The following is a 57,671-nucleotide window of genomic DNA, read 5'->3' on the forward strand; positions in this document are numbered from 1 at the left end:
CTCACAGCGCCGATGGTACTGCAGGGGGGACCCTGTGGGAGAGTAGGACGCCGCCGAACTATTATTGATAAGGGTGGGTCCCCGAACTTCGGTTCGGGGACCCACCCTTTTTCATTTCCCGTAATCACCGGTTCACGTTGGGCGGCCAGCATCGCGGCATGGGAACTGCCGCACTGCTCAGGGCCGCTGGGATCGGACTCGGAGACGAGGTCATCGTGCCGGCCTTCGGGAACGTCGAGGTCGCCGCAGCGGTGACGCACGTGGGCGCGCTGCCGGTGTTCGCGGACATAGATCCGCTGACCTACTGTCTCGATCCCGCTGCTGTCGAAGCCGCCGTAACAGCGCGCACGGCGGGCGTGGTCGCCGTACACCGCTTCGGGCGGACGGCGGAGTCGGCCGGGATGCACGAGGTCGGGCGACGGCACGGGCTGCTGGTACTGGAGCACTCCGAGTGCGAGGCGTCGTACGACGAGGTCGCGCGGCGGCGGGAGCGGGCGGAGTACCTCGACGCGCGGCTGCGTGGGGTGCGGCCACCTGAGGGCGGTGACGGGCACACGTATCAGCAGTACGTGGTGCGGGTGCCCGGGAACGGCCGGCCGGACCGGGACGCCTTCGCAAGGGCCCTGCGGGCAAAGGGCGTTGAATGCCGGGTACCGGTGAAGACACCGGTACACAGGCTGCCCGAGTTCCGGCGGTGGGTGTCGTTGCCCGAGACCGAACGGGCCGCCGACGAGACGCTGGCGCTGCCCGTCGACGGATCGCTGACGAAACGTGAGATGCGGCGGACAGCCGGTGCCTGCAACGCCCTCGGTGGACTGCTGCAGCCGGCCGCCTGAACGAGTTTGGGAACAGCGACTTGTTCGGGGTATGATCTATTCCGTTGCCGCGGGGGGAAACCCACGAAGCGACAAGCCCCTATAGCTCAGTCGGCAGAGCGTCTCCATGGTAAGGAGAAGGTCAACGGTTCGATTCCGTTTGGGGGCTCAGCCAAGTAGTCCATGAGAAAACCCCCGCCCTTCCGGGCGGGGGTTTTCTCATGCTTCCCGTCACGCCACTCGCATGGCGAGGATCGCCATGTCGTCGGACGGAGCGTCCGAGGCGAAGCGTTCCACGGCGCGCATGATGCGGGCCGCCACCGCGCCCGCGGTCAGGCCCGTACAGGTCGTCAGAACGTCGGCCAGGCCGTCGTCGCCGAGCATGCGGGTGCCCTCGCGGCGTTCCGTGACGCCGTCCGTGACACACAGCAGGACATCGCCCGGGGCGAGCGTGACGGTCTGCTCGTACAGCTCCAGGTCCTCCATCACGCCCAGCAGGGGCTGCGGTTCGGCGGCCGGTTCCACCGTGCCGTCCTGGCGCAGGCGCAGCGGCAGCGGATGGCCGGCGCAGACCACCTTCAGCTCGGCGCTGCCGTCCTCCTGTGGGCGCAGCTCCCCGTACAGGAGCGTCAGGAAGCGGCTGCGGGCGCCCTCGTCGAGGATGGCGGAATTCAGGCGCTCCAGGACAGCGGGACCGCTGAGGCCCTCCCGCGCCAGCAGGCGCAGGGCATGCCGGGCCAGGCCGGTCACCGCGGCGGCGTTCGGGCCGGTGCCGCAGACGTCACCGATGGCGAAGCCGTAGGCGCCGTCGCTGATCGGGAAGAGATCGTAGAAGTCGCCGCCGACCTCGTTGCCCTCGCCGGCCGCACGGTAGATGACCTCGGCCTCCACGCCGTCGATCTGCGGCAGCTCCGGTGGGAGCAGGCTGCGCTGGAGGGACTGGCTGATCGCGGTGCGCTCCGAGTAGAGGCGGGCGTTGTCGAGGGCGAGAGCCGCCCGGCGGGACAGGTCCTCGGCGAGTTCCAGGATCTCCTGGCGGAAGTGCTCGTCGGTGGGCTTGCCCAGGGTCAGCATGCCGATGACGCGGTTGCGGGCGACCAAGGGAAGCACCACGGTCTCGCCGCCGACCGCGGAGGCCGTGGCGAGGGTCGGGCCGATGCCGGAGGCGACCTGGTGGGTGGGACCGCCGGTCAGGCCGAGGCTGCGCATCGAGCTGCGCAGGGCAGCGTCGTGCGCGGCCTGGCCCGGGGCGGGCCAGACACGGGCGCCGGGCGTGGGGACCGGGTCCGGCGGTGAGATCTTCGAGAGCAGCGACTTGATGCCGTCGATGAGCTCCTCGTCCTCGTGCAGGACGTACGACAGATACGGCTCGGAGGCCTGGTCGGCGATCGTGTAGACGGCGCACCAGGTGGCGAGCGTCGGGACCGTCATCTGGGCCATCAGTGCCAGCGTCTGGTCGCGGTCCAGGGTGCCGGCCAGCAGGTCGGACGCCTCCACCAGGAAGCTGAGCGAGCCGCGGCGCAGGCGCTCCAGCTCGCCGAGGCGGGCCGACTCCACTGCGAGGGCGATGCGGTCGGCCGCGAACTGCAGGCGCAGCGCCTCCTCGTTGGAATAGCGGCCGGGTGCCTCGGCCGCGACGCCCAGGGAGCCGGTGAGGCGGCCCTCCACCTTGAGGGGGACGGTGACGACCGAGCGCATGCCCGTCCCGTTGAGGAGCGGTACGGCGCCGGGGACGGCCAGCAGGTCCTCGTGGACGGCCGGCATGCGGGCCGAGCCGTAGCGGCCGGGACCCGCTTCGACGGGCACGCGCGCGAAGCGCTGCCGGGCGGAGGGCAGTCCGGTGGACGCGCGGACCTCCAGCTCGGTCTCGTCGTCGGTGGCGAGGAGCAGGAAGGCCGAGTCGGCGTCGAGCATGTCGCGGGCGCGTTCGACCGTGCGCTGCAGGAGGCCGTCGAGGTCGTCCGGGGCCGGGGAGCCGATGAAGACCTCGAAGGGGTCGGTGCTCTGCCCGTCGCTCGTGGGCGCCGGGTCGGAGGACGGCAGCCGCGCCGGTGTCTGCAGGACGGCGCGCTCGTGGTCACGGACCAGGAGGCAGACCGTGGAGGGCTCGCCGCCGGTGTCACGAACACGCAGGTGGGAGGCGTACACCGGGGTGACGCGGCCGTTGGCGCCTCTGATGCCGTAGCTGCCCTCCCAGCGGGAGAGGTGGAGCGCCTCGGCGATGCCGGTACTGGTGCCCGGCGTGTGCGGCCAGGCCGCGAGATCGGTCAGGGGCTTGCCGGTGACCTGGTCGGCCGGGTAGCCGAAGAGTTCCTCGGCGTCCTCGTTCCAGGCCGAGATGGTGCCCGCACGGTCGATCTGGACGACTGCGACGCGGACACGGGCGTCGGCGAGCGGGAGGAGGTGGGAGGGGAGAGACGGGCCGGCAGTGCGGGTGCCGACCGGGCGGTCGGGGAGGGCGATCTGGAACCACACGTTCTTGTGGGTGGGCGTGTACTCGACACCCCAGCGGCCGGCGATGGCCGCGCACAGCTGGAGTCCGCGGCCACCCTCGCGGTCGGGGCTGCCCATGTCGGCGTGCGAGGCCTGCAGGGGGATCTCGCGCTCGGGGTAGCGGTCGGAGACCTCGATGCGTACGCCGTCGTCACCCCGCAGACAGAGGACGTCGGCGTGGGTACCCGCGTGGACGACGGCGTTGGTGACCAGTTCGCTCGTGAGGACGACGGCGTCATCGACGATGTCGGCGAAACCCCAGCCCTGGAGGGTGTCGCGGACGAAGGAGCGGGCGGTCGCGACCGAACGCCCTACGGGCTCGAAACTGGCAGCCGCGCGCGCGGTGATCACAGAACTCCTCGGCCGGTCGTCGACGTGCTGGACTCCCGGGTCGTCCGGGGCGCGCCGCTGGTGGGGCGGTCGTGCTCCGGTCGGACGGGGGTCCGGGGGCTGTCCCCCCGGGATCAGTCCGGTGGTCATGTCTGCGGCCGCCCCTCCGATGCCCGCTCGTACTCGTGCCACCGCCCAGGCCGGTCGGACCGGCGCGGCTGGACAGCCGCATGCAAGGTTACTTACCTTCCCCGTCCGAGCGGATGCCGGTCAGCAGTGTTTCCGCCCGTCGGTGTGCGGACGGTGTGCGAAGCTGCCGAACTGTTATGGCCTGGTTCGGTGAGGGTGAAACACTGGGCAGGCTCCCTGTGTGAGTCCGGGTGGGCCGACTGCCACCCGGGTACGGGGGGTGGCGGCACGCGTGCGGAGCTGATCACATCGGGCAGGAAACACGCAGCAGCATCAGTACGGCGAAGAGCACCGGGCACAGCAGCAACGGTCGACCCCTGCGGGAGGGACACAGTGGAGTCTGGCGCAGCGGCGCGAAGCACTAAGGCGCGCGCGAAAGGCGGACAGTCCCTGGGCGAGCAGCGAGCTCCACGAGGCGGGACCACGGCGGTGGACACAGCCGCCCTGAACCGTCTGCTGGCGGCTTTGCTGGCGATGCGGGACGGGAACTTCCGCAAGCGGCTCACGGTGTCCGGGGACGGCGTGATGTCCGAGATCGCGGCGGTCTTCAACGAGGTCGCCGACCGCAATCTGCATCTGACGGGCGAGCTGTCGCGGGTCCGGCGGGTCGTGGGACGTGAGGGAAAACTCACCGAGAGGCTGGAGACGGGGGCCTGTGAGGGCTCCTGGGCGGCCGCCATCGACCACTCCAACGCGCTGGTCGACGATCTCGTACGGCCGGTTTCCGAGGTCAGCCGGGTGCTGTCGGCGGTCGCCGAGGGTGATCTGTCGCCGCGCATGGAGCTGCGGGCGCACACCCCGGAGGGGCCGGGACATGCGCTGCGCGGGGAGTTCCTGAAGGTCGGGCGGACGGTCAACAACCTTGTCGATCAGCTGTCCACGTTCACCGACGAGGTCACCCGGGTGGCCAGCGAGGTCGGCACCGAGGGCAAGCTGGGCGGTCAGGCGCAGGTGCGCGGCATGTCGGGGTCGTGGAAGGACCTGACGGAGTCCGTCAACACCATGGCGTACCGGCTGACCGCGCAGGTGCGGGACATCGCGCTGGTGACGACGGCGGTCGCCAAGGGTGATCTCTCGCGGAAGGTGACGGTGCACGTCGCCGGCGAGATGCTGGAGCTCAAGAACACCGTCAACACGATGGTCGACCAGCTCTCGGCCTTCTCGTCCGAGGTGACGCGGGTCGCGCGTGAGGTGGGCACCGAGGGCATCCTGGGCGGTCAGGCGCAGGTGCCCGGCGTCGACGGCGTGTGGAAGGAACTCACCGATTCGGTGAACACCATGGCCGGCAATCTGACGGCCCAGGTGCGCGGCATCGCCGAGGTGACCACCGCGGTGGCCAGCGGTGATCTGTCGCGGAAGGTGACGGTGCAGGCGCGGGGCGAGGTCGCGCGGCTGGCCGAGACGATCAACCAGATGACCGAGACGCTGCGGATCTTCGCCGACGAGGTCACGCGGGTGGCCAACGAGGTCGGCGCGGAGGGGCGGCTCGGCGGCCAGGCGAACGTGCCGGGAGCGGCCGGGACGTGGAAGGACCTCACGGACTCCGTCAACACCGTGTTCCGCAACCTCACCACTCAGGTGCGTGACATCGCCGCCGTGACGACGGCGGTCGCCAACGGTGACCTGTCCCAGAAGGTCACGGTCGACGTGGCCGGCGAGATGCTTGAGCTGAAGAACACCGTCAACGGGATGGTGGACCAGCTGTCCGCCTTCGGCGCCGAGGTCACCCGGGTGGCGCGGGAGGTCGGTGTCGAGGGAGAGCTGGGCGGTCAGGCCCAGGTGCCGGGCGCGGCGGGGACGTGGAAGGACCTGACGGACTCCGTCAACACGGCGTTCCGTAATCTCACCGGACAGGTGAGGAACATCGCGCAGGTGACCACGGCGGTCGCCAACGGTGACCTGTCGCAGAAGGTCACCGTGGACGTCTCCGGCGAGATGCTCCAGCTGAAGAACACCGTGAACACGATGGTGGACCAGCTGTCGAGTTTCGCCGACCAAGTGACCCGGATGGCCCGGGACGTGGGCACCGAGGGCCGTCTGGGCGGTCAGGCGCGCGTGGACGGCGTCTCCGGTACCTGGAAGGAGCTCACGGACTCCGTCAACTTCATGGCCGGCAACCTCACCTCCCAGGTGCGCCAGATCGCCCAGGTGACGACGGCCGTGGCGCGCGGCGACCTGTCGCAGAAGATCGACGTCGACGCGCGCGGGGAGATCCTGGAGCTGAAGAACACCATCAACACGATGGTCGACCAGCTCTCCGCCTTCGCCGACCAGGTCACACGGGTCGCGCGTGAGGTGGGCACCGACGGGCGGCTCGGCGGTCAGGCGCAGGTGCCCGGTGTCGCCGGCGTGTGGCGGGACCTGACCGACTCCGTGAACGGGATGGCGGGCAACCTCACGGCTCAGGTGCGCAACATCGCGCAGGTCGCCACCGCGGTGGCCCGGGGTGATCTCTCCCAGAAGATCACCGTGGACGCGCGCGGGGAGATCCTGGAGCTGAAGAACACCCTGAACACGATGGTGGACCAGCTGTCGTCGTTCGCGGAGCAGGTGACCCGGGTGGCCCGTGAGGTGGGCACGGAGGGCATCCTGGGCGGCCAGGCCGAGGTGCAGGGGGTCTCGGGCACCTGGAAGGACCTCACGCAGTCCGTGAACTTCATGGCGAACAACCTGACCATGCAGGTCCGCAACATCGCGGAGGTCACCACCGCGGTCGCCAAGGGCGACCTGTCGAAGAAGATCACCGTCGACGCCAAGGGCGAGATCCTGGAACTCGTCACCACCGTCAACACGATGGTGGACCAGTTGTCGTCGTTCGCGGAGCAGGTGACGCGGGTCGCGCGCGAGGTGGGCACCGAGGGCATCCTGGGCGGCCAGGCGCATGTGCCCGGCGTGGTCGGCATCTGGAAGGACCTCAGCGACAACGTCAACCTGATGGCCAAGAACCTGACCATGCAGGTGCGCAACATCTCCCAGGTGGCCGCGGCCGTCGCGAACGGCGATCTGACGCGGCAGGTCACCATCGAGGCGCGCGGTGAGGTCGCCCAGCTCGCGGACACCTTCAACACCATGGTGAAGACTCTGAGTTCGTTCGCCGAGCAGGTCACCAAGGTGGCCCGTGAGGTGGGCACGGACGGCATCCTGGGCGGCCAGGCGCATGTGCCGGGCGTGGCCGGCACATGGAAGGACCTCACCGAGTCGGTGAACCAGATGGCGTCCAACCTGACCGGCCAGGTACGCAACATCGCCATGGTGACCACCGCCATCGCCAAGGGCGATCTGACGAAGAAGATCGACATCGACGCCCGCGGTGAGATCCTCGAACTCAAGACGACGATCAACACCATGGTGGACCAGCTGTCGTCGTTCGCCGAGGAGGTCACCCGGGTGGCCCGCGAGGTGGGCACCGAGGGGCAGCTCGGCGGTCAGGCCCGGGTGCGGGACGTCGACGGCACCTGGCGCGACCTCACCGAGTCCGTCAACGAGATGGCGGGGAACCTCACCCGCCAGGTGCGCGCCATCGCGCGCGTCGCGACCGCGGTGACCCGCGGTGATCTCAACCTGAAGATCGACGTCGATGCCTCCGGCGAGATCCAGGAGCTGCAGGACTACATCAACAAGATGATCGCCAACCTGCGCGACACCACGATCGCCAACAAGGAGCAGGACTGGCTGAAGGGCAACCTCGCGCGCGTGTCGGCGCTGATGCAGGGCCGGCGCGACCTGGAGGACGTCGCCTCGCTGATCATGAGCGAGCTGCCGCCCCTGGTGGCCGCGCAGCACGGCGCGTTCTTCCTCGCCATGCCGCCCGCCGAGGAGGAGGGCGAGGCGTACGAGCTGCGGATGCTGGGTTCGTACGGCTATTCGATGGGCTCCATGCCGTCGTCGTTCCGGCCGGGTGAGGCGCTGGTCGGGACGGCCGCCCAGGAGAAGCGCACGATCATCGTCGAGAACGCGCCGAGCGGCTACCTGAAGATCTCCTCGGGGCTGGGGGAGGCCCCGCCCGCGCAGGTGATCGTCCTTCCGGTGCTGTTCGAGGGCAAGGTGCTCGGCGTGATCGAGCTGGCGTCCTTCACGCCGTTCACGCAGATCCAGAAGGACTTCCTCAACCAGCTCGCCGAGATGATCGCGACCAGCGTCAACACGATCTCCGTCAACACCAAGACGGAGCAGTTGCTGAAGCAGTCGCAGGAACTGACCGAGCAATTGCGGGAGCGGTCGGCGGAGTTGGAGCAGCGGCAGAAGGCGCTGCAGGCGTCCAACGCCGAGCTGGAGGAGAAGGCGGAGCTGCTGGCCCGTCAGAACCGGGACATCGAGGTGAAGAACACCGAGATCGAGGAGGCCCGGCAGGTCCTGGAGGAGCGCGCCGAGCAGCTCGCGGTGTCGATGCGCTACAAGAGCGAGTTCCTGGCCAACATGTCGCACGAGCTGCGTACGCCGCTGAACTCGCTGCTGATCCTGGCCAAGCTGCTCGCCGACAACGCGGAGGGCAACCTCTCGCCGAAGCAGGTGGAGTTCGCCGAGACCATCCACGGGGCCGGCTCCGACCTGCTGCAGCTGATCAACGACATCCTGGACCTGTCCAAGGTCGAGGCGGGCAAGATGGACGTCTCGCCGACGCGGATCGCCCTGGTCCAGCTGGTCGACTACGTCGAGGCCACCTTCCGCCCGCTGACGGCGGAGAAGGGCCTGGACCTGTCCGTACGGGTCTCGCCGGAGCTGCCCGCCACGCTGCACACCGACGAGCAGCGGTTGCTGCAGGTGTTGCGGAACCTGCTGTCCAACGCGGTGAAGTTCACCGACTCGGGGTCGGTGGAGCTGGTCATCCGGCCGGCCGGAGTCGATGTGCCGCAGTCGATCCGCGAGCAACTGCTGGAGGCCGGTTCGCTGACCGATCCGGACGCCAAGATGATCGCTTTCTCGGTGACCGACACCGGCATCGGGATCGCGGCGAGCAAGATGCGGGTGATCTTCGAGGCGTTCAAGCAGGCGGACGGCACGACCAGCCGCAAGTACGGCGGCACGGGCCTCGGGCTGTCGATCTCGCGGGAGATCGCGCAGCTGCTCGGCGGGGAGATCCACGCGCAGAGCGAGCCCGGCCGCGGCTCCACGTTCACGCTGTACCTGCCGTTGCACCCGAGCGAGCTGCCGCCGCAGGGATACCAGCAGAATCTGCCCGCGCTGGAGGCCGGCGACCTGCTGGCGTCGGAGAGCGGCCTCAGCGGTGCGGTGGAGCTGTCCGGCGTGCAGATCGAGACGCCGGCCGAGGTGAAGTCGTACCAGGAGACGCAGAACGGTGCGGCCGCCCTGTTCCGGCGCCGCCGCCGCTCCGGGGTCGGACTCGGGCAGCGTGACCAGTGGGTGAGTGCCGAGCAGGACGACGCGTCGCGCGCGCGGGTGGGCATCCGGTTCGGCGGTGAGAAGGTCCTCATCGTCGACGACGACATCCGCAACGTGTTCGCGCTGACGAGCGTCCTGGAGCAGCACGGGCTGTCCGTGCTGTACGCGGAGAACGGCCGTGAGGGCATCGAGGTCCTGGAGCAGCACGACGATGTGGCCGTCGTCCTGATGGACATCATGATGCCCGAGATGGACGGGTACGCGACGACCACGGCGATCCGCCGGATGCCGCAGTTCTCCGGGCTGCCGATCGTCGCCCTGACGGCCAAGGCGATGAAGGGCGACCGGGAGAAGGCGATCGAGTCGGGCGCGTCCGACTATGTGACGAAGCCGGTCGATCCCGATCACCTGCTGTCGGTGATGCGGCAGTGGATGCGCGGCGAGTGACCGGAGGGCGGCGAGGCGGCCGGCGGCCGGGAACCTCCGGCCGTCGTCGTGCGTTGCTGACTGACGGTGGCGGAGTTCGTGTGAAGACGTGGGATCCGGGGAACCTTCTGGTCCCGCGCCGCGTTCCTGCTACGTGCACAGTGACATCGCGGTGACAGGGTGTGGCGACGGTCGGGGTGCGGCTACCATGACCGGCACAAGGAAGGGCGGCGCAAAGGAGTCGTCCCCAGGGGCGGCGCCCGGTGCACTGCCGGGGCGAGGAGGGCGGGCCATGGTGCAGAAGGCCAAGATCCTCCTGGTCGATGACCGGCCGGAGAATCTGCTGGCGCTGGAGGCGATCCTCTCGGCGCTCGATCAGACGCTGGTGCGGGCATCGTCCGGGGAAGAGGCGCTCAAAGCACTGCTGACGGACGATTTCGCGGTCATTCTGCTGGACGTCCAGATGCCGGGAATGGACGGTTTCGAAACAGCTGCGCACATCAAGCGGCGGGAACGCACCCGGGACATCCCGATCATCTTCCTCACCGCGATCAACCACGGACCGCACCACACGTTCCGGGGTTACGCGGCGGGAGCGGTCGACTACATCTCCAAGCCGTTCGACCCGTGGGTGCTGCGCGCCAAGGTGTCGGTTTTCGTCGAGCTCTACATGAAGAACTGCCAGCTGCGTGAGCAGGCGGCCCTGCTGCGGCTGCAGTTGGAGGGCGGCGGCGGCAAGTCGGTGGCCGGCGACGGCAAGGAGGCGGCCGGACTGCTGGCCGAGCTGTCCGCGCGGCTCGCCGCCGTCGAGGAGCAGGCCGAGGCCCTGTCCAAGCAGTTGGACGACGACTCCGCGGACGCGGCAGCGGTGGCGACGGCGGCTCATCTGGAGCGCAAACTCACCGGTCTGCGCCGGGCGCTGGACGCCCTGGAACCGGGCACGGGCAGCGGCGCCACCTCGGTTCCGTCACAGAACTGACGTGCCGGGCGCACGCGTTGGGGCGGGCCGTGGTCCGTCCCGGCGCATGAGCGCCCGTCAGTCCGGCGCCCGCGCAAGGACGACACGAACGGGTGAAGCAGTGGGCACACGTGTCCGCTGTCGTCTCCCCCGGTAACCTCACACCCATGGCCTCACGTTCCTCCGCAGCCAAGAAGCAGCCCGCGAAGAAGCCGGCCGCTCCCGCGAGGACTCCGGCGAAGAAGGCCGCCGCCAAAAAGGCCCCGGCCAAGAAGGCGCCCGCCAAGAAGGCCGCGCCCCGGAAGGCCGCCGCCAAGAAGACACCGCCGAAACCGGCGCCCAGTCCCACGGGGGGCGTCTACCGGCTGGTGCGCGCCCTCTGGCTGGGCTTGGCGCACGCCGTGGGCGCGGTACTGCGCGGCATAGGGAACGGTGCCCGCAACCTCGACCCGGCGCACCGCAAGGACGGCAGTGCCCTGCTGCTGTTCGCCGTCGCGCTGATCGTCGCCGCCGGTACCTGGGCCGATCTGCGCGGCCCGGTCGGCGATCTCGTCGAGATCCTGGTGACCGGTTCCTTCGGCCGGCTCGACCTGCTGGTGCCGGTCGTGTTCGCGGCGATCGCCGTCCGGCTCGTCCGCCACCCGGAGCAGCCCGAGGCCAACGGCCGGATCGTCATCGGCCTGTCGGCGCTGCTCGTCGGTGTCCTCGGCCAGATCCACATCGCCTGCGGCTCGCCCGCCCGCAGCGCCGGAATGCAGGCCATAAGGGACGCAGGCGGCCTCATCGGCTGGGCCGCCGCGACCCCGTTGACGTTCGCCATGACCGAGGTGCTCGCCGTACCGCTGCTGGTGCTGCTGACCGTCTTCGGCCTGCTCGTCGTCACCGCCACGCCGGTCAACGCGATCCCGCAGCGGCTGCGGCAGCTCGGCGTACGGCTGGGTGTCCTGCCCGACCCCGAGGACGGGGCGTACGACGAGTACACCGACGACGACGCGCGCTACGACGAGCAGTGGCGTGAGGCGCTGCCCACGCGCCCCCGACGCCGCTCGGGCGCCCCGGCCGGGTACGACCCCGACGGCGCCGAGGAGGAGGCCCTCACCCGGCGCCGCGGCCGTCCGCGCCGCTCGGCCGTGCCGCAGCCGGCGATGGACCGCCGCAGGGACGCCGTGGACATCGCGGCGGCCGCCGCCGCGGACCTCGACGGGGCCGTCCTGCACGGCATGCCGCCCTCGCCCGTAGTCGCCGACCTCACCCACGGTGTGAGCGTCGGCGACCGAGAACCGACCACACCGACGCCCGTGCCGGGCCCGGCCGCGCGTGACCGGCGGCAGAAGACCGGCACGGATGCCGTCCCCGACCTCACCAAGGCCCCGCCGGAGGCCCCCCGGGAGCTGCCGCCGCGGGCCGAGCAGCTGCAGCTGTCCGGTGACATCACCTACGCGCTGCCCTCGCTGGACCTGCTCACGCGCGGGGGACCCGGCAAGGCGCGCAGCGCGGCCAACGACGCCATAGTCGCCTCGCTGACGAACGTCTTCACCGAGTTCAAGGTCGACGCCGCCGTCACCGGCTTCACCCGCGGGCCGACGGTCACCCGCTACGAGGTCGAGCTCGGCCCCGCGGTGAAGGTGGAGCGGATCACCGCACTGACGAAGAACATCGCCTACGCCGTCGCCAGCCCCGACGTGCGGATCATCAGCCCGATCCCCGGCAAGTCGGCGGTCGGCATCGAGATCCCCAACACCGACCGGGAAATGGTCAACCTCGGCGACGTCCTGCGTCTCGCGGAGTCCGCCGAGGACGACGACCCGATGCTGGTCGCCTTCGGCAAGGACGTCGAGGGCGGATACGTCATGCACTCGCTGGCGAAGATGCCGCACATCCTGGTCGCCGGCGCCACCGGCTCCGGCAAGTCGTCGTGCATCAACTGCCTGATCACCTCGGTCATGATGCGGGCGACCCCCGAGGACGTCCGGATGATCCTGGTCGACCCCAAGCGGGTCGAGCTGACCGCCTACGAGGGCATCCCGCACCTGATCACGCCGATCATCACCAACCCCAAGCGGGCCGCCGAGGCGCTGCAGTGGGTGGTGCGCGAGATGGATCTCAGGTACGACGACCTGGCCGCCTACGGGTACCGGCACATCGACGACTTCAACCGCGCGGTGCGCGAGGGGACCGTGAAGCCGCCCGAGGGCAGCGAGCGGGAGCTGCAGCCGTACCCCTACCTGCTGGTGATCGTCGACGAGCTGGCCGACCTGATGATGGTCGCGCCCCGGGACGTCGAGGACGCCATCGTGCGCATCACGCAGCTCGCGCGCGCGGCGGGCATCCATCTCGTGCTCGCCACCCAGCGGCCGTCGGTCGACGTCGTCACCGGTCTGATCAAGGCGAACGTGCCGTCGCGGCTCGCCTTCGCCACGTCGTCGCTGGCGGACTCCCGGGTCATCCTCGACCAGCCCGGCGCGGAGAAGCTGATCGGCAAGGGCGACGGGCTGTTCCTGCCGATGGGCGCGAACAAGCCGACCCGAATGCAGGGCGCGTTCGTCACCGAGGCCGAGGTCGCGGCCGTCGTGCGGCACTGCAAGGAGCAGATGACGCCGGTCTTCCGGGACGACGTCACCGTGGGGACGAAGCAGAAGAAGGAGATCGACGAGGACATCGGCGACGACCTCGACCTGCTCTGCCAGGCGGCCGAACTGGTCGTCTCCACGCAGTTCGGCTCGACGTCCATGCTCCAGCGCAAGCTGCGGGTGGGCTTCGCCAAGGCGGGGCGTCTGATGGACCTCATGGAGTCCCGGAACATCGTGGGGCCCAGCGAGGGTTCCAAGGCACGTGATGTGCTCGTGAAACCGGACGAGTTGGACGGTGTACTCGCACTGATCCGTGGGGAGTCCGAAGGGTAGACAGGTGCCTGTGGGGCAGACGGCCCTTCGTGACTCACCCGTTAGGGAACCCAGGGCAACCGTTTCCCCTCGGCGCACGTCAAGTTGAGCGAGAGGACAGATTCGGATCTCATCCTGGGGTCCGGACCTGGCCAGGCCGTCGGCGTGTCCGGCCATTCCGATGGCGTACAAAGTCCTACCGCCCGGTTGCCCCACCCTTTCGTACCCCCCCTACACTGAACCTCCAGCACAGGTGGCTACACGCTCGAAAGGCGCCCCCGTGTCCATCGGCAACTCCCCTGAAGACGAGCGTCCGTTTGATGACGCGTCCGACGAAACCCGCCCCTCCATCGGCCGTGCGCTGCGCCAGGCACGGATCGAGGCCGGGCTGACCGTCGACGACGTCAGTACCGCCACCCGGGTCCGCATCGCCATCATCCACGCCATCGAGGCGGACGACTTCGCGCCCTGCGGGGGCGACGTCTACGCGCGCGGCCACATCCGCACCCTCGCCAGGGCCGTCCACCTCGACCCCGAACCACTGATCGAGCAGTACGACGCCACCCACGGCGGCCGTCCCGCCCCCACCCCGGCCGCACCGCTGTTCGAGGCGGAGCGGATCCGGCCCGAGCGGCGGGGACCGAACTGGACGGCGGCCATGGTCGCCGCGATCGTCGCCGTCATCGGCTTCGTGGCGTTCACCGCCTTCAAGGGCGGCGACGACGGTACGAAGGATCCGGTCGCCGAGGGCACCAGCCCGTCGGCGAGCACCTCCACCTCGGCCACGCCGAAGCCCGACAAGCCCGGCGACCAGAAGCCGGAGCCCTCGGACAGCGCCATCGCCGCCGCGCCGCAGGACAAGGTGACGGTCCAGGTCAGCGCGACCGACGGGCGCAGCTGGATCTCGGCCAAGGACCACAACGGCCGACTGCTGTTCGACGGACTGCTCAAGAAGGGCCAGACCAAGACCTTCCAGGACGGCCAGAAGATCAACCTGGTGCTCGGCGACGCCGGCGCGATCGACCTGTTTGTCAACGGCAAGAAGATCGAGGACGACTGGCAGCCCGGTGCGGTGGAGCGCCTGACGTACACCAAGGGCGACCCTCAGGTCGGGTGAGCGATACGTACGTGCGTGCGGGGTTGGCGGTGATCGCCAACCCCGTCGACGTTCGCTGTCGGTGGGACAAAGTACTCTTGAGCCCATGCCTGAACGCCGTACCGTCGCACTCGTCACTCTTGGCTGCGCCCGTAACGAGGTGGACTCGGAGGAGCTCGCAGGCCGTTTGGAGGCGGACGGCTGGCAGCTCGTGGAGAACGCCGAGGACGCCGACGTCGCCGTCGTCAACACCTGCGGTTTCGTCGAGGCCGCCAAGAAGGACTCCGTCGACGCCCTCCTGGAGGCCAACGACCTCAAGGACCACGGCAGAACCCAGGCCGTCGTGGCAGTCGGCTGCATGGCCGAGCGGTACGGCAAGGAGCTGGCGGATGCACTGCCGGAAGCCGACGGCGTGCTCGGGTTCGACGACTACGCCGACATCTCCGGCCGACTCCAGACCATCCTGAGCGGTGGCATCCACGCCTCGCACACCCCGCGCGACCGGCGCAAGCTGCTGCCGATCAGCCCGGCCGAGCGGCAGGAGTCGGCAGCCGAGGTCGCACTGCCCGGGCACGCCCCGGCCGATCTGCCGGAGGGCCTCGCGCCGGCCTCGGGCCCCCGCGCGCCCCTGCGCCGCCGCCTGGACGGCGCCCCGGTCGCCTCGGTCAAGCTGGCATCCGGCTGCGACCGCCGCTGCTCCTTCTGCGCCATCCCCTCCTTCCGGGGCTCCTTCATCTCGCGCCGTCCGAGCGACGTGCTGAACGAGACGCGGTGGCTGGCCGAGCAGGGCGTCAAGGAGATCATGCTGGTCTCCGAGAACAACACCTCCTACGGCAAGGACCTGGGGGACATCCGCCTGCTGGAGTCCCTGCTGCCCGAGCTGGCCGAGGTCGACGGCATCGAGCGGGTGCGGGTCAGCTATCTGCAGCCGGCCGAGATGCGGCCGGGGCTGATCGACGTCCTGACCTCGACCCCCAAGGTCGCGCCCTACTTCGATCTCTCCTTCCAGCACTCCGCACCCGACGTGCTGCGCTCGATGCGCCGCTTCGGCGACACCGACCGCTTCCTGGAGCTGCTGGACACCATCCGGAGCAAGGCGCCCGAGGCGGGTGTGCGCTCCAACTTCATCGTCGGCTTCCCCGGTGAGTCCGAGGGCGACCTGGCCGAGCTGGAGCGTTTCCTCACCCACGCGCGCCTGGACGCGATCGGTGTCTTCGGCTACTCCGACGAGGAGGGCACCGAGGCGGCGACGTACGACGGCAAGCTGGACCAGGACGTCGTCGACGAGCGGCTGGCCCACATCTCCCGGCTCGCCGAGGAACTGGTCTCCCAGCGCGCGGAGGACCGGGTCGGGGAGACCGTGCGGGTGCTGGTCGAGTCGGTCCCCGGCGACGACCGCGCCGAGGACGGCGTGTACGGCCGAGCCGCGCACCAGGCGCCGGAGACGGACGGCCAAGTGCTCCTCACGAGCGGCGAGGGGCTGGCCGCCGGTCGTATGGTCGAGGCGAAGGTGGTCGGCACGGAGGGTGTCGACCTGGTGGCCGAGCCCCTGCCGGGCTCGTCCGGGCCGGTTCAGGAGGCGGGCAGATGACGGGTGCGCCGGCATCGGCCGCGGGCGGGTCCTCGCCGGCCCGTCAGGCGCCCGCCGCCGACGACGAGGGCCAGGACGGCGCCCGGACGGCCCGGGGCGGGAAGCTGGCGGCCGCCGCCGTGAACCAGGCGAGCGTCTGGAACGTCGCCAACCTGCTGACGATGCTGCGGCTGGTCCTGGTGCCCGGCTTCGTCGCGTTGATGCTGGCCGACGGCGGCTACGACCCGGCGTGGCGCTCGTTCGCCTGGGCGGCCTTCGCCATCGCCATGATCACCGATCTGTTCGACGGGCATCTGGCGCGGACGTACAACCTCGTCACCGACTTCGGGAAGATCGCCGACCCCATCGCCGACAAGGCGATCATGGGAGCGGCTCTGATCTGTCTGTCCGCGCTGGGTGATCTGCCCTGGTGGGTGACGGTCGTGATCCTCGGCCGGGAACTCGGGGTGACGCTGCTGCGTTTCTGGGTCATTCGGTACGGGGTGATCCCGGCGAGCCGGGGCGGCAAGCTCAAGACGCTCACCCAGGGCGTGGCGGTGGGGATGTACATCCTGGCGCTGACGGGATGGCTGGCGACGCTGAGGTTCTGGGTGATGGGTGTGGCGGTCGTCCTGACCGTGGTGAGCGGGCTCGACTATGTGAGACAAGCCATTGTGCTGCGTCGACGGGGGATCAAGGGGCGCGAAGCAGTGGTGGAGGAGTCGGAAGAGTGAGTTCCATGGCCGCCGACGTGGTGCGACTACTCACAGTGAGGGGTGAGAACCTCGCTGTGGCCGAGTCCCTGACCGGTGGCCTGGTGGCGGCGGAGATCACCGCGGTTCCAGGGGCGTCCCGGGCCTTCCGGGGGTCGGTGACCGCGTACGCGACCGAGTTGAAGCAGGCGGTGCTCGGCGTCGACGCCGCATTGCTGGCCGGGCGCGGGGCGGTGGATCCGCAGGTCGCGGCCCAGATGGCGGCCGGAGTACGCAAGGCGCTCGGCGCCGACTGGGGGATCGCTACCACCGGTGTGGCAGGCCCCGACCCACAGGACGGGCAGCCCGTGGGCACCGTTTTCGTCGCGGTGGACGGGCCGTTCGGCCCTGGTTCGGGTTCCGCCCCTGGCGGAAAAGTGGAGGCCCTGCGGTTGAACGGCGACCGCGCGGAAATCCGTAGAGAGAGTGTACGGAGCGTACTCGCACTGCTTCTGAGGGAGCTTGCGGGCGAACTTACCGGGAATGAGCGGGCACAGGATACGGAACAGAACGGGGGGTTTTGATGTTTGCAGCCCTGAGTGAACACGACATCGCTCCCCGCACGGCCGCAGCGCGAGGCGGTACGGTGGGGCGTGAAGGATGCGGTTACGCGGTCCGAGGAGGGAGCCACCGATGATTCTGCTCCGTCGCCTGCTTGGTGACGTGCTGCGTCGGCAGCGCCAGCGCCAGGGCCGTACTCTGCGCGAAGTCTCCTCGTCCGCCCGAGTCTCGCTCGGCTATCTCTCCGAGGTGGAGCGGGGGCAGAAGGAGGCTTCCTCCGAACTGCTCTCCGCCATCTGCGACGCGCTGGACGTACGGATGTCCGAGCTCATGCGGGAAGTGAGCGACGAACTCGCCCTCGCCGAGCTGGCCCAGTCTGCTGCGGCCACCCCCAGCGAGCCTGTGCCCACATCGGTCCGTCCGATGCTGGGTTCCGTGTCGGTGACCGGCGTGCCGCCGGAACGGGTGACCATCAAGGCGCCCAGCGAAGCGGTGGACGTGGTCGCCGCGTGAGCGTCTGAACCGACGCGGACAGGCGTCAGGCCCCGGCCGGGGCCGCTCCGGGACCATCCGGAGCGGTGTGGCCGGGGTTTTCTCGTGCCTGGGGGAGGCGTGCGGTCGGTGTGCGTTTGCCGGGCTGTGTCGGGCAGGCCATCGTGGAGGGGCACAGCGAGGGGCCATGACCCGGAGGTACTGCATGAACGTCGTGAAGAGCCCGCTGGCCGAAGCCGACCTGAAGACCGTGGGGGAGGCCCTGCAAGGAGCGCTGGTCGATCTGGTGGACCTCTCGCTCGTGGCGAAGCAGGTGCACTGGAACGTCGTCGGGCCGCGGTTCCGGTCCGTCCACCTTCAGCTCGACGAGGTCGTTGCCAGCGCGCGCACGCACTCCGACACGGTGGCGGAGCGGGCGTCCGCGCTGGGCGTGTCTCCGGACGGACGGGCGACGACGGTGGCGGCCGGGAGCGGGATCGGCACGGCGCCCCAGGGCTGGGTCAAGGACTCGGACGCGGTGGCCGTGCTGGTCGCGGCGCTGGGTGCGGTGATCACTCGTATGAGGGAACGCGTGTCGGCGACGGCGGACGCCGATCCCGTGAGCCAGGACCTTCTGATCGGGATCACCGCGGACCTGGAGAAGCACCACTGGATGTTCCAGGCCGAGAGCGCGTGACGGGGAACCGGTGGGACCACGTCCCGGGGGAGGACTGAGGGCGGCCGCGTGGCGGGGCGAATAGGGCGGCGGGCGGGTGCCGTGGGGCTCGGCGCGCTGTGGTGGTGGGCCGTGGCCCGGCTCGCGGTGGCACCCGGCTCCGGCGTTCTGGAAGGCGCGGTCGTGGCCGGCGGCTGGGGGCTGAGCCTGCTGCCGGTGCACTGTGTGCCGAAGGCGCGGGCCGCGGGCGCGCGCTCGCCAGGGCGGAGCCGGGCGGCGTGGGCCGCCGGCCCACCGGTCACCAGGGCATCGCGACGCCGCCGTTCGGGCGGAGGATCTGCCCCGTCGTGAACGCCGAGGCGTCCGAGGCCAGGTACAGCACGGCATGGGCGACGTCCTCAGGGGTGCCGACGCGGCCCAGCGGGGACAGGCGGGCCATGGCCGTCTCGGTACGGGACCGGGCTTCCGGGTCGTGGCGGTCGGTCATCGGGGTGCGGATCCAGCCCGGGGCCACCGCGTTGACCCGGATGCCGTGTCGGCCGGTCTCGGCCGCCAGGGTCTTCGTCAGCTGCACGACGGCCGCCTTGGCCGCCGAGTAGCACAGGAGGCCCGGGCCGCCGGTGTCGACGGCGCCGGAGGCCATCGTGACGATGCTGCCGCGCGTGCCGCACGCGATCATCAGCCGCGCCGCCTCCTGGCAGGCGTACAGCACCCCCTTGAAGTTGACGCCCAGGACACGGTCGAGGTCCTCGTCCGTGGTCTCCAGAACCGTGCCGCTGTGCATGATCCCGGCCACCGCCGCCAGGATGTGCAGTTCACCGCAGGCCTCGACGGCCCGGCGCAGAGCGGGCCGGTCGGTGACGTCGACCCGGTGGCTGTGGGCGACGCCGCCGTGCGTCTCGATCAGGGCGGCCGTCTCGTGCAGGCCCCGGGTGTCACGGTCCGCGCCGTGCACGGTGGCGCCCGCCTCGGCGAGCAGTACGGCGCAGGCGCGGCCGATGCCGCTCGCGGCGCCGGTGACGAACGCGGCGCGTCCGGTGAGGTCGTACGCCTTCACGGCCATGAGGCGACCGTACGAGCAGATCTGACGGTCCGTCAATCAGATGTGCGGCGGCGCGGGCGCGGGGCGCTCCGGTCGGGGGCCGGGCCCGGCTGGCAGGACGGGCACCAGTACGTCGGACGTTCCCGGGAGCCGTCGCCCTGCTCGGCCACACGGACGGGGGTGCCGCAGCGCAGGCAGGGGCGCGGTGCCCGGCCGTAGACGAAGAGGTCCTGACCGCGGCGGCCGGTGGTGTTACGGACCGGGCGGTCGCGGTTGACCTCCAGGAGGCGCTGGGCGAGCGCGGGCAGCTTCCCGGCACGGTCGGCGGGCAGGGCCCCGACGGGCAGCCAGGGAGTGACGCCCAGCAGGAAGCAGAGTTCGCTCTTGTAGACGTTGCCGATGCCGGCGAGATTGCGCTGGTCGAGAAGGGCCTCACCGAGGGGGCGGCCGGGATCGCTGAGCAGATTGGTCAGGGCGCGCTCCGGGTCCCAGTCCGGGCCCAGCAGGTCGGGCCCGAGGTGGCCGACGGTCCGGCTCTCGTCAGCGGTGCGCAGGAGGTCGAGGACGGGGAGGCGGTAGCCGACCGCCGTGCGGTCGGCCGTGCCGAGGATCGCGCGGATCTGGTGGCCGGGGCCGCCGCTCCAGCGCTGGCCGTGTGCGAACACCTTCCACGCGCCGTCCATCTTCAGGTGCGAGTGCAGGGTGAGGCCGCCTTCGACGCGGGTCAGCAGGTGCTTGCCGCGCGCGGCGACCTCCAGGACGGTACGGCCGGTGAGGTCCACGGTGGCGTACCGGGGGACCCGCAGGTCGGTGCGCGTCAGCACCTTGCCGCCGAGCGCGGTGTCCAGCCGCCGCGCGGCCTGCCAGACCGTGTCACCTTCGGGCATGGGTCAAGGGTGGCACGGGGACCGTGGGGGAGCGGCCGGGCACGCGCGCGGGGAGGGCGCTCATGCGCGCAGTCTCAGGCCGCGCGGGGTGGCGATGAACCCCGATCCTTCGAGGAGGGCGCCGACCGGGGAGGTCAGGGCCGAGGCGCCGTTGACCCGCTCCACCGTGACCGTGCCGAGGGAGCCGGCGCGGGCCGCAGCGGCGAGGGCCTCGGCGGCTGCGCGCAGCCGCGGGTCGTCGGCGGGCGCGGTCGCGTCCCCGGGGTGGGCGGGCCAGGCGAGCAGGGTCTTGCCGCCGCGCTCCATGTACAGCGTCAGCTCGCCGTCGACGAGGACCACCAGGGAACCCGCCTTGCGCCCCGGCTTGTGGCCGGCACCCGTCGGGGGTTCGGGCCAGGGCAGCGCGGAGCCGTACGCGTTCGCTGGGTCGGCCGCCGCCAGGACGACGGCTCCGGAGGGAGCGGGGGAGTCCTGACGGCCCCGGTGTGGATACGCCGAGGCATACGGGGACGAGGCGCCGCCGCGCGGACCGCCGGCGCCGGGGGCCGCCAGGTCGCGCGGGGAGACGTGGTCACCCGGTGCGGCCGGGAGATCGGCGAAGCCCGGTCGGCGGCCGGAGGGGTGGGAGGCGTCGAGATCGTGGAAGCCGTCGAGTGTCTCGTACGGCGCCGGCGAGCCGAAGCCGGGGGTGTCGTGGAAGGGGAGCGTGCCCGGCGACCCGGTGACCGTGGGCGCGTACGGTTCCGTGCCACCGGTGCCGGTGCCGGACGAGCCCGGGACTGGACGGCCGTCGCCTCGCTCGCGGGCGTTGGCCACCGCGCGCAGGCGGTCGACGGCACCGTCCATGGCGAACTGGGCGGCGCCGAGGCCCTCCACCACGTAGCCGCGTCGGGCCTGGCCGGTCTCCTCGAAGGCGGACAGCACGCGGTACGTCGCCGAGAAGCCGCCCTCGACGCCTTCGGCGGCGACCGCGCCCCGGGTCACCACGCCGTGCCGGTCGAGGAGGGCGCGTGCCAGGGCGTGGGCGCGGACGGTGGGGTCCGGCTCCTGGGCCGGAAGGAGCGACCAGCGGCCGGCGACGGTCGGCGGGCCGCTGCGGGAGACCGGGCGGGCGGCGGCCGTCAGCGAGCCGTAGCGGCCGCGCGGGGCCGCCCGCTTGGCCCGGTGGGCCGTCGCGCCCGCTGTCCGGCCGGAGCCGAGCAGGGAGCGCATGGGGGCGAGCGTGTCGTTGGTGAGCCGGCCCGACCAGGCGAGGTCCCAGACGGCGTCGGCCAGTTGGGGGTCGGTGACGTCGGGGTGCCCGGTGGCCCGGACCTGGTCGGCGATCTGGCGGAAGAACAGGCCGTAGCCGCCGGAGAGGGCGTCCAGGACGGACTGGTGCAGCGCGGTCGGTTCCAGAGGGTGCGGTGGCGGCAGCAGGAGCGGCGCCGCGTCCGCCAGGTAGAGCGAGACCCAGCCGTCCTTGCCGGGCAGGGCACCCGCTCCGGCCCAGACGACCTCCCCGGCGGCGGTGAGCTCGTCGAGCAGCGCCGGGGTGTAGCCGGTGACCCGGGAGGGGAGGACCAGCTTCTCCAGGGCCGAGGCGGGCACCGAGGCGCCCTGGAGCTGCTCGACGGCCCGCACCAGCCCGTCGGCGCCGCGCAGGGCGTGGCCCTTGCCGATGTGCTGCCACTGCGGCAGGAACTGGGCGAGGGCGGCCGGTGGTACCGGCTCCAGCTCATGGCGGAGCGCGGCCAGGGAGCGGCGGCGCAGACGGCGCAGCACGGCCGCGTCGCACCACTCCTGGCCGATGCCGGCCGGATGGAACTCGCCCTGGACGATCCGGCCGCTCGCCGCGAGTCGCTGCAGCGCCCCCTCGGTGACCGCGACGCCCAGACCGAAGCGGGCGGCGGCGGTGGCCGAGGTGAACGGGCCGTGGGTGCGGGCATAGCGCGCGAGGAGGTCACCGAGGGGGTCCTTCACCGGCTCGGTGAAGGCCTCGGGGACACCCACCGGCAGGGCGGTGCCCAGAGCGTCGCGCAGCCGGCCCGCGTCCTCGATCGCCGCCCAGTGGTCGGCCCCCGCGACGCGCACCCGGATGACGCGACGTGCGGCCGCCAGCTCCTGCGCCCACGGGGCCTCGGCGCCCCGCTCGGCCAGTTCGGCGTCGGTGAGCGGACCGAGGAGACGCAGCAGGTCGGCGACGCTCTCGGCGTCCTTGGCACGGCGGTCCTCGGTGTGCCACTGCAGCTCGCGCTCCAGCTCCGCCAGCTCCTCCGCGTCGAGCAGCTCGCGCAGCTCGGCCTGGCCCAGCAGTTCGGCCAGCAGCCGGGAGTCCAGAGAGAGCGCGGCGGCACGGCGCTCGGCCAGCGGCGAGTCGCCCTCGTACAGGAACTGGGCGACGTAGCCGAACAGCAGGGAGCGCGCGAAGGGTGACGGCTCGGGGGTGGTGACCTCGACCAGGCGCACCTTGCGGGACTCCACGTCGCCCATCAGCTCGACCAGGCCGGGAACGTCGAAGACGTCCTGGAGACACTCGCGGACCGCCTCCAGGACGATCGGGAACGAGCCGAACTCGCTCGCCACCTGGAGCAGCTGGGCGGCGCGCTGGCGCTGCTGCCACAACGGGGTGCGCTTTCCGGGGTTGCGGCGCGGCAGCAGCAGCGCGCGGGCCGCGCACTCCCGGAAGCGGGAGGCGAACAGGGCCGAGCCGCCGACCTGGTCGGTGACGACCTGGTCGACCTCACCCTTGTCGAAGACGACATCCGCCGCACCGACCGGGGCCCCGTCGGCGTCGGCCGCCGCGTGGACCGGCGAGCCGGCCTTCGCCGGATCCTGGTCGAGGAAGTCCAGACCCATGAGATCGGCATCGGGCAGGCGCAGCACGATGCCGTCGTCGGCGTGCATGACCTGGGCGTCCATGCCGTACCGCTCGCTGAGGCGGGCACCGAGGGCGAGCGCCCAGGGAGCGTGCACCTGGGCGCCGAACGGGGAGTGGACGACGACCCGCCAGTCGCCCAGCTCGTCGCGGAAGCGCTCCACGACGATCGTGCGGTCGTCCGGGACGTGGCCGCACGCCTCGCGCTGTTCACGGAGGTAGGAGAGCACGTTGTCGGCGGCCCACGCGTCCAGTCCCGCGGTGAGCAGGCGCAGCCGGGCGTCTTCCTCGGACAGGGAGCCGACCTCGCGCAGGAACGCCCCCACCGCCCGGCCCAGCTCCAGCGGGCGGCCCAGCTGGTCGCCTTTCCAGAAGGGCAGCCGTCCCGGAACCCCGGGCGCCGGGGACACCAGGACGCGGTCGCGAGTGATGTCCTCGATGCGCCAGGAACTGGTGCCGAGGGTGAAGACGTCGCCCACGCGGGACTCGTAGACCATCTCCTCGTCCAGCTCACCGACCCGGCCGCCGCCCTTCTTCGGGTCCGCCCCGGCCAGGAACACGCCGAACAGCCCGCGGTCGGGGATGGTGCCGCCGGAGGTGACGGCCAGGCGCTGGGCGCCGGGGCGTCCGGTGACCGTGCCGGTGACGCGGTCCCACACCACGCGCGGGCGCAGTTCGGCGAAGGCGTCCGAGGGGTAACGGCCGGCCAGCATGTCCAGGGTCGCCGTGAACGCGGACTCCGGCAGTGAGGCGAAGGGGGCGGCGCGGCGGACCGTGGCCAGCAGGTCGTCGAACTGCCAGGCGTCCATCGCCGTCATCGCCACCAGCTGCTGGGCCAGGACGTCCAACGGGTTGGCGGGAACCCGGAGGGACTCGATGGCCCCCTGCCGCATCCGCTCGGTGACCACGGCGGCCTGCACCAGGTCACCCCGGTACTTGGGGAACACCACACCGGTGGACACCGCGCCCACCTGGTGGCCCGCGCGGCCGACGCGCTGCAGACCGGAGGCGACCGAGGGCGGGGACTCCACCTGGACGACGAGGTCCACGGCGCCCATGTCGATGCCCAGCTCCAGACTGGAGGTGGCGACCACGGCGGGCAGGCGGCCCGCCTTCAGGTCCTCCTCCACCAGGGCCCGCTGCTCCTTGGAGACCGAGCCGTGGTGGGCGCGCGCGATGACCGGCGGAGCGCCCTGGGCGGCGCCCGAGCCGCCCATCAGCTGGGCGGGTGTGTGATGTTCCTCCAGCGTCTCGCCGGTCGCCCGCTCGTAGGCGATCTCGTTGAGCCGGTTGCACAGGCGCTCGGCCAGGCGGCGCGAGTTGGCGAAGACGATCGTGGAGCGGTGCGCCTGGACCAGATCGGTGATCCGCTCCTCCACGTGCGGCCAGATCGACGGGCGCTCGGCGCCCTGTGAGCCGTCGGCGACCGGTGAGCCGCCCAGTTCGCCCAGGTCCTCGACCGGCACGACGACCGAGAGGTCGAACTCCTTGCCCGACACCGGCTGGACGATCTCCACCTTGCGGCGGGGGGACAGATAGCGGGCGACCTCGTCGACCGGGCGGACGGTCGCCGACAGCCCGACACGGCGGGCCGGTTTCGGGAGCAGCTCGTCCAGCCGCTCCAGGGACAGTGCGAGGTGCGCGCCGCGCTTGGTGCCAGCGACCGCGTGCACCTCGTCCAGGATCACCGTCTCCACGCCGGTCAGCGCGTCCCGCGTGGCCGACGTGAGCATCAGGAACAGGGACTCCGGCGTGGTGATCAGGATGTCCGGCGGGCGTGTCGACAGTGCTCGGCGCTCGGCGGCCGGGGTGTCGCCGGAGCGGATGCCCACCTTCACCTCGGGCTCGGGCAGGCCCAGGCGGACCGACTCCTGGCGGATGCCGGTCAGCGGACTGCGCAGATTGCGCTCCACGTCCACCGCGAGGGCCTTGAGCGGGGACACGTAGAGCACTCTGCAGCGTTTCCTCGGGTCGGCCGGCGGGGGCGCCGACGCCAGCTGGTCGAGCGCGGCGAGGAAGGCGGCCAGGGTCTTTCCGGAGCCGGTCGGGGCCACCACGAGCACGTCCGAGCCTTCCCGGATGGCCTGCCACGCGCCGGCCTGGGCCGCCGTGGGCGCGGAGAACGCCCCCGTGAACCAGCCGCGGGTCGCGGGGGAGAAGCCGTCCAGGGCTCGGTGTGCGGAGCTGACCATGCGTCCATCCTGCACCCGGCCACTGACAACGGCCCGGGCCTGCGGGGACGCGGGGGGTGTGAGGGGCGTGGGAGCCGTGCCCCGGACGGGGCGTCGGGTCGGGCGGGGGACTGCGATTCCGGGTTGTCGGGCGGGCTGCGGAGCCCGGGGCCGGGCCCTCGGCGGCGGGTCGCGTGCGCCGGTCGGTGGGGGACGTGCCGGCCTCTCGGTGGTGATGTGCCGGCCCGTCGGCGGGGGCGTGCGGTCCGGTCGGTAGGGATGTGCGGTCCGGGTCGGCAGGGAGGAGTGGCGGAGAATGGGGGCATGGCAGGTACGGGGGAGAGGGCACGGCACTGGCGGTACGCGGAGCTGCCGGGCGTCGACCTGCTGCGTGCCCGCTACGTCCACAAGACGTTCGTGCGCCACACCCACGAGCAGTTCGTGATCGCCGCCATCGCCGAGGGCGTGGAGGTCTTCCGTCATCGCGGCGCGGACCAGTACGTCCCGGCCGGCGCCCTCGCCCTCGTCAATCCGGACACCCCCCACACCGGACGGGCCGGCGTGCCCGAGGGCTGGCGGTACGGCGCGGTCTACCCCTCGCCGGAGGTCGTGACCGCCATCGCGGCCGAGACGACGACACTGCGCGGCACCCCCGGATTCATCAGCCCGGTCCTCGACGACCCGTACGCCGCGACACTGGTGCACCGCGTACTGCGGGCCGCCGACGAAGGCAACGCCCTGGCCGCCGACACGCTGCTGCGGGTCGCCGTGACCCGGCTGCTGCGGCTGAACGGAGGTCCGCTGCCCTCCCGGACGGTACGAACCGCGGGAGCGCGGATCGCCGCACGCGCGCGTGCGGAACTGGAGGACCGGATGGCCGACCCACCCACCCTGGAACGACTCGCCGCCGACCTCGGCACCAGCCCGTTCGCGCTCCTGCGCGCCTTCCGGGACGCCTACGGCATGCCACCCCACACCTGGCTCACCGACGCCCGGGTGCGCCGTGCGCGCCTGCTGCTGGACACCGGGACAACGCCCGCCGAGGCCGCCGTCACCGTCGGCTTCACCGACCAGCCGCACCTCAACCGCCACTTCGCCCGGATCGTGGGCGTCCCGCCGGGCGCCTACCAGCGGGAGCGCAAGAACGTACAAGACGCTCCGTCCCGGCCGCGCCTATCGTCCGACGGGTGGCAGAACAGACACTACGAGCAGACATAGGCGCCGACGGCGCCGCGAGGCCGGACGGCGCCGTCGTCCGGGACGCACTGGGAGTCGGTATCGCCGTGGGGCTGTCCGGGTTCGCCTTCGGCGTGACCTCGGCCGGCAGCGGACTGTCCGTGTGGCAGACCTGTGCGCTCAGCCTCCTGGTGTTCACCGGTGCCTCCCAGTTCGCGCTCGTGGGAGCGCTGGCGGCGGGCGGCAATCCGTTCACCGCGGCAGCGGGCGCCTTCTTCCTCGGGGTGCGCAACGCCTTCTACGGACTGCGCCTGTCCCAGTTGCTCGCACTCCCGCGCGCGGTACGCCCGTTCGCCGCCCAGTGGGTCATCGACGAGACGACGGCCGTCTCCCTGGCGCAGCGTGACCGGCGTGGCGCCCGGATCGGCTTCGCCGTGACCGGGCTCAGCCTGTACGCCTTGTGGAACCTCACCACGCTGCTGGGCGCTCTGGGCGCCGAGGCCATCGGGGACACCGCCGCCTGGGGGCTGGACGCGGCCGGACCCGCCGTCTTCCTGGCGTTGCTGGCACCCATGCTGACGACCACCACCGAGCGGGCCGTCGCGGCCCTCGCGGTGCTGCTCGGGCTGGGGCTGCTGCCGGTACTGCCGGCCGGGGTACCCGTGCTGGTCGCCGCGCTGGCGGCACCGGTCGTGCTGTGGGCGCAGGGGCGGCGCCGGGCCACCCGCGACGGTGCGCGGGGAGGTCGGCCGTGAACGTCTGGACAGCGATCGGCGTGACCGCCCTCGGTTGCTACGCCGTCAAGCTCGCCGGACTGCTCGTTCCGGCGGGGGTGCTCGAACGACCCGGGGTGAGGAGGCTCTCGGCCCTGTTGCCCGTCGCCCTTCTGGCCGCGCTCACCGCGCAGCAGACGTTCACCGACGGGCACGCGCTCGTGGTGGACGCGCGGTCGGCCGGGCTCGTGGCGGCGGCCGTGGCACTTCTGCTGCGGGCGCCGTTCCTGCTGATCGTCGCCGCGGCCGTGGTGGTGACGGCGGGGGTGCGTGCCCTGGGCGGCGGCTGACGGCGCCGAACCCGGCGCGCGTGTCCGCAGCCGACGGGGGCCCAGTCGGCTGCGGCGCGGCCCCCTTCGGCGTATGCGGGTGCCTGGACCTGGACCTGGACCTGGAACGGCGCTGTCGGTCGAGCATGGCCTGCGGCCTGCGGCCTGCGGCCTGCGGCCCGCGCGACCGCAGCCCCGGCCCCGGCCGCCCGTACGCGTCCGTCACCCGTCCGTCACCCGTCCGTCGGCCCCTGACGGCTGACTGCGCACCGCTCGTGCTCCGGCGCACGCGCGTGTGCCTGCTCGGCAGCCACCAGGGCGAGCCCTTCGCCAGCCGAACGGCCCCGTGAGGCCGTTCGGCGGCGGGTCGGGCAGGTCGGTCAGCCGATGACCCGCCCGTGGGCCCGGAGGGTGCGCAGGGCCCTGATGGTCACGATGGGGCGTGCCTCCAGGACCGTGCCGGGCGCCCAGCGACGCCAGCGGACCGGCCAGCCGCCGTCCTCCTGCTGCTCGGCCGCCAGGAAGTCCAGCGAGCGGGCCATCTCGTCGTCGGTGAACCACGCGCGCGCGAGGGACCGCGGGGAGCGCGCGAAGTCGTGCGGGAAGTGGTGCTCCTCGGGGGCGTAGCCGGGCGCGACCGGGTGGTCCGCCAGGCGGTCCGGGTCGAGCACGGCGAGCCGTTGCTCGCGCACCAGACGGCCCAGGCGGTCGGCGGCGACCTCCGCGCGGGCCCGGTCGGGCACGGAGTCCAGGAAGGCCACGGCCGCCTCCACCTCGTACGGGTGGGACTTCTCCAGGGCCTCCACCGCCCGCCAGCAGAACTCGGTCGCCCGGAACAGCCAGGCGTGCCACACCTCGTTGCGGTGCAGCGTGCCCACCACCGGACCGGTGGCCAGCAGGTCGCCGGGCGGATCGTCCACGATCGGGAGGAAGGGCGCGGCGGGATAGCCGCGCTGGCCGGGGTGGATCGCCGGCAGGGCGCCCTCCGGAGTGGACACGGACGTCAGATAGCGGCACACCCGCTCCACGCGCTGTCCGCCGCACCGCCCGATGGAGTCCAGGACCTGCAGCGCGTGCGCGGTGTGGAGGGGCTGACTGACGGGGCCGCGCAGATCGGGTTCGAGCGCGTGACCGTACCCGCCGTCCTCGTTGCGGTAGGCGTCGAGGGCGGTGTCGACGGGATCGGCACCGCCGTTGAGGAAGAGATGGGCGAAGAGGCGTTGCTCCAGTACGCGCGCGGTGAGCCACACGAAATGCTCGGCGCGGAAGAGCGGGGAGTGCGCCGGGGGCGTCGGGGGGAGTGGGGATGCTCCGTTTTCGGCCATGGGTCAGACCGTAGGGTGCGGGGCGGCCCCGGCAGGCGGCCTGGGGCGGGGCCACCCCCGGGCGCGGGATACTGATGTCATGCGGTTGACGGTCTTCTGGCAACGGATGGCGGAGCACTTCGGTGCGGGATACGCCGACACCTTCGCGCGCGATCACGTGATGTCGCAGCTCGGTGAACGGACGGTGCACGAGGCGCTGGCGGCCGGCTGGGACGCGAAGGACGTGTGGCGCGTGGTCTGCACGGTGATGAACGTTCCGCAGGAGAAGCGTTGATCCGTAACGAAGATCGTACGTATGCGTCCGGTAGTCGGTGGCGTGGGCGAGACTTGGTCCGTGGCACCCACTGACGACATCGGTCGGATCGACCGGCCCGCCCCCTCTCCCGGCGCGCAGCCGTCCGCCCGGCCCGCGGCCGACGGCGGCACCCCGCCGAGTCGGCGCATGCCGCGCTGGCTGCCGCGGGCCATGGCACTGGGGCTCGCGTTCATCGGCGCGTTCCAGCTCGGGACCTGGGCTTTCCACCGGCTGACGGGTCTGCTGATCAACGTCCTCATCGCGTTCTTCCTGGCTCTCGCCATCGAGCCCGCGGTGAGCCGGATGGCCGCGCGCGGTATGCGCAGAGGGCTCGCCACGTTCCTGGTCTTCTTCGCCCTGCTGGTCGTGGTGGCCGGGTTCTTCACGCTGCTCGGCTCGATGCTGGCGGGGCAGATCATCAAGATGATCGAGGGGTTCCCGGCGTATCTGGACTCCGTCATCAACTGGATCAACACCACCTTCCACACCGAACTCAGACGCGTCGACATCCAGGAGGGCCTGCTCCGCTCGGACTGGCTGAAACGCTATGCGCGGAACAGCGCCGCCGGTGTCCTGGACGTCTCCGCGCAGGTCCTCGGCGGGCTCTTCCAACTGCTGACGGTCACGCTGTTCTCGTTCTACTTCGCCGCCGACGGGCCGCGGCTGCGGCGCGCGCTGTGCTCGGTGCTGCCGCCCGCGCGTCAGGCAGAGGTGCTGCGCGCCTGGGAGATCGCCGTCGACAAGACCGGCGGCTACCTGTACTCGCGCGGACTGATGGCGCTGATCTCGGGCATCGCGCACTACATACTGCTGCAGGCCCTGGAGATCCCGTACGCGCCGGTGCTCGGTGTGTGGGTCGGGGTGGTGTCGCAGTTCATCCCCACCATCGGGACCTATCTGGCGGGCGCCCTGCCGATGCTGATCGCCTTCACCGTCGACCCGTGGTACGCCCTGTGGGTGCTGGTCTTCGTCGTGGTCTACCAGCAGTTCGAGAACTACATGCTGCAGCCCAAGCTGACCTCGAAGACCGTCGACATCCACCCGGCCGTCGCCTTCGGTTCGGTGGTCGCCGGCACCGCCCTGCTCGGTGCGGTGGGTGCGCTGATCGCCATCCCGGCGGTCGCCACGCTCCAGGCGTTCCTCGGCGCCTACGTCAAGCGGTACGACGTCACCGACGACCCTCGTGTCCACGGCCACCGGGACCGTGGCCGACGGGTCGGCCGGGCGAACTCCCTGCAGCGCGCACGGCGTCTGTGGGCGGGTGCGAGAGCCGGGGCTCGGGCGACCGAGCCCGAGTCGTGAGCGTGTGCCCGCCGGGTCCGCGGTCGTCGGCGGCAGGCCCTCGACCCCGTCGACCCCGGGTGCGCGGCCGGCTCAGCCCTGCGTGTCCTGGGGCTTGACGTCGGCCTGACGCAGGGCCTGGTCCCGAAGCTCGGTGCGGGCCTCCGTGCGATGGCCTCGGGCGATGTAGTCCCGGACCACCAGCTCGATGGCGTCCTGGGGTGACCCCACCCCGGCGAGGACCATCACCTCCACCACCAGCTCGGCGTCGAGACTGATGCTGACCTTGGCCACGGTGCCCCCTGTGCGTCGCTTCGACTCCGGACTCTAGCCGCGTGGGGATCGACCGGCGTGGTTTCCGGGGATTTCCCGGCTCGGGGCGGACGCGGTCGTACGCTCGGAGTGCCGCGTGGTGCGCTTGACACGAAAATCGAACATCCATTCTCATGGGAGGTGCCGGCGAGATCCTCGGTGGTCTTTTCATCCCGTTTCGGGCGGAGATGCCACTGAGTTATCCACAGGCCGGACCAGCGTCAGGGCGCATTGTCAGTGGCAGGCGTTAGCGTCATTGACGTGAAGCGATCGACTACAGCAAACCGGGTGGAACCCATGGCAGGAACCGACCGCGAGAAGGCCCTGGATGCCGCTCTCGCACAGATTGAACGGCAATTCGGCAAGGGCGCGGTCATGCGCATGGGCGAGCGGTCGAAGGAGCCCATCGAGGTCATCCCGACCGGGTCGACCGCGCTCGACGTGGCGCTCGGCGTCGGCGGCCTGCCGCGCGGCCGTGTCGTGGAGATCTACGGACCAGAGTCTTCCGGTAAGACCACACTGACCCTGCACGCCGTGGCCAACGCCCAGAAGGCCGGCGGCCAGGTGGCCTTCGTGGACGCGGAGCACGCCCTCGACCCCGAGTACGCGAAGAAGCTCGGCGTCGACATCGACAACCTGATCCTCTCCCAGCCCGACAACGGCGAGCAGGCCCTGGAGATCGTGGACATGCTGGTCCGCTCCGGCGCCCTCGACCTCATCGTCATCGACTCCGTCGCCGCGCTCGTGCCGCGCGCGGAGATCGAGGGCGAGATGGGCGACAGCCACGTGGGTCTGCAGGCCCGTCTGATGAGCCAGGCCCTGCGGAAGATCACCAGCGCGCTCAACCAGTCCAAGACCACGGCGATCTTCATCAACCAGCTGCGCGAGAAGATCGGCGTGATGTTCGGCTCCCCGGAGACCACGACCGGTGGCCGGGCGCTGAAGTTCTACGCCTCGGTGCGCATCGACATCCGCCGCATCGAGACGCTGAAGGACGGCACGGAGGCGGTCGGCAACCGCACCCGCTGCAAGGTCGTCAAGAACAAGGTCGCGCCGCCCTTCAAGCAGGCCGAGTTCGACATCCTCTACGGCCAGGGCATCAGCCGCGAGGGCGGCCTGATCGACATGGGCGTGGAGCACGGCTTCGTCCGCAAGGCCGGTGCCTGGTACACGTACGAGGGCGACCAGCTCGGCCAGGGCAAGGAGAACGCCCGCAACTTCCTGAAGGACAACCCCGATCTCGCCAACGAGATCGAGAAGAAGATCAAGGAGAAGCTGGGCGTCGGCGTGCGTCCGCAGGAGCCCACCACGGAGCCCGGCGCGGATGCCGCCTCGTCCACGGGCGCCTCCGCGGACGAGGCCGCCAAGGCGGTGCCCACCCCCGCCGCCAAGGCCACCAAGACCAAGGCCGCGGCCGCCAAGGGCTGATCCGTACCGTGTCCGATGCGAAAGCGTGGCGAACCGACTTGTCCGAGCGCACTGTCCGCGACGGTCCGCAGAGGTGGGCGGGCAGCGAGACGGGCCCGGCGTGGACGGGCGACGACGCTCACGCGGGCACGCGTGACGGCGTGCCGCGTGGGCGGGCGGGCCGTCGCGGACGTCGCTCCGCGCGGCCACCCGCTGAAGGCGAAGGCACCTCCTCCTCGTCGAGGGCCGAGCAGGGGGAGTCTTCAGGGGACCCGGCTGAGCGGGCACGGGCGATCTGTCTGCGTCTGCTCACCGGGACCCCGCGCACGCGCAAGCAGCTCGCCGACGCCCTGCGCAAGCGGGAGATCCCGGACGAGGTGGCGGAGGAGGTGCTCGCGCGGTTCGAGGAGGTCGGCCTGATCGACGACAGTGCTTTCGCCGACGCGTGGGTGGAGTCCCGGCACCACGGTCGGGGCTTGGCGCGCCGCGCGCTCGCGCGGGAGCTGCGGACCAAGGGCGTCGACTCGACGCTGATCGACGAGGCCGTCTCCCAGCTGGACTCCGAGCAGGAGGAAGCGACCGCGCGTGAGCTCGTCGGCCGGAAGCTGCGCGCCACCCGCGGTCTCGACCGCGACAGACGGATCCGCCGCCTCGCCGGCATGCTCGCCCGCAAGGGCTATCCCGAGGGCATGGCCCTGCGGGTGGTCCGCCAGGCGCTGGAGGAGGAGGGCGAGGACACCGAGTTCCTCGACGGCGAGGAGTTCTGAGAGCGGCCCCCCGGCCCGGCCCACGATGTGACCGGCTCAGGGCAGGCGGAAGCGCGGGTGTGCCGACCGCGCCCGAGAAGCCGGCCCGGCCCCGGCGGAGCCACCTCCGCCACAGGGCGCGTTCCACGCCCGCACGAGACACCGTCGCGGCCCGTCGGTTCGGAACACCACCGGCCGGCCCCCGCCCGGTGCCGTCGAGATCCCCGGCCTCCCGGCTAAGGCGCCGCCGAACCCGCCCTCGCCCCGGCGCCGGCCTCCGCCTCGGTGCTCGCCGGTCCGCCCAGCACCGCCTCGGCCGCCGCGTACAGGTCGGTCGGGCGGACGCCGTTCAGCGCGGTGACCAGATGCCCGTCGGGGCGGACCAGCAGGACGGTGTGGGCGGCGGCCCCCGGGTAGCTCTCGGTGACCAGCAGCTCGGCCGGATGGGGCAGTGCGGCCACCGCGGCGGCGAGCCGGGGCATGAGCCCGGCCCCCATCCAGTGCCTGCGCTCCCACACGCCCGTGCCGGGGGCGACGAGTACGACGAGCAGGGCGCCCCGGCCCAGCCGTTCCCGCAGCCGGACGAACGTGCCGTCCTCCGCGGTCACCCGCACGTCCGTCACCGGAGCGCCGGGTGCCGTGCCGACCGGTACCTCGCCCTCCAGGACCCCGGGCGCCAGCGGGGAGCCCGCATAGGTGCCGGGCGCGCCCAGCGGGCCCCGGCCGAGATGACCGTCGGCCAGCAGCGCGTCGTGCCCCCGGCCGGCTCCGGGGACGTACGACCTTATGCCGCTGGTGCCGCGCAGTAGCGGCAGCACCTGGTCGGCGGCGCGCAGCCGGGCGGCGACGGATGCCCGCCGCTCCGTCTGATAGCTGTCCAGCAAAGACTCGTGCGGCCCGTGGTGCCAGGCCGCCGCCAGTTTCCAGGCGAGGTTGTCGGCGTCCCGCAGGCCCTCCTCCAGCCCCTGGGTGCCGAACGCGCCCATCAGATGGGCGGCGTCCCCGGCCAGGAACACCCGCCCGGCGCGCCAGCGGCGGGCCAGCCGGTGGTGCACGATGTGGACGCCGGTGTCCAGCAGCTCGTACGCCGGTGCCGGGCCGTCGCTCCAGCCGTCCAGCGTCTCGCGGATCCGGGCCAGCAGCAGCTCGGGCGTGACCAGGTCCTTGCCGGGCGGGAGCAGCCAGTCCAGGCGCCAGACGCCGTCCGGCAGCGGGCGGGCGGTCACCTCTCCGGCCGACGGTCCGGACGCCCGCCACGGCGGCGTCCGATGGAGCAACGCCCGCCCCTCCCAAGGGAGTTCCACCTGCAGGGCGGCCACGGCGTGTCGCTCCACCGCCGTGCGGCCGGGGAAGCGGATGTCCTGCAGCTTGCGGACCGTGGAGCGGGGGCCGTCGCAGCCGACCAGGTAGCCGCCGCGCCACCAGGTGCCCCCGGGGTCGCGGGTGTGGGCGGTGACACCGGACGGTTCCTGCTCGATGTCGTCCAGCCGGCTGTCCACGGCGACCTTGACGAGCCGCTCGCGGGCGACCGCGGCGCGCAGGGCGTCGGTGAGCACGTGCTGGGCGATGTGCAGCGGCGCGGGCCCGCCGTCGTCGTCGCCGAAGGCGACCTCGCGCGTCACCTGGCGCCGCCGCACGGACCGCCAGCCGGCCCAGTGGGTGCCCGCCGCGCCGAGCGAGGCCCCGGTGAGCCGCTCCAGGAGAGCGGTGGTGTCCTCGCGCAGCACGACGGTGCGGGCGAGGCGTGGTTCGTCCTTGCCCGGCCCCTCGTCCAGGACGACCGAGGGCACCTCCTGACGCGCCAGCGCCAGAGCGAGCGTCAGCCCCACGGGCCCCGCTCCGACGATGATCACCGGGTCCACGGCGCCGCGCCCCCTGCCCGTGACGATGCCCTCAGGGACGTAGGTGAACTACAGGCAGGAGCAGGGTGCACGATCACACAACGTATGCAACCCATTGGCGCTGTTTGCGTCAAGCGACGGGGGCAGTGGCGCGCGTGCCACTGCCCCCGTACAGCTCATGCCGTGTGACCGGACGTCAGGCGGAAGTACCCTTTCCGTGCGGAGCGCCGACCTCGGCGGCGTTCATCTCCTCCACGTCCTCGGCGCCGAGTACCGCGCCGGTGCCGCGCTTGCTGCGCCGCAGCCGGGCCTCCAGCCAGCCGGCGAAGCTGGTGAGGGCGAAGTTCAGCACGATGAAGAGGGCCGCGACCACGATGAAGCTGGGGATCACGTTGGCGTAGAACGCCGCGAGGGTGCCGCGCGAGTTGAGCAGCTCGTCGAAACCGATCATCACACCGCCCAGTGCGGTGTCCTTCACGATGACGACGAGCTGGCTGACGATGGCCGGCAGCATCGCGGTCACGGCCTGCGGCAGCAGGATGTTCTTCATCGTCTGGCCCTTGCGCAGACCGATGGCGTACGCGGCCTCCGTCTGCCCCTTGGGCAGGGACAGGATGCCGGCGCGGACGACCTCGGCGAGCACCGAGGCGTTGTAGAGGACCAGGCCGGTGACGACCGCGTAGAGCGGCCGGTCCTCGCTGCTGACGTTGGTGGAACGGGCGAAGAACTCGTTGGCGAACAGCATCAGCAGCAGCACCGGGATGGCCCGGAAGAACTCCACCACCGCACCGGACACGGTCCGCACCCAGCGATGGTCGGACAGCCGTGCGATGCCGAAGACCGCGCCCAGCGGCAGGGCGATCACCATGGCCAGCGCCGCCGCCTTCAGCGTGTTGGCGAGACCGGGCAGCAGGTAGGTGTCCCACGCCTCGGCCTTGATGAACGGCTCCCAGAGGGCGGAGGCGAACTGGTCCTCGTCGTCCATCGTCTTGTAGATCCACCAGGCCAGCGCGGCCAGCAGGGCGAAGAAGACGACCGAGAGGACCAGGTTGCGCCGCTTGGCGCGGGGCCCCGGCGTGTCGTAGAGGACCGAACTCATCGCTTCACCGCCAGTCGCTTGCTGAGCCAGCCGAAGAAGAGGCCCGTGGGGAGGGTCAGAACCACGAAACCGAAGGCGAACACCAGGCCGATGGGCACGGTCTGGGCCTCGTTCTCGATCATGGTCTTCATCAGCGCGGCGGCCTCCGCGACGCTGATGGCGGCCGCCACCGTGGTGTTCTTGGTGAGCGCGATCAGCACGTTGGCCAGCGGGCCGATCACCGAGCGGAACGCCTGCGGCAGGATGATCAGCGTCAGGGTCTGGGTGAAGGTCAGTCCGATGGCGCGAGCCGCTTCCGCCTGACCGAGCGGCACCGTGTTGATGCCGGACCGGATCGCCTCGCACACGAAGGCCGACGTGTAGGCGACCAGGCCGAGCACCGCGAGCCGGAAGCCCTGGTCCTCGAAGTTCGAGGTGCCCATGGTGACACCGAAGATGTCGGCGAGGCCGAGCGAGGTGAACAGGATGATGACCGTCAGCGGGATGTTCCGGACGAAGTTGACGTAGGCGGTGCCGAACCCGCGCATCAGCGGGACCGGACTGACCCGCATCGCGGCCAGCAGGGTGCCCCACACCAGGGAGCCCACGGCGGACAGCACGGTCAGCTGCACCGTTGTCCAGAACGCCCCTAGGACGTCGTAACCTTCAAGAAAGTCGAACACGATCTCCCGCGCTTCCGGGTGTGTGGCGTATGGGGAGGGAAAGGCGCGCCGCCGCCCTGATCGCGACGGACGGCGGCGTGCCGGTGGTGCCCCGTATGACTGGGCCGCTGACTGGGCCGCGGGTCCGGGTTACTTGACGATCTGGCCGATCTGCGGCGCCTTCTCGGGCGTGTAGTTCGCCGGGCCGAAGTTGTCGTCGACCGCCTTCTGCCAGGTGCCGTCGCTGACCATCTTCTCCAGCGCGGCGTTGATCTTGTTGACCAGCTCGGTGTCGCCCTTCTTGACGCCGATGCCGTAGTTCTCGTTGCTGAGCTTCAGACCGGCCAGCTTGAACTGGCCCTTGTACTGGTCCTGGGCGGCGTAGCCGGCGAGGATCGAGTCGTCCGTGGTGACCGCGTCCACGGAACCCCGCTGCAGACCCGCGATGCACTCCGAGTAGGAGCTGTAGTTCTTCAGGTTGGCCTTCGGGGCGATCTTGTCCTTGACGTTCTGCGCCGAGGTCGAGCCGGTCACCGAGCACAGGTTCTTGCCGTTGAGGTCGGTGCCCTGCGAGATGTTCGCGTCCTGCTTGACCAGCAGGTCCTGGTGGGCCAGCAGGTAGGGACCGGCGAAGTCCACCTCCTTCTGGCGCTTCTCGGTGATCGAGTAGGTGGCCGCGATGAACTTCACGTCCCCGCGCTTGAGGGCGTTCTCACGGTCGGCGCTCTTGGTCTCGACCCATTCGATCTGGTCCGGCTTGTAGCCCAGCTCCTTGGCGACGTAGGTCGCGACATCGACGTCGAAGCCCGAGTAGCCGCTCGGCGTCTTCAGACCCAGGCCGGGCTGGTCGAACTTGATGCCGACCTTGATCGTGCCGTTGCCGCCGGACGACCCGCTGCCCGAGTCGTCCTTGTCGTCGGAGCCGCAGGCGGTGGCGGCGAGGGAGAGAACGAGCACGGCAGCCGAAGCGGCGGTGACCTTGCGGAGCTTCATGGTGAACATCCTTCGGGTGGTGTCTGATGCGGGCCGTCGGTGCGGATGACGCGAGGCGTCATGGCGCTCCGTCAGTGGTGGAGGATCTTCGAGAGGAAGTCCTTCGCACGGTCGCTGCGCGGGTTGCTGAAGAACTGGTCCGGCGTAGCCTCTTCGACGATGCGGCCGTCCGCCATGAACACCACGCGGTTGGCGGCCGATCGCGCGAACCCCATCTCATGGGTGACCACGATCATGGTCATGCCGTCCCGGGCCAGCTGCTGCATGACCTCCAGCACCTCGTTGATCATCTCGGGGTCGAGGGCCGAGGTCGGCTCGTCGAAGAGCATGACCTTCGGGTCCATGGCCAGCGCCCGCGCGATCGCCACACGCTGCTGCTGGCCGCCCGAGAGCTGCGCCGGGTACTTGTCGGCCTGGGTACCCACGCCGACCCGGTCGAGGAGCGCACGCGCCTTCTCCTCGGCTTTCTTCTTGTCGCTCTTGCGGACCTTGATCTGGCCCAGCATCACGTTCTCGAGCACCGTCTTGTGCGCGAACAGGTTGAACGACTGGAACACCATGCCGACGTCGGCGCGCAGCCGGGCCAGCTCCCTGCCCTCCTGGGGCAGCGGCCGGCCGTCGATGGTGATCGTGCCCGAGTCGATCGTCTCCAGGCGGTTGATGGTGCGGCACAGGGTCGACTTGCCGGACCCGGACGGCCCGATGACGACGACGACTTCACCACGTGCGATCGTGAGGTCGATGTCCTGGAGAACGTGCAACGCGCCGAAGTGCTTGTTGACGCTCTTCAGGGCGACGAGATCGTCGGACGCGGCCATGTCTTCCTTGGCCACCGATACTTCTTTCATCGCTCTCGGGCTCCGTCCTCCTCGGGTTTCGGAGGACAGTAGTAACCACCCCCGACCAGCGTCATTACATCTGAGGGGAATCTGAGGGTCACGATCCGATAGCGATCGGACACGTGTCGTAGCACTTGTGACCTGCGCGCGTATCGGGCGGATAACGGAAGCGGTGCGCAACCGGAACCCTCTTGACGGCGTCCTCGTCCATCAGCGTGACTGCCATCGTGCACCCGCGCGTGGGAATGCCCCGCAGGGCATGCCCGAATCGTACGCCTTTCTGGCCGAGTCCAGCCGTACCCACGACGAACAGGAGGAGGACCGGATGAGACTGCTGCTCGTCGAGGACGACAACCACGTCGCCGCCGCACTGTCCGCGGTGCTCAAGCGGCACGGGTTCGACGTCACCCACGCGCGCAGCGGTGAGGAGGCCCTCCAGGCGCTGGTGCCCGAGGGCGCCGGGTTCGGTGTCGTCCTGCTCGACCTGGGGCTGCCCGACCAGGACGGCTACGAGGTGTGCGGCAAGATCCGCAAGCGCACCGGCACCCCGGTGATCATGGTGACCGCCCGCTCCGACGTGCGCTCCCGCATCCACGGCCTCAACCTGGGCGCCGACGACTACGTGGTGAAGCCGTACGACACCGGAGAGCTGCTGGCCCGGATCCACGCCGTCAGCCGGCGCACCGTCCAGGAGGAGGCCGTCACCGGTACCGACAGCATGCTGCGGCTCGGCCCGATGGAGATCGACCTGCCCACCCGGAAGGTCACGGTGGACGGCACGGTCGTGCAGCTCACCCGCAAGGAGTTCGATCTGCTCGCCCTGCTCGCCCAGCGCCCCGGGGTGGTGTTCCGCCGGGAGCAGATCATCAGCGAGGTATGGCGCACCAGCTGGGAGGGGACCGGACGCACTCTGGAGGTGCACGTCGCCTCCCTGCGGGCCAAGCTGCGCATGCCCGCACTGATCGAGACCGTGCGCGGCGTCGGCTACCGCCTCGTCGCCCCGGCCGGCTAGCGGGGACGGGTGCGCACCCGACTCCTGCCGCTGCTGATCGTGCTGATGGCGGCCGTGCTGCTGGCCCTCGGCGTCCCGCTCGCCGTCAGCGTGGCCGGCGCCGAGCAGCAGCGGGTGGTCGTGGACCGGATCGACGACACCGCGCGGTTCGCGGCCCTCGCCCAGTTCGTCACGGCCGCCACCGACGCCAACGGCACCACTTCGACGACCATGAACGAGCGGCGCGAGATGCTCAGCCGCGAACTCGACAGTTACCACGATGTCTACGGCATTCGTGCCGGTGTCTTCTACCGCACGGATACCCCCATGGCTCAGGCGCCGAAGGACTGGTTCCTCCCCGAAACGGGCGAGGTGCGGGACGCCTTCAAGGAGGCGTTGCTCAGCCGGCGCAGCCACGACCCCCAACAGGTGTGGCCCTGGGAGCGCCGCCACCTGGTCGTCGCCTCGCCCGTCATCCGGGACGGCGACGTCATCGCGGTCGTGGTCACCGACTCGCCCACCGGGCCGATGCGCTCGCGCATCCTGCACGGCTGGCTGATCATCGGCGCCGGCGAGATCGCCGCGATGCTGCTCGCCATCGGGGCCGCGCTGCGGCTGACCGGCTGGGTGCTGCGCCCGGTGCGCATCCTGGACGCCACCACCCACGACATCGCCACCGGGCGGCTGAAGTCGCGGGTCGCGGCGGCCGGCGGTCCCCCGGAACTCCAGCGGCTGGCCCGGTCGTTCAACGAGATGGCGGACCACGTCGAGGATGTGCTGGAGCAGCAGCGCGCCTTCGTCGCCGACGCCTCGCACCAGTTGCGCAACCCGCTCGCTGCGCTGCTGCTGCGGATCGAACTGCTGGCCTACGAACTACCCGAGGGCAACGAGGAGATCGCCTCGGTCCAGGCCGAGGGCAAGCGCCTGGCCGAGGTCCTGGACGACCTGCTGGACCTGGCGCTGGCCGAGCACACCGAGGCCGACCTCGGCATCACCGACATCGGTGCGCTGACCGCCGAGCGCGTGGCAGCCTGGGCGCCGACCGCCGAGGCCAAGGGAGTGCGGCTGGCCGGCACCTGCCCGCCCGTCACCGCCTGGGCCGACCCGGTCACCCTGTCCAGCGCGCTGGACGCCGTCATCGACAACGCGGTCAAGTTCACGCCGTCGGGGGAGACCGTCGAGGTGGAGGTCGCCGCCGACGGCGACACCGCGACCGTCGTCGTCAGCGACCGCGGACCCGGGCTGACCGACGAGGAACTCTCCCGCATCGGCGACCGCTTCTGGCGCAGCAGCCGCCATCAGAACGTCAAGGGCTCCGGCCTCGGTCTGTCCATCTCCCGCGCGCTGCTCGCGGCCGGCGGCGGCACGCTGACTTACGGCCACCACGAGCCGCGTGGGCTGACGGCCACCGTACGGGTGCCGCGGTCGGCGGGGACGTAGAGCGGCGGCAGCATGGAGAGCGGCCGCGGGCGGACCGCGGCGCCGCCGGACCGCCGCGGGACGGTGGAGCCCGGACGGGCCCGGCCACGGCCGCCGGGGCCGGGGCCGGGCAAGCGGACGCGGCTCACGGCTTGACCGACCGGTAGTAGCGGCGGGCCCCCTCGTGCAGCGGCAGCGGGTCGGTGTAGATCGCCGTGCGCAGGTCGACCAGCTGCGCGGAGTGGACGTGGGCGCCGATCTCGTCACGGCTCTTGAGTACCGTCCGGGTCAGCCACTCGGCCAGCCGGGGATCCATGTCGGTCCGGGTGACCAGCAGGTTGGACACCGCGATGGTCGGCACGGCGGCACCGTTCTGGATCGTGGGGTAGGCCGACTCGGGCATGTTCGTCGCGCGGTAGTAGCTGGTCGCCTCGTCCTTGTGGTGCATCCGGGCCACCAGGTCCGCGTCGATCGGCACGAACCGGAACGTGAAGGTGTCGGCCAGTTCCCGCAGGCCGCTGGTGGGCACTCCGCCGGACCAGAAGAAGGCGTCGATCTTCCCGTCCCGCAGCCGCCGCGGCCCGGTGTCGATGCCCTCGGACACCGCCGTGACGTCCCGGTCGGGGTCCAGGCCGGCCGCCTCCAGCACCCGGTTGGCGATCAGCCGCACACCCGAGCGGGGCAGCCCCGTCGCCACCCGCTTGCCGCGCAGGTCGGCGACCGTCCGGATGTCCGAGTCGCGCGCCACGACCAGCTGCACGTAGTCGTCGTACAGCCGGGCGACCCCGCGCAGCCGGGACACCGAGCCCGGATGGTCGGACTCGTACGTCGCCACCGCGTCGGCCGCGGCGATGGTGACGTCGGCCCGGCCGCTGACCAGCCGCTGGACGTTCTCCCCCGAGCCGTTGCTGTCCAGCAGGTTCACCTTGAGCCCGGGCATGTCCTTGGCCAGCTCGGTGCGCAGCCTGCTGCCGTACTCCTGGTAGACACCGGCCGTCGTTCCGGTGCTGAAGGTGATCGTCCCGCTCGGCGGTTCCTCGCCCAGCGGCAGCAGCCACCACAGCAGCAGCCCGAGCACGACCGTGCCGGCGGCCGCGGACCACAGCGCGCGCCGCCGGTCGAGGTGGAAGGAGAGCCTGGACATGGCGGCGATCCTGCCAGGCCGAACGGGCCGCTGAACAGGGCGGGGACCACAGCGGCCGGGGCGTCGGTGGCCACCGATACAGTCGGGCGCATGAGTTCCTCGCCCGCCCGCCTGGTCCGTGAGTTCCATCACGCCTTCGGTCTCGACGCCCGTGACACCCCGACGGAGGTGCCCTCGGAGCTGGCCGCGCACCGCGGGGAACTGCTCGCGGAGGAGGCCGCGGAGGTCGCCGAGGTCTCGGTGAGCGGCCCGCTGGACCGGCTGGCGCACGAGCTCGCGGACGTGGTCTACGTCGCGTACGGCACGGCCCTGGTGCACGGCATCGACCTCGACCAGGTGATCGCCGAGATCCACCGCTCCAACATGACCAAGCTGGGCCCCGACGGCCAGGTCGCGCGCCGGGCCGACGGCAAGGTCCTCAAGGGGGAGCACTACGAGGCACCGGACGTGGCGGAGGTGCTGCGGCGTCAGGGCTGGAGACCGCGGCACGGGGCGGGGACCTGAGCGGGCCGAGGTCCGAGGGCCGGGCCGGACACCGCAGCGCGGCGAGCGTGACCTGTTGTCCGGGGGTGCCGTGGCCCGACGTCAGCGGGCGATGCGGTAGCGGTGCTCGGGACGGCCGGTCGTGCCGTAGCGCAGTTCCAGCCGGACCGATCCCTCCTTGACCAGGTAGGACAGGTACCGCTGGGCCGTGGCGCGGGAGACGCCGGTCCTCTCGGCCGTCTCGGCGGCCGACAGAGCGGTGCCTGCCGTGTGCACGGCCCGCTGTATCGCGGTGAGGGTGTGCGCGGAGTGGCCCTTGGCCGGGGACCGGGGCATGGCGGGCGGGCGGGCGGCGCTGAACAGGGCGTCCACGTCGGACTGGTCGGCGGCGGTCGTCCGGCTGAGCGCGTCCACGCGGTCGTGGAGCCGGCGGTAGCCGGTGAGCCGTTCGGTGAGGTCCGCGGAGCCGAAGGGCTTCACCAGGTAGCCGACGGCGCCGAGCTTCATCGCGGCACGGACGGAGGACATGTCGTGGTCGGCGGTGATCATCAGGGCGTCGGGGCGGGCTTCGCCCTGGTCCTGGCTGAGCTGCCGCAGCACGTCCAGCCCGCTGCCGTCGGGCAGGAAGACGTCCAGCAGCAGAAGGTCGGGCCGCAGCGCACGGACCGTCGCCAGCGCCTCGGCCACGGTGGCCGCCCTGCCCACCACCTCGAAGCCCTCGACCCGACGCACGTAGTTGGCGTGGATCTGCCCGACCCGGAAGTCGTCGTCCACCACCAGGGTCCGGATCATCGGCCCTCACCTCCCAGGACAATGCCGTCGTGAACAGTGCGCTCCGCGGGGCGGACGTGGCGTCCGGCAGCGGCCGTACGGCCGTGAGGACCGCGCCCGGCCCCTCCGCGACGGTGATGGTGCCGCCGTGCCGCCGCACCAGCCGGTGCACCCGGGCCAGGCCGGCCCGCGGCGGGCGGCGCCCCGGCCGGGGCGGGGCGACCAGCCGTCCTCGAAGATCGACCCGGCGGTGCCGGGCGGCACGCCCGGACCGTTGTCCGCCGCGCGCACGGTGATCCGCCGGTCGTTCTCGGCCACCGTCAGCCGCACCCGGCGCCCGCCGCGGGGGGACGGGGCCTCGGCCCTCGTGCCGATGCCGTTGTCGAGCAGGTGGCCGACGACGGTCAGCAGCCGGAGCCGGTGGGGCGGGTCGTCACCGAGCGAGGGACCGCCGGTGAGGTCGATCCGCACCCCGCGCTCGGCGGCGACCGTGCTCTTCGCCGCGATGAGTCCGGCCATCGGCCGATGGCCGGTACGCCGGCGGACCTCATCCGTCAGGGCCGGCCCGGAACGGGCCGTGTCGATGGCGTACTCGTACGCGGAGTCGTACGCGTACGCGTACTCGTATGCGGAGTCGGGCTCGCCGACGTCCAGCAGCACGGCCGGTGTGCGCATCCGGTCGGCGCACTCGTGCTGCTGGGCCCGCAGGGCGTCGGTCGGGGTCACAGGTGCCTCTTCGCTCCGGCGTGCGTCGTGCCGGGCCGGCCCTGTGCCGGACCCGTGGTGGCGCGATTGTGTCTGACGGGCGGGGGGCTGCCTACCCCTCGTCCACCGCGCAGAACGAGCAGAACCCGGGTTTACGCAACTTTCGCGAGATACCTCGGAAACAGCGACGCAACGGGCGGCCGCCTCTAGCGTCTGCCTGGCCTCGGCCTCGGAGAAGCCTCCGAGGAACGTCCAAGGAACGTCCGAGGCACCGTCGAGAAGGAAGGAGACGGCCCCATGGTTTCGCGAAACGATGTCGCGACCAGCCCGGTCTCCGGTGTGACAGAGCGTGCCGACGCGCGTGTCGAGATCTCCGGGCTCACCAAGCGGTTCCTGACCCCTGCCGGTGAGGTGTTCACGGCTCTGCACGACGTGTCGTTCACCGTGGAACCCGGTCAGTTCTGCGCCGTGGTGGGTCCCACCGGCTGCGGCAAGTCCACGACGCTGAGCATGGTGTCCGGCCTCGACCGGCCCAGCGAGGGATCGGTCCGGGTCGGCGGCCGTGAGGTCGACGGCGTCACCGACGGCGTCAGCTTCATGTTCCAGGCCGACGCGCTGCTGCCGTGGAAGACGGTCCTCGGCAACGTACTCATGGGCCCCGTCTTCCGTGGTGTGCCCAAGCAGCGGGCGCACGCCCAGGCCCGTGACTGGCTGCGCCGGGTGGGCCTCGCCGGCTTCGAGGACCGCTACCCGCACCAGCTGTCCGGCGGTATGCGCAAGCGCGTGGCGATGGCCGCCGCGCTGATCAACGAACCCAAGATCCTGATCATGGACGAGCCGTTCGGCGCCCTGGACGTGCAGACCAAGGCGATCATGTCGACCGAGCTGCTGACCCTGTGGGAGCAGATCCGCCCGTCCGTCATCTTCATCACCCACGACCTCGACGAGGCCGTGGCGCTGGCCGACCGGGTGGTGGTGATGACGTCCAGCCCCGGGTCGGTCAAGGAGGTCTTCGACATCGACCTGCCCCGCCCCCGCGGCTCGGTCCAGGAGATCCGCTTCCAGCCCCGCTTCATCGAACTCCAGCACCAGATCTGGGACACGCTGCGCGAAGAGGTCGAGCGCGCCTACGCGAGCACCGCCGGAGGCCAGGCATGAGCACGACGACCACCCCGTCCGCCCCCGCCGTCGCCCCGGCTGCGAAGAACTCGGCCGCGGCCGCCGCCCGCAGCGCCCTCCGGCGGCGCACCGCCCTGGTGTGGGCCGGCCGCATCGGCCTCGCGGTGTTCATCATCGGGGGCTGGCAGGCGTTCACCACCTGGGGCATCGTCGACCCGTTCTTCTTCGGCCAGCCTTCCGGCATCTGGGAGCGGCTGATCGACCTCTTCCAGAACGGGACCGGGTTCGGCTCCTTCTACTCCAACATCTGGACCACCATCCAGGAGGCGCTCCTCGGCTTCGTCCTGGGCTCGCTGACCGGTGTCGTCTTCGGCGTCGCGCTCGGGCAGAGCCGCTACCTCTCCGATGTGCTGGGCCCCTACATCAAGATGGTCAACGCGATCCCGCGCATCGTCCTCGGCTCCATCTTCATCGTGGCCTTCGGCATCGGCGTGACCCCGAAGATCCTGCTCGCCGCGGTGCTGGTGTTCTTCATCGTCTTCTTCAACGCCTTCCAGGGCGTGCGCGAGGTCGACCGCAACATCCTCGCCAACGCCAGGGTGCTCGGCGCCTCCCAGTTGCAGATCATCCGGCACGTCGTCGTGCCCTCCGCACTGACCTGGATCATCGCCAGCCTGCACAGCGCCTTCGGCTTCGCCATCGTGGGTGCGCTGGTCGGCGAGGTGCTCGGCGCGCAGAGCGGACTGGGCCTGGTCATCAAGACCGCCCAGAACAACTTCGACCCCAACGGCGTGTTCGCCACCATGCTCGTGATCTCGGTGATCGTCCTCGGCGCCGAGTGGCTGATCGGCAAGCTCGAACGCCGGCTGCTGTCCTGGCGCCCGCCGTCGCCCTCCGAGGCCGCAGGCCTCTGAGACCCACCTTCCCGTCCCTCCCCCCTCCCCCACCCCTTCCAGCGGTCCGCGTCCCCGGCGGACCCGAAAGGAATGAGCCGCCATGTCCAAGAGGACCCTCACCGCGTCGCTCGTCACCGTTCTCAGCCTCGCCGCCGCCACCGCCTGCTCCAGCAGCGCCGCCGACTCCGGTTCCGGCGGCTCCGGCGGGACCCCGACCGTCAGACTCATGGTCGGCGGCATCGACAAGCAGATCTACCTGCCCTACCAGCTCGCAGAGAGCCTCGGCTTCTACGAGAAGTACGGCGTCAAGGTCGAGCTGAGCAACGAGGCGAACGGCGGCGTCGGTGCCGACATCGCCATGGCGTCGGGCCAGGTCGACATGGCGGGCGCCTGGTACGTGCACGCGATCGACTTCGTGGCCAAGGGCAAGGGGATCGAGTCGGTCGTCCAACTGTCCGGTGCGCCGGGCGAGCGCGAGATGTGCACGACGAAGAGCGGGGTGAAGTCGGCCGCCGACTTCCAGGGCAAGACGCTCGGCGTCACCGACATCGGCTCGGGCACCGACACCCTCACCAAGTTCATGGCGGCGCAGAACGGCGTCAAGGAGGACGACTTCCACCGGATCGCCGTCGGCGCGGGCTCCACCGCCATCGCCGCACTGCAGAACGGCAAGGCGGACTGCGTCATCACCACGCAGCCGACGGTCACCGCGATCGAGAAGAAGGGGGTCGGCGCCTCCGCCATCAACCTGGCCACCGTCGACGGCGCCAAGGAGGCGCTCGGCGGTGCGTGGCCGGCCGCCGCCGTACTCGCCCGCACCGACTGGGTGAACTCGCACAAGGACACGGTGCAGAAGGTCGTCAACGCCCTCGTGGCCACCATGCAGTGGATCAACACGCACAGCGCCGCCGACATAGCGAACAAGCTGCCGAAGTCGTTCGTGGAGAACGAACTGGTGACCAAGGAGGACTACATCAAGGCGCTGAACGAGGACAAGGGCCAGTTCCTGCCGGACGGGATCATGCCGGCCGGTGGGCCGAAGACCGTGCTGGCGACCGAGGTGATGGTCGGCAAGGCGGAGGAGTCGCTGGACCTCGGCAAGACGTTCACCAACGAGTTCGCCCTCGCCGCCAACAAGAAGCTGGGCTTCACCACCACGACGACCCCGGCCGGGTCCGACGGCTGAGACACCGGCGCACACGGGCCGCTCGGACGGCCACTGCCCGCGACCGCCGGGGCGGCCACCGCCCGCACGACGGTCGCCCGGGCGGCCCCGGTCGGAGCAACACCGGCCGCGCCGTACCGTCGGCCCCCGCCGCACCCCGCCGCACACCGCCACGCGAAGGAGCCCGGCGTCCTGTCCGGGACCTACCCGACCGCTTCGCCGAACAGGCCGCCCAGAGCCGGACGGGCCGCATAGACGGACGTCCTCCGGGACCGCCTACCCTTGTGCCATGACCAGCAGCAGCGACCGGAGCCCGGCAGTGGACGTTCCCGCACCCAAGAGCTATGAGATCCGCACCTACGGGTGTCAGATGAACGTCCACGACTCCGAGCGACTGGCCGGTCTCCTCGAGGACGCCGGATACGTGCGCGCGCCCGAGGGCTCGGACGGCGATGCGGACGTCGTGGTCTTCAACACCTGCGCGGTGCGGGAGAACGCCGACAACCGGCTGTACGGCAACCTGGGCCGCCTGGCCCCCAGGAAGGCGTCGCGCCCCGGCATGCAGATCGCGGTCGGCGGCTGCCTCGCGCAGAAGGACCGCGACACCATCGTGCGGAAGGCGCCCTGGGTGGACGTCGTCTTCGGCACCCACAACATCGGCAAGCTGCCGGTCCTGCTGGAACGCGCGCGCGTGCAGGAGGAGGCCCAGGTCGAGATCGCCGAGTCGCTGGAGGCGTTCCCGTCGACGCTGCCGACGCGGCGCGAGAGCGCCTACGCGGCCTGGGTGTCGATCTCCGTCGGCTGCAACAACACCTGCACCTTCTGCATCGTCCCGGCCCTGCGCGGCAAGGAGAAGGACCGCCGCCCCGGCGACATCCTCGCCGAGGTCGAGGCCCTGGTCGGCGAAGGGGTCTCCGAGATCACCCTGCTCGGACAGAACGTCAACGCCTACGGCTCCGACATCGGCGACCGGGAGGCCTTCAGCAAGCTGCTGCGCGCCTGCGGGACCGTCGAGGGCCTGGAGCGGGTCCGCTTCACCTCCCCGCACCCGCGGGACTTCACCGACGACGTGATCGCCGCCATGGCCGAGACGCCGAACGTGATGCCGCAGCTGCACATGCCCCTGCAGTCCGGCTCGGACACCGTCCTGAAGGCGATGCGCCGCTCCTACCGCCAGGACCGCTACCTGGGGATCATCGAGAAGGTCCGCGCCGCCATCCCGCACGCCGCCATCACCACCGACATCATCGTGGGCTTCCCCGGCGAGACCGAGGCGGACTTCGAGCAGACCCTGCACGTCGTCCGCGAGGCCCGGTTCGCGCAGGCGTTCACCTTCCAGTACTCCAAGCGGCCCGGCACGCCCGCCGCGACCATGGAGGACCAGATCCCCAAGGAGGTCGTCCAGGCGCGCTACGAGCGTCTCGTCGCCCTCCAGGAGGAGATCTCCTGGGCGGAGAACAAGAAGCAGGTCGGCCGCACCCTGGAGCTGATGGTCGCCGAGGGCGAGGGCCGCAAGGACGGCGCCACCCAGCGCCTGTCCGGTCGCGCCCCCGACAACCGCCTGGTCCACTTCACCAAGCCCGACCAGGAGGTGCGCCCCGGCGACGTGGTCACGGTCGAGATCACCTACGCCGCCCCGCACCACCTCCTGGCCGAGGGAGCCGTTCTCGACGTGCGCCGCACGCGTGCCGGTGACGCCTGGGAGAAGCGCACCGCGGAGAAGGCCGCCCGGGCCGCCGGCGTCATGCTGGGCCTGCCGAAGGTCGGCGTGCCCGAGCCGCTGCCGGTCGCGGCGGCGCCCGGCTGCGGCCGCGACTGAGACACGCCCGGTTCACCAGGAAGCACGGCTACGGGGGAGGGCACGGTGCAACGGCACTGGGGGCTGATCGTCGAGGAGACCACGGGGATGGGGGACCGCAAGGCCTACGCGGCCAAGGTCCTGGAACACGTCACCGGCACCCACGAGCAGGCCATGGCACGGCTGGAGGAGCACGCCCGCTCGTACTCGCCAGAGCACCCGATGAACGCGGTCAGCACCCGCCTGTATCGGACGGGCGAGGGTTTCCTGCTGGTCAAGGAGGGCTCCATGCGGAGCTACGGCTGCCGCTTCGCGGTCGCCGAGGTGCTGTACGACAGCGTGGAGGAGGCACGGCGGATCGCGGCCGCCCGCGAGGCCGAGCGACAGGCCGAGGCCGAGCGCAAGGCCGCCGAGAAGGCGGCCAGGCGCGCCGGGCGCCGCTCCCGCTGGGGGCTCTGACGAACGCGCGGCGGGCGGCCCGGCGGCTACCCTGCCGATCATGCTTGTCGCCGCCGCAGTCTGCCCCTGCCCTCCGCTGCTAGTCCCCGAGGTCGCCGCGGGCGCCGCGCCCGAAATGGACGCGGCCCGCGCCGCCTGCACGGACGCGCTCGGGGTGCTCGCCGCCGCCCGCCCGGACCGGCTCGTGGTCGTCGGACCGGCCGGGCCGGACCGACGCGGCGCGCATCCCGAGGGCACCTGGGGATCGTTCCGCGGCTTCGGCGTGGCCCTCGACGTACGGCTGGGCCGCCCCGGACCGGACACCGAGTCCCCTGCGCCGTCCGAGGACCGGCTGCCGCCGTCGCTGGCCGTGGCCGCGTGGCTGCTGCGGCGCACGGGCTGGGCGGACGCACCGATCGACGCGCTCGGGGTGGGGGAGTCGCTGCCCGCCGAGCGGTGCGCCGAGGCCGGGCGGGACATCGCCGCCCGGGCCGAGCGGGTGGCGCTGCTGGTGATGGGCGACGCCAGCGCCTGCCGCACCCTCAAGGCCCCCGGCTACCTGGACGAACGGGCGGCGCCCTTCGACGCGTCCGTCGCCCGCGCCCTCGCGGAGGCGGACATCGACGCCCTCAAGGCGCTGGACGTCGAACTGGCCCGGCAGCTCATGGCATCCGGCCGCGTGCCCTGGCAGATCCTCGCCGGTGCCGCCGAGGGGGCCGACCTGACCGGCGCCCTGCTGTACGAGGCCGCACCGTACGGCGTCGGCTACCTGGTGGCGGCCTGGTCGTAGCCGCCGGACCCGCCCCGGAGATACCGGACGGCCGCGAAGCAGGGGCTTTCGCGGCCGTCCGGTGATCCGGCGGGCGGGATCGGTGCCGCTCAGGAGGCCGGCGGTGGTGAGTCCTGCGGCGGAGCCGCCCGGCCGCCGCGGTCCTTGTGCGCCAGCCGGTCCACGGCGTCCTTCGCCCGGTCGGTGCCCGCGTGGATCCGGTCGCTGTACTTGCCCTTGGTCTTCTCGTCGACGGCCTTCGCCGCCTTGTGGAGACCGTGCTGCACCTTGCCCCCGTGCTGGTGAGCGAGGCTGGACACCTTGTCCTTCGCGGGGGCGAGCTTGGCCTTCATTTCGTTCAGCAGACCCATGGGTCACCTTCCCTCGGGGGGCGGGTCACGTGCGGGCGCCCTCGCCGGCCTCGCTGTCGGCGCCCGCCTCGGCGGACTGCTGACGGGGGATTCCCACACCGACGTCCGCGTCGGTCTCCGGTGCCGCTTCCGCCGTGTCGGCGGCCGCCTCCGGCCGTGCCGACGGCTCTTCGGTGGGGGCGGCAGTGTCCCCGGTCACCTCGGCCGTGCCCGGCCCGGCCGGGTCGGCCGGCCCCTCGGCGGTGGTCGTGGCCGCCGTGGCCACCTGCTCCGAGACCGCCTCCTCAGTGGTCTTCGACCTCCGAAGAAGTCGCGCAAAAACGCCCATATCAACTCCATACGTTACTCGTGCGGGCGGCATCCCGCGTCGCGCCGGAAAACCTCGCAACGGGCAACGACGCCGGGCCCGCACCGTCACGTAGCTCGTTCGAGGGCAGGGCCGGAGGTTTGGGAGACTGTTCCGGTGAGCAGTGCACCCCCCGCCCCCCGCGTCATCGCCGTCGTCGGACCGACCGCGGCCGGAAAGTCCGATCTCGGCGTCTTCCTGGCCCAGCGACTCGACGGCGAGATCGTCAACGCCGACTCCATGCAGCTCTACCGAGGGATGGACATCGGCACCGCCAAGCTGACGCCCGAGGAACGCGGCGGTGTGCCGCACCACCTCCTGGACATCTGGGACGTGACCGTGACGGCCTCCGTCGCCGAGTACCAGCGGCTGGCCCGGTCCCGGATCGACGCCCTGCTCGCCGAGGGCCGCTGGCCCATCCTCGTCGGCGGCTCCGGACTGTACGTGCGCGGTGCGGTCGACAACCTGGAGTTCCCCGGCACCGACCCCGAGGTGCGGGCCCGGCTGGAGGAGGAACTCGCGCTGCGCGGCTCCGGCGCCCTGCACGCGCGGCTGGCCGCCGTCGACCCCGAGGCCGCGCGCGCCATCCTGCCCGGCAACGGCCGCCGGATCGTCCGGGCGCTCGAAGTGATCGAGATCACCGGCAAGCCGTTCACGGCCAACCTGCCCGGCCACGACTCCGTCTACGACACCATCCAGATCGGCGTGGACGTGGCACGGCCCGAGCTCGACGAGCGCATCGCGCGCCGCGTCGACCGGATGTGGGCGGCCGGCCTCGTGGACGAGGTGCGCGCACTGGAGGCGCACGGCCTGCGCGGGGGGCGTACGGCGTCGCGAGCGCTCGGCTACCAGCAGGTGCTCGCGGCGCTGGCCGGCGAGTGCACCGAGGACGAGGCACGGGCGGAGACCGTACGTGCCACCAAGCGCTTCGCGCGCCGCCAGGATTCATGGTTCAGGCGCGATCCCCGGGTGAACTGGTTGAGTGGGGCCGCCACGGACCTCCGGGAACTTCCGCGGCGCGCCCTGGCATTGGTCGAACGACCGGTTACAGCCTGATCACGTCATGGCATCGGGACGCCCAGGCCGTCATCCGGGCCTCCGGCGCCGTGCCATCATCAAACTTCGATCGACCAAGTGGAGTCCGAGTTGGGAGGGCGCGTGGCGATGGAGGCCGGCCCTCGCGACACCGCACGAAGCACCGAATCCGTCACCCCCGAGCGGGAGGAAGCGGAGTCGGCGGACCTGCGTGCGGACCTTGCCGACGAGCACCTCAGCCCGGACGGGCCGGACGACGACACGCCCGACGGCGTGACCGAGGACGGCCCGGACCCCGAGGAGATCTTCGAAAGCGGCCCGGAGGTCGAGGTCGAGCTGCGCCCGCAACGCCGGATGCGGATCTGGCAGCTGGCGCCCATCGTCGCGCTCGCCGCCGCCGGCTCCCTGATGTTCGCCTTCCCGCTCGCCTTCGACTTCGGTGACAGCGGGGCGATGACCGCCATGCTCGGTCTGCTGATCTGCTCCTGCGCGGCCGGCTGGGGCATGATGGCCGCCCGCCGCGTGGGCTCCACCTGGCCCGGCCTGCCCCAGCGCGGATCCGGCCGCCGCCCCGACTGGCGCGTGATCCTCACCTACGCGGTGGTGGTGGCCGCGGTGGTGGTGCTGGCCGTGTGGCGGGTCGCCCGACTGCGCTGACCTGCTCGGCACCGCCCCGACCGGCGCCTTGCGGGGGCTGCCCGCGCGACGGTGGCGCGGAGGTCCCGCCCACGCGCGCGTGCACGGCCATGGGCCCGCCGCCCGCCGCCTTGACCGACCGGGTGTCCTGACCACCCCGTACGATCGAGGAATGAGCACGCGGATCGCCTTCCTCAAGGGGCACGGCACCGAGAACGACTTCGTGATCGTCCCGGACCCCGAGAACACCGTCGACCTGTCCCCCGCCGCCGTGGCCGCACTGTGCGACCGCCGAGCGGGCATCGGCGGCGACGGGCTGCTGCACGTCGTGCGGTCCGCCGCGCACCCGGAGGCGGCGCACCTGGCCGCCGAGGCCGAGTGGTTCATGGACTACCGCAACGGCGACGGGTCGGTCGCCGAGATGTGCGGCAACGGCGTCCGGGTGTTCGCGCGCTATCTCCAGCATGCCGGTCTCGCCCCCGTCGGCGACCTGCGCATCGCGACGCGGGGCGGCGTGAAGGCCACGCACATCGCCAAGGAGGGCGACATCACGGTCGGCATGGGCCGCGCGGCGCTCCCCGAGGGAGAGGTCACGGTGAGCGTCGGCGAGCTCAGCTGGCCCGCGCGGAACGTGAACATGGGCAACCCGCACGCGGTGGCCTTCGTCGATGACCTGGCGCACGCCGGCGACCTGCACTCCCCGCCGCCCGTCAGCCCGGCCGCCGCCTATCCGGACGGGGTCAACGTCGAGTTCGTCGTCGACCGCGGTCCCCGGCACGTCGCGCTGCGGGTGCACGAGCGCGGCGTCGGCGAGACCCGCTCCTGCGGCACCGGTGCGTGCGCCGTCGCCGTCGCCACCGCCCGCCGCGACGGCGCCGACCCGGCCGCGACCGGCACGCCGGTCACCTACACCGTCGACGTCCCCGGCGGCCGCCTGACCATCACCGAGCGGCCCGACGGGGAGATCGAGATGACCGGCCCCGCCGTGATCGTCGCCGAGGGCGAGATCGATCCCGAGTGGCTGGAAACCGCCGTTCGCTGAGGGGTGCGGGCTTCGTATCGCAGGTCCGGGGGCGCGCACGGCGTACGAGTGAGCCCCCGGGAGGCGGGCACGGGTTCGACATCGCGAACCGGCCGCCTTCTGATGGCGCGAAAACGTAAACCTGCCAACCATCGCTCGAATGGGTGATCCGTTTCACGCTCGGCGAGAGGCGGTCGGTCGCACGTGGTGGGCTCGGTAGCATCAAGCACCGGCCCGGGCGGGGGACCGTCGCCAGTCCCCTGAGCCGTGCCCGCCCTGGGGCACCCGTCCGCCGGTCCACGCAGCCGGAGGTGCCCATGAGTGCGGAGGCCACGAATCCCGCGACCCCAGGCCCGGTGGTGCCTGCGGCCGCCCGCAGGCGCAGCCGCCCCCGCATCGACCTGCGCCGACTGGGCCGGGCCGCCCTGCTCGGCCCCACCGCACGGGACCGCCTGCCCGACGCCATCAGCCACGTCGTGGACGCCCACCGCGCCCACCATCCGGACGCCGGCCTGGAGCCGTTGCGCCGCGCCTATGTCCTTGCCGAGTCCTCGCACCGCGGACAGATGCGCAAGAGCGGCGAGCCGTACATCACCCATCCACTCGCCGTGACGCTCATCCTGGCCGAACTCGGCGCCGAGACCACGACGTTGACGGCGTCCCTGCTCCACGACACCGTGGAGGACACCGAGGTGACGCTGGATCAGGTCGGCGCGGAGTTCGGCGAGGAGGTGCGCTATCTCGTGGACGGCGTCACCAAGTTGGAGAAGGTCGACTACGGCGCCGCCGCCGAACCCGAGACCTTCCGCAAGATGCTCGTCGCCACCGGCAACGACGTCCGTGTGATGTCGATCAAACTCGCCGACCGGCTGCACAACATGCGCACCCTGGGCGTGATGCGCCCCGAGAAACAGGCCCGCATCGCCAAGGTGACCCGCGACGTGCTGATCCCGCTCGCCGAGCGGCTGGGCGTCCAGGCGATCAAGACGGAACTGGAGGACCTGGTCTTCGCGATCCTCCACCCCGAGGAGTACCAGCACACGCGCGAGCTGATCGCCGAGAACGCCGCCCGCGCCGACGACCCGCTCGCCGAGTTCGCCGACGCGATGCGCGCGGTGCTGCGCGAGGCCGACATCCAGGCCGAAGTCCTGATCCGGCCCCGGCACCTCGTCTCCCTGCACCGCGTGTCCCGCAAGCGGGGACAGCTGCGCGGCGCCGACTTCGGGCGGCTGCTGGTCCTCGTCACCGAGGACGCCGACTGCTATGCCGTCCTCGGCGAACTGCACACCTGCATGACGCCGGTCGTCTCGGAGTTCAAGGACTTCATCGCCGTACCCAAGTTCAACCTGTACCAGTCGCTGCACACCGCCCTCGCCCGTGAGGACGGTCAGGTCGCCGAGGTCCTCATCCGCACCCACCTGATGCACAAGGTCGCCGAGGCCGGCGTCGTCGCCCTCGGCAACCCCTACTCCGCGCCCGCGGAGGAGCAGGCCCCGGGCGACACGGGGGACGGCGAACGCATCGACCCGACCCGGCCCGGCTGGCTCTCCCGGCTCCTCGACTGGCAGCGGGCGGCACCCGATACCGACACCTTCTGGTCCACCCTGCGCGAGGACCTCGCCCAGGACCGTGAGATCACCGTGTTCCGCCCCGACGGCGGCACCCTCGGTCTCCCCGAGGGCGCCACCTGCGTCGACGCCGCCTACGCCCAGTACGGCGAGGACGCGCACGCGTGCCTCGGCGCGCGCGTCAACGGGCGGCTGGCGACCCTGAGCACCGTGCTGCGGGACGGCGACACCGTCCAGCTCCTCATGGGACAGGACCCCGCGTCGGAGCCCTCCCGCAAGTGGCTGGAGCACGCGCACACGCCCGCCGCCCGGATCGCCATCCAGCGCTGGCTGGCGACGCACGGGGGAGCCCCGGGGGCGGACGGCGGCGAAGGGCCCGACAGCCCCGGAACCACCGACCCGGCCGCGACGAACGACAGGGCCGCGACGAACGACGGGTCCGAGACGAACGACAGGGCCAACGGCCGGGCCGCGACGAACGACCGGGCCGATGCGACACAGAGCGCCGGGGCGGGACGGCGCGCCGGGGGACGACGCGGAACGCGCGCGGCGGGGACGGCCGAAGACGCGGCGGGCACCGGCACCGGACCGGCCTCCACAGCGCGACCCGCGGCCGCGATCGCCGTCAGCGGGCGGCCCGACGCCGGCGTCCGGCTCGCCGGCTGTTGCACGCCCGTACCGTCCGACGAGGTCACCGGATTCGACGTACGCGGGGGAGTGGTGACCGTGCACCGCGTGGAATGCGCCGTCGTGGCGCGCATGAAGGACGCGGGGCGCGCGGAGGTCGACGTGCGCTGGGGTGACACCACGGCCTGCCGTGTCACCCTGGTCGCCGAATCGTTCGGCCGCCCGCATCTGCTGGCGGATCTCACCGAGGCCATCGCCCTCGAAGGCGCCGAGATCGTCTCGGCCACGGTGGCACCGCCGACGCAGCAGCGCGTCCACCACACCTACACGCTGAGCCTGCCCGACGCGGCCGGACTGCCGGCGCTGATGCGAGCCATGCGCGACGTGCCCGGCGTCTACGACGTCAGCCGAGCCCGGAACCAGGCACCGACCGGCTGACCCGGGGCGCGCCCGCACGCGTGACCGTCGCTGACGCTCAGCACCATCGCGCAGGTCTACCGGCCGCGCCCGCACGCGCGCGTGACCGTCGAGCACCGCGTGCGCCCCGACGGCCGGTTCCGCCGGCGAGTGGACGCGCGGCACGCGCGCGTGCCCTCCTGAGCGGGACCCGGCCCGCCCGTCAGCGTCACGCGCGGGAGAGCACCCCGTTCGGGTGGGCCGGGCGCGCGCCGTCGCCGTGGTGCCCGTCCCCCCTGGTAGCGGTGGTCCATGCCGCTGACCCCCCGCGATCGCACCTGCCCCGTCCCAGCCGCCGGCAGCGCCGCCGCACCACGGCCCGCCGCTCCTCGCCCCCGTCCGAGGAAGAGCCGCCGACTGCGCGCCGGCGCTCTCCTCGCGTCCGCCGCTTCCCTCGCCCTGGTCGCCGCGAGCGCCCCCGCGGAGCCGCTGGGGGTCGGTGACCGTCTCTTCCCGTACCTCGGCAACCCGGGGTACGACGTGGCCGCGTACGACCTGTCCTTCACGTACTCCGGCAGCAACAGCGAGCCGCTCCGGGCGGTCACGACCATCGACGCCTGGACCACCACCCCGCTCGACCGCGTCAACCTCGACTTCGCCCACGGCACGGTCGACTCGGTCGAGGTCGACGGCGAGTCCGCGTCCTTCGCCACCGCCGGTGACGACCTGGTCGTCACACCCGAGGACCCGCTGCCCGAGGGCAGCTGGATGCGGATCACGGTCCGCCACACCAGCGACCCCGTCCCGGCCCCGGACCGGGACGGCGGATGGGTCCGCACCGCGGACGGGCTCGCCATGGCCAACCAGGCCGACGCGGCCCACCTGGTCTTCCCGTGCAACGACCACCCGTCCGACAAGGCCATGTTCACCGTGCGGATCACCGCCCCGAACGGCTACACGGCCGTCGCCAACGGCGTGCCCGCCGACGTCGACCGGGCAGGTCGGCGGACCACCTGGACGTACCGCACACGGCACCCCATGGCCACCGAACTCACCCAGGTCTCGATCGGGCGTTCCACCGTCCTGCACCGCGAGGGTCCGCACGGGCTGCCCCTGCGCGACGTCGTGCCCGCCCGGCACCGCGACGCCCTGGAGCCGTGGCTGAAGAAGACACCCGAGCAGATCTCCTGGATGGAGGAGCGGGTCGGTCCGTACCCCTTCGAGACCTACGGTCTGCTCGTGGCCGACGCCTCCACCGGTTTCGAGCTGGAGACGCAGACCCTGTCCCTCTTCGAGAAAGGGCTGTTCACCGACCCCGGCTACCCCTCCTGGTACATCGAGTCGATCATGGTGCACGAGCTGTCCCACCAGTGGTTCGGCGACAGCGTCGCCCCGCGCGCGTGGTCCGACCTGTGGCTCAACGAGGGGCACGCCACCTGGTACGAAGCCCTGTACGCGCAGGAGAAGGGCAAGCGGTCGATGGAGGCGCGCATGAAGGCCGCGTACGGTGCCTCCGACCG

At 71.7% G+C, this 57,671-nt stretch carries 48 protein-coding genes and 1 tRNA gene (1 of these 49 running past the window's edge); 33 read left to right on the forward strand and 16 right to left on the reverse strand.

The genetic code is table 11. The features are described from left to right. Positions 1-158 precede the first annotated feature (158 nt). Together AC3ET3_RS25600 and AC3ET3_RS25605 are read left to right on the forward strand one after the other, a co-directional pair. Positions 159-836: a DegT/DnrJ/EryC1/StrS family aminotransferase gene (locus AC3ET3_RS25600; protein WP_435612968.1), complete on the forward strand. Its 678-nt coding sequence runs from the start codon at positions 159-161 to the stop codon at positions 834-836. A gap of 75 nt (positions 837-911) precedes the next feature. Further along, positions 912-984, forward strand: a tRNA-Thr gene (locus AC3ET3_RS25605). A 62-nt stretch (positions 985-1,046) separates the two neighbouring features. On the opposite strand, the gene AC3ET3_RS25610 is transcribed toward AC3ET3_RS25605, so the two are convergent. Continuing rightward, positions 1,047-3,788 carry a SpoIIE family protein phosphatase gene (locus tag AC3ET3_RS25610; protein ID WP_432136245.1) on the reverse strand — a complete coding sequence of 914 codons (2,742 nt, stop codon included), beginning with the start codon at positions 3,786-3,788 and terminating at the stop codon, positions 1,047-1,049. A 372-nt stretch (positions 3,789-4,160) separates the two neighbouring features. Between AC3ET3_RS25610 and AC3ET3_RS25615 the strand changes: the two genes are divergently transcribed. The 10 genes from AC3ET3_RS25615 (at position 4,161) to AC3ET3_RS25660 (ending at position 18,850) form a co-directional block, all read left to right on the forward strand. Beyond that, entirely contained in the window at positions 4,161-9,614 is a 5,454-nt protein-coding gene (locus AC3ET3_RS25615) for a HAMP domain-containing protein (protein WP_432158952.1), read from the forward strand. Between the two features lie 271 nt (positions 9,615-9,885). After that, positions 9,886-10,572: a response regulator gene (locus AC3ET3_RS25620; protein ID WP_432136247.1), complete on the forward strand. Its 687-nt coding sequence runs from the start codon at positions 9,886-9,888 to the stop codon at positions 10,570-10,572. A 146-nt stretch (positions 10,573-10,718) separates the two neighbouring features. Beyond that, positions 10,719-13,454, forward strand: coding sequence for a DNA translocase FtsK (locus AC3ET3_RS25625; RefSeq protein WP_432158953.1), 2,736 nt, complete (start codon positions 10,719-10,721; stop codon positions 13,452-13,454). A 259-nt stretch (positions 13,455-13,713) separates the two neighbouring features. Next, on the forward strand, positions 13,714-14,550 hold the full coding sequence (locus AC3ET3_RS25630) for a helix-turn-helix domain-containing protein (RefSeq protein WP_432136249.1): 837 nt from the start codon (positions 13,714-13,716) through the stop codon (positions 14,548-14,550). Between the two features lie 85 nt (positions 14,551-14,635). Next, positions 14,636-16,120, forward strand: a complete 1,485-nt coding sequence (gene rimO, locus AC3ET3_RS25635; RefSeq protein ID WP_435612969.1) for a 30S ribosomal protein S12 methylthiotransferase RimO — start codon at positions 14,636-14,638, stop codon at positions 16,118-16,120. Further along, positions 16,117-16,833 carry a CDP-diacylglycerol--glycerol-3-phosphate 3-phosphatidyltransferase gene (pgsA, locus tag AC3ET3_RS25640; protein ID WP_435612970.1) on the forward strand — a complete coding sequence of 239 codons (717 nt, stop codon included), beginning with the start codon at positions 16,117-16,119 and terminating at the stop codon, positions 16,831-16,833. Before rimO ends, pgsA begins: the two co-directional genes overlap by 4 nt. Next, positions 16,830-17,375, forward strand: coding sequence for a CinA family protein (locus AC3ET3_RS25645; RefSeq protein WP_432136252.1), 546 nt, complete (start codon positions 16,830-16,832; stop codon positions 17,373-17,375). Before pgsA ends, AC3ET3_RS25645 begins: the two co-directional genes overlap by 4 nt. 109 nt (positions 17,376-17,484) lie before the next feature. Next, the gene (locus tag AC3ET3_RS25650) at positions 17,485-17,865 is read left to right on the forward strand and encodes a helix-turn-helix domain-containing protein (protein ID WP_062700236.1); all 381 of its coding nucleotides are present in this window, start codon (positions 17,485-17,487) and stop codon (positions 17,863-17,865) included. A 184-nt stretch (positions 17,866-18,049) separates the two neighbouring features. Continuing rightward, positions 18,050-18,520, forward strand: coding sequence for a Dps family protein (locus AC3ET3_RS25655; protein ID WP_432136253.1), 471 nt, complete (start codon positions 18,050-18,052; stop codon positions 18,518-18,520). Between the two features lie 48 nt (positions 18,521-18,568). After that, the gene (locus tag AC3ET3_RS25660; RefSeq protein ID WP_432136254.1) at positions 18,569-18,850 is read left to right on the forward strand and encodes a hypothetical protein; all 282 of its coding nucleotides are present in this window, start codon (positions 18,569-18,571) and stop codon (positions 18,848-18,850) included. On the opposite strand, the gene AC3ET3_RS25665 is transcribed toward AC3ET3_RS25660, so the two are convergent. From AC3ET3_RS25665 to AC3ET3_RS25675, 3 genes are read right to left on the reverse strand one after another with little or no spacing between them, the layout of a single operon-like run. Beyond that, positions 18,798-19,562, reverse strand: coding sequence for an SDR family NAD(P)-dependent oxidoreductase (locus tag AC3ET3_RS25665; RefSeq protein ID WP_435612971.1), 765 nt, complete (start codon positions 19,560-19,562; stop codon positions 18,798-18,800). The genes AC3ET3_RS25660 and AC3ET3_RS25665 overlap by 53 nt on opposite strands. Positions 19,563-19,594: 32 nt before the next feature. Then, positions 19,595-20,428, reverse strand: a complete 834-nt coding sequence (locus tag AC3ET3_RS25670; protein WP_432136256.1) for an Fpg/Nei family DNA glycosylase — start codon at positions 20,426-20,428, stop codon at positions 19,595-19,597. A gap of 60 nt (positions 20,429-20,488) precedes the next feature. Next, entirely contained in the window at positions 20,489-25,477 is a 4,989-nt protein-coding gene (locus AC3ET3_RS25675) for an ATP-dependent helicase (protein ID WP_435612972.1), read from the reverse strand. 303 nt (positions 25,478-25,780) lie between these two features. Between AC3ET3_RS25675 and AC3ET3_RS25680 the strand changes: the two genes are divergently transcribed. The 3 genes from AC3ET3_RS25680 to AC3ET3_RS25690 are packed head-to-tail and all read left to right on the forward strand — an operon-like array spanning position 25,781 to position 27,695. After that, the gene (locus tag AC3ET3_RS25680) at positions 25,781-26,674 is read left to right on the forward strand and encodes an AraC family transcriptional regulator (protein ID WP_432136258.1); all 894 of its coding nucleotides are present in this window, start codon (positions 25,781-25,783) and stop codon (positions 26,672-26,674) included. Next, the gene (locus tag AC3ET3_RS25685; RefSeq protein WP_432136259.1) at positions 26,644-27,387 is read left to right on the forward strand and encodes an AzlC family ABC transporter permease; all 744 of its coding nucleotides are present in this window, start codon (positions 26,644-26,646) and stop codon (positions 27,385-27,387) included. The genes AC3ET3_RS25680 and AC3ET3_RS25685 overlap by 31 nt, the downstream gene beginning before the upstream one ends. Further along, complete coding sequence (locus AC3ET3_RS25690) at positions 27,384-27,695, forward strand: AzlD domain-containing protein (RefSeq protein WP_432136260.1); 312 nt, start codon at positions 27,384-27,386, stop codon at positions 27,693-27,695. Before AC3ET3_RS25685 ends, AC3ET3_RS25690 begins: the two co-directional genes overlap by 4 nt. A 359-nt stretch (positions 27,696-28,054) precedes the next feature. Here AC3ET3_RS25690 and AC3ET3_RS25695 read toward each other — a convergent pair whose 3' ends face one another. Continuing rightward, positions 28,055-28,999, reverse strand: a complete 945-nt coding sequence (locus AC3ET3_RS25695; protein WP_432136261.1) for a hypothetical protein — start codon at positions 28,997-28,999, stop codon at positions 28,055-28,057. A 79-nt stretch (positions 29,000-29,078) separates the two neighbouring features. On the opposite strand from AC3ET3_RS25695, the gene AC3ET3_RS25700 reads away from it, so the two are divergent. Then, the gene (locus AC3ET3_RS25700) at positions 29,079-29,273 is read left to right on the forward strand and encodes a DUF3046 domain-containing protein (RefSeq protein WP_432136262.1); all 195 of its coding nucleotides are present in this window, start codon (positions 29,079-29,081) and stop codon (positions 29,271-29,273) included. Positions 29,274-29,333: 60 nt separating this feature from the next. After that, positions 29,334-30,596 (forward strand): AI-2E family transporter, encoded by a 1,263-nt coding sequence (locus AC3ET3_RS25705; RefSeq protein WP_432136263.1) that lies wholly within the window; start codon positions 29,334-29,336, stop codon positions 30,594-30,596. 72 nt (positions 30,597-30,668) lie between these two features. Here AC3ET3_RS25705 and AC3ET3_RS25710 read toward each other — a convergent pair whose 3' ends face one another. Continuing rightward, positions 30,669-30,869: a DUF2191 domain-containing protein gene (locus AC3ET3_RS25710; RefSeq protein ID WP_432136264.1), complete on the reverse strand. Its 201-nt coding sequence runs from the start codon at positions 30,867-30,869 to the stop codon at positions 30,669-30,671. Positions 30,870-31,184: 315 nt separating this feature from the next. Between AC3ET3_RS25710 and recA the strand changes: the two genes are divergently transcribed. Then, positions 31,185-32,315 carry a recombinase RecA gene (gene recA, locus AC3ET3_RS25715; RefSeq protein ID WP_432158103.1) on the forward strand — a complete coding sequence of 377 codons (1,131 nt, stop codon included), beginning with the start codon at positions 31,185-31,187 and terminating at the stop codon, positions 32,313-32,315. 38 nt (positions 32,316-32,353) lie between these two features. Beyond that, positions 32,354-33,061, forward strand: coding sequence for a recombination regulator RecX (gene recX / locus AC3ET3_RS25720; RefSeq protein ID WP_432136266.1), 708 nt, complete (start codon positions 32,354-32,356; stop codon positions 33,059-33,061). A gap of 215 nt (positions 33,062-33,276) precedes the next feature. Here the strand turns inward: recX and AC3ET3_RS25725 are convergent, their stop codons facing one another. The 5 genes from AC3ET3_RS25725 to AC3ET3_RS25745 form a co-directional block, all read right to left on the reverse strand. After that, entirely contained in the window at positions 33,277-34,902 is a 1,626-nt protein-coding gene (locus tag AC3ET3_RS25725) for an FAD-dependent monooxygenase (RefSeq protein ID WP_432136267.1), read from the reverse strand. A 175-nt stretch (positions 34,903-35,077) separates the two neighbouring features. Beyond that, entirely contained in the window at positions 35,078-35,980 is a 903-nt protein-coding gene (locus AC3ET3_RS25730) for an amino acid ABC transporter permease (RefSeq protein ID WP_432136268.1), read from the reverse strand. Then, positions 35,977-36,642, reverse strand: a complete 666-nt coding sequence (locus tag AC3ET3_RS25735) for an amino acid ABC transporter permease (protein ID WP_432158102.1) — start codon at positions 36,640-36,642, stop codon at positions 35,977-35,979. Before AC3ET3_RS25735 ends, AC3ET3_RS25730 begins: the two co-directional genes overlap by 4 nt. Before the next feature lie 129 nt (positions 36,643-36,771). Beyond that, a complete protein-coding gene (locus tag AC3ET3_RS25740) occupies positions 36,772-37,614 on the reverse strand; it encodes a glutamate ABC transporter substrate-binding protein (protein WP_435612973.1) in 843 nt (280 codons plus the stop codon). 71 nt (positions 37,615-37,685) lie between these two features. Beyond that, complete coding sequence (locus AC3ET3_RS25745; RefSeq protein WP_432158101.1) at positions 37,686-38,462, reverse strand: amino acid ABC transporter ATP-binding protein; 777 nt, start codon at positions 38,460-38,462, stop codon at positions 37,686-37,688. 316 nt (positions 38,463-38,778) lie between these two features. Here AC3ET3_RS25745 and AC3ET3_RS25750 point away from each other — a divergent pair, with 316 nt between their 5' ends. Next, entirely contained in the window at positions 38,779-39,465 is a 687-nt protein-coding gene (locus AC3ET3_RS25750; protein WP_432136384.1) for a response regulator transcription factor, read from the forward strand. A gap of 9 nt (positions 39,466-39,474) precedes the next feature. Beyond that, positions 39,475-40,884: a sensor histidine kinase gene (locus AC3ET3_RS25755; protein WP_432136272.1), complete on the forward strand. Its 1,410-nt coding sequence runs from the start codon at positions 39,475-39,477 to the stop codon at positions 40,882-40,884. Between the two features lie 124 nt (positions 40,885-41,008). Here AC3ET3_RS25755 and AC3ET3_RS25760 read toward each other — a convergent pair whose 3' ends face one another. Further along, positions 41,009-42,007 (reverse strand): TAXI family TRAP transporter solute-binding subunit, encoded by a 999-nt coding sequence (locus tag AC3ET3_RS25760; protein WP_432158100.1) that lies wholly within the window; start codon positions 42,005-42,007, stop codon positions 41,009-41,011. Between the two features lie 90 nt (positions 42,008-42,097). Here AC3ET3_RS25760 and AC3ET3_RS25765 point away from each other — a divergent pair, with 90 nt between their 5' ends. Continuing rightward, positions 42,098-42,511: a pyrophosphohydrolase domain-containing protein gene (locus tag AC3ET3_RS25765; protein ID WP_432136274.1), complete on the forward strand. Its 414-nt coding sequence runs from the start codon at positions 42,098-42,100 to the stop codon at positions 42,509-42,511. Between the two features lie 81 nt (positions 42,512-42,592). Here the strand turns inward: AC3ET3_RS25765 and AC3ET3_RS25770 are convergent, their stop codons facing one another. Both AC3ET3_RS25770 and AC3ET3_RS25775 read right to left on the reverse strand, forming a co-directional pair. Further along, positions 42,593-43,282, reverse strand: coding sequence for a response regulator (locus AC3ET3_RS25770; RefSeq protein WP_435612974.1), 690 nt, complete (start codon positions 43,280-43,282; stop codon positions 42,593-42,595). A gap of 6 nt (positions 43,283-43,288) precedes the next feature. Continuing rightward, complete coding sequence (locus AC3ET3_RS25775; protein WP_435612975.1) at positions 43,289-43,987, reverse strand: sensor histidine kinase; 699 nt, start codon at positions 43,985-43,987, stop codon at positions 43,289-43,291. A 276-nt stretch (positions 43,988-44,263) separates the two neighbouring features. On the opposite strand from AC3ET3_RS25775, the gene AC3ET3_RS25780 reads away from it, so the two are divergent. The 6 genes from AC3ET3_RS25780 (at position 44,264) to AC3ET3_RS25805 (ending at position 50,172) form a co-directional block, all read left to right on the forward strand. After that, a complete protein-coding gene (locus AC3ET3_RS25780; RefSeq protein WP_432136277.1) occupies positions 44,264-45,124 on the forward strand; it encodes an ABC transporter ATP-binding protein in 861 nt (286 codons plus the stop codon). Then, entirely contained in the window at positions 45,121-45,999 is an 879-nt protein-coding gene (locus tag AC3ET3_RS25785; protein WP_432136278.1) for an ABC transporter permease, read from the forward strand. Before AC3ET3_RS25780 ends, AC3ET3_RS25785 begins: the two co-directional genes overlap by 4 nt. Before the next feature lie 82 nt (positions 46,000-46,081). Further along, positions 46,082-47,167, forward strand: a complete 1,086-nt coding sequence (locus AC3ET3_RS25790) for an ABC transporter substrate-binding protein (RefSeq protein WP_432136279.1) — start codon at positions 46,082-46,084, stop codon at positions 47,165-47,167. A 268-nt stretch (positions 47,168-47,435) separates the two neighbouring features. Next, complete coding sequence (gene miaB / locus AC3ET3_RS25795) at positions 47,436-48,965, forward strand: tRNA (N6-isopentenyl adenosine(37)-C2)-methylthiotransferase MiaB (RefSeq protein WP_432158096.1); 1,530 nt, start codon at positions 47,436-47,438, stop codon at positions 48,963-48,965. 45 nt (positions 48,966-49,010) lie between these two features. Then, positions 49,011-49,403, forward strand: coding sequence for a hypothetical protein (locus tag AC3ET3_RS25800; RefSeq protein ID WP_432136281.1), 393 nt, complete (start codon positions 49,011-49,013; stop codon positions 49,401-49,403). A 40-nt stretch (positions 49,404-49,443) separates the two neighbouring features. Next, the gene (locus tag AC3ET3_RS25805; RefSeq protein ID WP_435612976.1) at positions 49,444-50,172 is read left to right on the forward strand and encodes a class III extradiol dioxygenase subunit B-like domain-containing protein; all 729 of its coding nucleotides are present in this window, start codon (positions 49,444-49,446) and stop codon (positions 50,170-50,172) included. 89 nt (positions 50,173-50,261) lie between these two features. Here the strand turns inward: AC3ET3_RS25805 and AC3ET3_RS25810 are convergent, their stop codons facing one another. Both AC3ET3_RS25810 and AC3ET3_RS25815 read right to left on the reverse strand, forming a co-directional pair. Then, positions 50,262-50,522, reverse strand: a complete 261-nt coding sequence (locus AC3ET3_RS25810; protein WP_432136283.1) for an antitoxin — start codon at positions 50,520-50,522, stop codon at positions 50,262-50,264. Between the two features lie 25 nt (positions 50,523-50,547). Then, positions 50,548-50,850 carry a hypothetical protein gene (locus AC3ET3_RS25815; protein ID WP_432158094.1) on the reverse strand — a complete coding sequence of 101 codons (303 nt, stop codon included), beginning with the start codon at positions 50,848-50,850 and terminating at the stop codon, positions 50,548-50,550. Between the two features lie 135 nt (positions 50,851-50,985). Between AC3ET3_RS25815 and miaA the strand changes: the two genes are divergently transcribed. The 5 genes from miaA to AC3ET3_RS25840 all read left to right on the forward strand — a co-directional run. Beyond that, positions 50,986-51,924, forward strand: a complete 939-nt coding sequence (miaA, locus tag AC3ET3_RS25820; protein WP_432158093.1) for a tRNA (adenosine(37)-N6)-dimethylallyltransferase MiaA — start codon at positions 50,986-50,988, stop codon at positions 51,922-51,924. A gap of 108 nt (positions 51,925-52,032) precedes the next feature. Continuing rightward, positions 52,033-52,560 carry a hypothetical protein gene (locus AC3ET3_RS25825; protein ID WP_432136385.1) on the forward strand — a complete coding sequence of 176 codons (528 nt, stop codon included), beginning with the start codon at positions 52,033-52,035 and terminating at the stop codon, positions 52,558-52,560. A 151-nt stretch (positions 52,561-52,711) separates the two neighbouring features. Then, a complete protein-coding gene (gene dapF, locus AC3ET3_RS25830; protein WP_435612977.1) occupies positions 52,712-53,581 on the forward strand; it encodes a diaminopimelate epimerase in 870 nt (289 codons plus the stop codon). A 296-nt stretch (positions 53,582-53,877) separates the two neighbouring features. Beyond that, entirely contained in the window at positions 53,878-56,193 is a 2,316-nt protein-coding gene (locus tag AC3ET3_RS25835) for a RelA/SpoT family protein (RefSeq protein WP_435612978.1), read from the forward strand. A gap of 270 nt (positions 56,194-56,463) precedes the next feature. Further along, a protein-coding gene (locus tag AC3ET3_RS25840; protein ID WP_432158091.1) for a M1 family metallopeptidase crosses the window boundary here: on the forward strand, positions 56,464-57,671 show its 5' portion. The gene runs 343 nt beyond the window's last position; only the first 1,208 of its 1,551 coding nucleotides appear in the window; it begins with the start codon at positions 56,464-56,466; the stop codon falls past the right edge of the window.

It is taken from the genome of Streptomyces sp. bgisy159, assembly GCF_057707805.1.

Bases quoted from the DNA above. Each gene is read 5' to 3' on its own strand.
- AC3ET3_RS25600 (WP_435612968.1), top strand. From the start codon at position 159: ATGGGAACTGCCGCACTGCTCAGGGCCGCTGGGATCGGACTCGGAGAC.
- AC3ET3_RS25610 (WP_432136245.1), bottom strand. From the start codon at position 3,788: ATGACCACCGGACTGATCCCGGGGGGACAGCCCCCGGACCCCCGTCCG.
- AC3ET3_RS25620 (WP_432136247.1), top strand. From the start codon at position 9,886: ATGGTGCAGAAGGCCAAGATCCTCCTGGTCGATGACCGGCCGGAGAAT.
- AC3ET3_RS25625 (WP_432158953.1), top strand. From the start codon at position 10,719: ATGGCCTCACGTTCCTCCGCAGCCAAGAAGCAGCCCGCGAAGAAGCCG.
- rimO (WP_435612969.1), top strand. From the start codon at position 14,636: ATGCCTGAACGCCGTACCGTCGCACTCGTCACTCTTGGCTGCGCCCGT.
- pgsA (WP_435612970.1), top strand. From the start codon at position 16,117: ATGACGGGTGCGCCGGCATCGGCCGCGGGCGGGTCCTCGCCGGCCCGT.
- AC3ET3_RS25650 (WP_062700236.1), top strand. From the start codon at position 17,485: ATGATTCTGCTCCGTCGCCTGCTTGGTGACGTGCTGCGTCGGCAGCGC.
- AC3ET3_RS25655 (WP_432136253.1), top strand. From the start codon at position 18,050: ATGAACGTCGTGAAGAGCCCGCTGGCCGAAGCCGACCTGAAGACCGTG.
- AC3ET3_RS25665 (WP_435612971.1), bottom strand. From the start codon at position 19,562: ATGGCCGTGAAGGCGTACGACCTCACCGGACGCGCCGCGTTCGTCACC.
- AC3ET3_RS25670 (WP_432136256.1), bottom strand. From the start codon at position 20,428: ATGCCCGAAGGTGACACGGTCTGGCAGGCCGCGCGGCGGCTGGACACC.
- AC3ET3_RS25675 (WP_435612972.1), bottom strand. From the start codon at position 25,477: ATGGTCAGCTCCGCACACCGAGCCCTGGACGGCTTCTCCCCCGCGACC.
- AC3ET3_RS25680 (WP_432136258.1), top strand. From the start codon at position 25,781: ATGGCAGGTACGGGGGAGAGGGCACGGCACTGGCGGTACGCGGAGCTG.
- AC3ET3_RS25695 (WP_432136261.1), bottom strand. From the start codon at position 28,999: ATGGCCGAAAACGGAGCATCCCCACTCCCCCCGACGCCCCCGGCGCAC.
- AC3ET3_RS25700 (WP_432136262.1), top strand. From the start codon at position 29,079: ATGCGGTTGACGGTCTTCTGGCAACGGATGGCGGAGCACTTCGGTGCG.
- recA (WP_432158103.1), top strand. From the start codon at position 31,185: ATGGCAGGAACCGACCGCGAGAAGGCCCTGGATGCCGCTCTCGCACAG.
- AC3ET3_RS25730 (WP_432136268.1), bottom strand. From the start codon at position 35,980: ATGAGTTCGGTCCTCTACGACACGCCGGGGCCCCGCGCCAAGCGGCGC.
- AC3ET3_RS25740 (WP_435612973.1), bottom strand. From the start codon at position 37,614: ATGAAGCTCCGCAAGGTCACCGCCGCTTCGGCTGCCGTGCTCGTTCTC.
- AC3ET3_RS25745 (WP_432158101.1), bottom strand. From the start codon at position 38,462: ATGAAAGAAGTATCGGTGGCCAAGGAAGACATGGCCGCGTCCGACGAT.
- AC3ET3_RS25750 (WP_432136384.1), top strand. From the start codon at position 38,779: ATGAGACTGCTGCTCGTCGAGGACGACAACCACGTCGCCGCCGCACTG.
- AC3ET3_RS25760 (WP_432158100.1), bottom strand. From the start codon at position 42,007: ATGTCCAGGCTCTCCTTCCACCTCGACCGGCGGCGCGCGCTGTGGTCC.
- AC3ET3_RS25765 (WP_432136274.1), top strand. From the start codon at position 42,098: ATGAGTTCCTCGCCCGCCCGCCTGGTCCGTGAGTTCCATCACGCCTTC.
- AC3ET3_RS25770 (WP_435612974.1), bottom strand. From the start codon at position 43,282: ATGATCCGGACCCTGGTGGTGGACGACGACTTCCGGGTCGGGCAGATC.
- AC3ET3_RS25780 (WP_432136277.1), top strand. From the start codon at position 44,264: ATGGTTTCGCGAAACGATGTCGCGACCAGCCCGGTCTCCGGTGTGACA.
- AC3ET3_RS25785 (WP_432136278.1), top strand. From the start codon at position 45,121: ATGAGCACGACGACCACCCCGTCCGCCCCCGCCGTCGCCCCGGCTGCG.
- AC3ET3_RS25790 (WP_432136279.1), top strand. From the start codon at position 46,082: ATGTCCAAGAGGACCCTCACCGCGTCGCTCGTCACCGTTCTCAGCCTC.
- miaB (WP_432158096.1), top strand. From the start codon at position 47,436: ATGACCAGCAGCAGCGACCGGAGCCCGGCAGTGGACGTTCCCGCACCC.
- AC3ET3_RS25805 (WP_435612976.1), top strand. From the start codon at position 49,444: ATGCTTGTCGCCGCCGCAGTCTGCCCCTGCCCTCCGCTGCTAGTCCCC.
- AC3ET3_RS25810 (WP_432136283.1), bottom strand. From the start codon at position 50,522: ATGGGTCTGCTGAACGAAATGAAGGCCAAGCTCGCCCCCGCGAAGGAC.
- AC3ET3_RS25815 (WP_432158094.1), bottom strand. From the start codon at position 50,850: ATGGGCGTTTTTGCGCGACTTCTTCGGAGGTCGAAGACCACTGAGGAG.
- AC3ET3_RS25825 (WP_432136385.1), top strand. From the start codon at position 52,033: ATGGAGGCCGGCCCTCGCGACACCGCACGAAGCACCGAATCCGTCACC.
- dapF (WP_435612977.1), top strand. From the start codon at position 52,712: ATGAGCACGCGGATCGCCTTCCTCAAGGGGCACGGCACCGAGAACGAC.
- AC3ET3_RS25835 (WP_435612978.1), top strand. From the start codon at position 53,878: ATGAGTGCGGAGGCCACGAATCCCGCGACCCCAGGCCCGGTGGTGCCT.